Raw genomic sequence first — 54,887 nt, forward strand, 5'->3', positions numbered from 1 at the left:
GACGAGGATGACGACGAGCGACGGGTTGTAGCCGCCGGGCCGGGGTGCGAGCTCGAACTGCACCTCGTAGTCGACGACCTCGCCGGGGTCGGCCTGGTCGGTGATGGCGTTGACGACGAATGCGGCTACGGGGTCGGTCAGGCGCACAGAGCGTCCTCTCGGGATTCGAGGAGGGGTGTTGGTACGCGGGTGGGCGGCCCCCCTCCAGCACCGCCCACCCGCGCGATCAAGGAACGCCTCTACTTGGCGTTGAACTCGACGACCTCGTACGTCACCGAGGTCACCCCGGAAAAGTCGATGTGCACGGACCCGTCGTCGGCCTGCGTGTACTCGCCGCCCCAAGGGCCGAACCACTTCGTGGCCGCCGCGGCGACCGCGACGCTCCGGTCAGCCGGGGCGACCCCGTCCACCTGGGCGGCCGGGCCGAACTTCTCGGTGACGTTGATGGAAGTGCCGCCGCCGTTGGTGACACGGAGTGCCCGCCGGCCGTTGTTCGGGATCGCGATCCCGTCCACTGGCGCGGCCGCGGGGGTGACGGCGGTGCCTGCGGTGGTCGGGATGGTAGGGGCGGTGATGGGAGTACGCGCCATCAGTCCTCCTCAGGGTCGGGGTCGATCTGGTCGGCCAGGCCGATGAGCTCGGTCTTGGTGAGGCCGTCGGCGATCGACCGGTCCATGCCGTGCCCGACCGCCCACTCCACCCACGTCGCCTTGGGCGCGGACTGAGCGGGGCGCCCGGTGGGCACCTCGGGGTTCCGGGGCGGCTCGACGACCTCGACCCGCCGCCACCCGGACGTCGGGTCCGCGACCAGCTCGTCGAGGCGCGCCTCGTCTTCGCTGCCGGGTTCCGGCTGGACACGTTCAGCCACGTGCCCGCCGGTCGCCCTCACGTAGGTGGCCATCAGAGCTTCAGGCCCGTCATGACCGCGTGGGCGCGCTCGTTGCCCCACTTCAGGCCGATCTCGCCGTACAGCTGCACGTTGTCCGAGGCGCCCGTCTTGGCGAGGGCCTCCTCGAAGAACACGCCCTTGCCGGGGATCGACAGGAAGACGGGCATGAGCTGCTCCAGGGACACGGCAGCGATGGTGTCCTGCGGCATGTGCCGGTCGAGCATGATGTTGAAGGTGCCGAAGTCGGTCATGACGGTGGTGACGTTGACGCCACCCACGGTCCGCGAGGTCTCGGTGTACTGGCCGTAGGCGGACATGGCGGCCTTGGTGATGGCCCGCTTCTGCACGCTGTTGACCAGGAAGGTCGCGGTGGTCTGCTCGGAGAAACCGCCGTTGTCGTAGCCGAGCTGCACCAGGTCGTTGAGGTGGTCCACGCTCAGGGCGGTCGCCCACGGCTTGGTGAAGGCGATGCCGGTCGCGGTGCCGAGGGTGATGGCCGTGCCGCCGCCGGAGGTGGACACCTTGAAGCTGTTAGCGTCCTGCTGATCGACGTAGTACAGGCGGCCGGGGATGATGCCGGTCGCCGCACCGACCGCCGTGAACACGATCTTGTCGCCGTCCACCAGGCCGTGGCCGGTCGAGGTGATCGTGTCCGTTGCGGAGGTCGCGCCGGTCACCGAGGTGCCCTTCGCGATCCTGTTCGTGGAGATGGCGGCGAGCAGCCCCTTGGTCTGCCGCGCGGTCGAGTTGGTGGTGGGCAGCACGTACTGGCCGTTGATGAACGACCAGTTGACGTCCAGCGCGATGGACTTGAGGGCCTGCTGGACCTGCCAGTCCATCTCGTTCGGGACGCCGTTCGGGCCGCCGCCCGGGTGGTTGAACGGCGCCGACTGCGGGGAGGCGAGCTGCCCGGTCGCGGCCTGCTTCGTGTAGGAGACGGACACCTTCTCCTGGTGGATCTGGACGACGTTCTTGACGTTGGCCCGGACCCGCTCTTCAGCGGTGGGTGCGTCGGCGCCTTCCACCTTGACCCGCTGGGAGGGGTCGCGGAGGTCGTAGGTCTGCCACTCGAATTCCGTGCTGGTGGTCTGGCCGCCGCCGGTGAGGCCGCCGATTGAGGAGAGCAGCGGGGTGTCGTCCGGCGTGAGCGCGAACAGCTCGCCCGTGTAGTTGGGCAGGTTGAAGGTGGTGCCGAGGCCGGTGATCCCCGCCATCGTTTACTCCTAAGAAGTGGGTGGTGTCTGGGTGAGGGCGGCGCGCTGCCGCTTGAGCGCGATCGCTGTGGCGAAGTCGCGGTTCTTCTCCGCCTCGGCGATCTGCTGGTCGAGGCTCTGCGTCTGGTGGCCGCCGGAGCCGGAGAAGTCGCCGCCAGACTGGGGCGGCACGGGCGGGGCAGTCGGCGCGGCCGGGTTCGCGGCCTGGGCGGCCATCCACGGGTTCGCCGCCAGCGCGTTCTTGATGGCGTCGGCGAGCTTGGCCGGGAAGTCCTCCGCCGAGGGGTCGAGGGCCTTGGCGAACTCGGCGAACACCGTGCTGCCGAGGAGCGCGGCTGGGTTGACGCCGTGCTCCGTGGCCGTGGTGTAGGCGTGGCGGAGGACGGTTTCGGTCCGGGCCTGCACGCGGTACTTCGCGGCGTCGCTGCGTGCGTCGGTCAGTTCCTTCTGCCACTTCTTCGGCAGCTTGGAGATGTCGTCGAGACCGCCGTCGTCGATGACGGGAGGCGGTGGCGGGGTCCACGTCGGTGGCTGCGGGACCGGGGGCGCGGCCGGGGGAGTCGTCAGCGCGGGGGCCGCGGGCGCGACCGGTTGGCCGGGAGCGGGCTGGCCCGGGTCGGTGGCCGGGGGCGGGGTGGGTGTGGTCATGCGAACCCTCCTGGGGAGCGCGGGGGTGGTGGCCGGCACCTGGCCGACCGGGGTGGTGGTGGACCGCTCCGGGCGGTCTCGGTTGAGCAACCGTCGCCATGAGATGACGACGGGAAGTTCGAAGTGGGGCGTATGGTGCGCGGCATGCATCCTCAGCAGCCCCCGCAGGGGCCTCCGCCTGGGTTACCGCGCACGCAGCCGATGTACGGGCCGCCTCCCGGCCCGCCGATGGGCCCTCCACCTGGAAGGCATCCAAGCCCACCGCCACCTCCACGAAAGAGCGGCAAAGGCAGGGCAGTCGCTGCGGTCGCTGTGCTGATCGGAGTGCTGGCCCTACTGGGCGGCCTGGTGTCCTTGCTGGACAGCGGAGAGCTGAAGGTGGCGGACGGCGGCGGGGATGAAACTAGCGTTCCTGTGCCGATGGTCACGACGGATACGCTGTCGCCGTTCGTGTCGGGCATCCCGAAGCCGAACGCGCAGCAGACCGAAGACCTACTGAGCGGGCTACGGGAGATCAACCCTGGGCTGGATCAGGCACGGTCGATCGACCGGGCGAGGAACACCTGCTCGGACCTGCTCGCGGGCAAGGACCGGAAGACGGTCATCATAAACACGGGCCTGCGGTTCAACGGCGGGGACGCCCACATCGACGCGGCGGACGCCGAGAAGATCGTGGCCCTGATCGAGAAGGGCGGTTGGTGCGAGATCGGCTAAGGCCGGAGCCCGTAGGCGGGCGAGTAGAGGATCGGGTCGAGCAGCTCGGCCGCGGGGATGTCCCGGCGGTGGCACTCGGACAGGACGGTCCACACGTACGCGCCCGCCTGCACCCCTGCGGGCCCGGCCTGCTCAGCGGGTTGGAATCCGGCGGCCGCGAGGTCGTCGGTCCAGACGTGGCCCAGCAGCTGCCCGTCGTGGTCGTGGAGCGGCGCGCGCCGTACGGCACCCACCGCCTCCGCTGAGTAGGTCGGCGGGCTGTCCACGTTCGTGGGCTGAGGGTCGTCAGCCCACCGGCCATGGCTGGTCACTTCGGCTTCCCTCCGCTCGTGTAGCCCTCGTCCGCGTCGCCGAAGGGAGTCGGCGTCCACCCGTCCGGCCGGGACCAGCCGTCAGGAACGATCTCGACCTCGACGAACCAGACGCCTTTCTTCTGGTAGGCGGCGTGCACCACGTAGTGCGCGCCACGCCGGAGCAGGATCTCACGCTCGTCTTCGTCAGCCTCCGACGTGCCCATGACGTTCAGAGCGCCGTAGCCCTTCGGGGCCCGGATCATCATGTAGATCTGGCCAGGCAGGGCCGCGGATTCGCCGACCGAGGTGGACATGAACCCGGCCTCGACGAACGTCTTGCCGACCAGTGCGGCCATCGTGTCGGGGTCGTCGATGTTCGCGCCGAGGAAGTCTGCGAAGCGCTTACCGACTCCCCGGTGGAGGACGACCGCCTCGGGGAGCTTGGTCTTCTTGAAGGCACTGTCGAGGCCTTCGAGGAGCTGGTTGTACCGGTCGCGGTGGGGGACAGGCTGGCCACGCAAGCCGCCGTTGACCATCATGTAGGCCTCTTCCGTGTACCGGAAGACGGCCTTCCTCTCGGCCTCGGTGAGGTTCTCCGGCGTGGGGAGGTGTTCGCGCGCCCACTCCAGGCCGTCGGCGTTGCTGTGGTGGCGCAACCCGTTCCGCATGCCGGGGGCGGACCGCCTGGTCGCTTCCTCCGCAGCTCGACGAGCGGCTTCTTCGGTGGCGCGGCGTGCGGCCTCGGCGGCGGCGCGCTTCTCGGCTGCGAGGGCTTCGGCCTTCGCTCTGGCTTCCGCTTCGGCCTGGGCCTTCTTCGCGGCGGCCTCGGCTTCCTCCTTCGCCTTCGCGGCCTTCGCCTCGACTTCGGTCTGCGCGGCCTTCGCCTGCTTCAGGGCGGCGTCCTCCACTGGGGGAGGAGGCGTGCTCGGCGGCATGTCGGCGACGGGGCCGCCCTTCGGCCCCTCAGGACCGGGGACGTTGCCGGCGCCGACCTGCTCCCGGTACGGCAGGCGCTTGAGCGCGAGGTGGGCCTTGAGGTGGTCGCGGAGCGCGGCCTGCTCAGCCCGGACCTTCGTACGGGCAGCCTTCTTCGCGGTCTCGTCGAGCGCGGCGAGCTCCTGCTCCTTCGCGGCCCGGATCCGTCGCTCCAGGTACCGCTGGCGTTGCCGGGCGACGTCGCCCTCGGGGTCGGCGGTCGCGGTCTTGAGCTTGGTGACGCCGGGCAGGTACGCGCTCGCGCTGTGCCTGCAGTTCGGGTGGAACAGACCCTTCGCGCGGGCCTGGTCGAGCGTCGCGACGACGGTCACCTCGACGGTCTCGCCGTCCTTCGTGGCGTGCGGGACGCGGATCTTCCCGATCGGCCCGGAGTCCCTGCGTAGCACCTTCGACTCGTACGGCCTGCAGACCTTGCACTCCTGCGTGTTGTTGGAGATGACGACGAGGTCGATCCCGACCGACTTCAGGCGGTCCATCTGGCCTTGCACGGCGGCGCGCTGGGCGTTGGTGCGGCCGATCATCTCCGCGTAGCTCGACAGGCGCCACCGCCGGTTCGCGCGGTCCGTGAAGTCGACGATCCCCTGGTCCACCAGGCGGGCCCACGCGGCCTGCGACGCCTGACGTCGGGTCGTGGTTCCGAGGGCGATCCGGGCGGCGGTCGCGGCCTGGACTCGTCGGTACGCATCCTCCGGCGCCCTCAAGATGTTGCCCTCGACGACACCGAGGTCACGGTGCAGGGCGTTGGCGATGTTCTCGATGATCGCGGCCCCGGGCGTCTGCTTCATCGCGTCGCGAGCGTCGTCGCGGATGGCCTTGCTGACGGGCAGGCCGGTCAGAGCGGAGGCGCGGCCGTCCCGGTACGCCTGCCGGATCGCCTCCCGGATCGTGGCCGACTTGGTCTTCTGGAGCCGTTCGTAGACGGCGAGCCCGGCGCGCCGGAGCTTCCGGACCGCGTCCAACTTCACCTCGGCGGTCGGCGCGATCAAGTCGCGCTTGAGCTCGTCGGCCACCGTCTTGATGAGCGAGGCCTCGACCTCCCGGTAGAGGTCGGCCACGCTGGCGGCGACTTGGTCGAGGAGGTCCTGGTCGACGGCCACGAGGAGGACCTCCTCGCAGGCATGAATCCAGGATCAGAAGAGGCCGATCGGAGAAGTGCCCGTCCCCGGGTAGCAGACGCGATGGCCTGCTACCCGAGGATCACTATGGCCCAGCTGCAAGGACTATGAAGTCGACTTGAGCAACTGGCTTGCCGTCTGAGAGAACCGTAGCCGACGGCGCTTTCCGATGTGGCGACTTTCAGCGAGAACCCTCAGATGTTTGAGGCCCGTCCTGCGCCCCCGGATCCCCGCCCTCGTCCGGGCCCGTCATCTCGTCGGGGAGCGCGAACGGGTCGGGGGCTGGCTTCGGGCGGGCGTCGGCGATCCGCTCCACCTCGGCCTGCACCTCGGTCTCGTCCCAGTCCGGATGCACCATACGGACAAGGGTCTCGTCGCTGGCGGCCTCGGCCTGCCGGAGGAAGTTGACGGTCTGGGCGAGCTGCAGCATGTCCGGAACCACGCTGTCGGCCAGCACGATCGACGGTCTCTCCGGGGTGATGTCCGGGGAGAAGCCGAGCGCGACCTCCAGCTGCAGGTGCATGTCGAGCATGGTCTGCAGCTCGGGGATCGTGTACAGGCCCTTGACGCCGCGCGTCGTCAAGGATCGGCGTTCCTTCGCTGACACCTCGGTCGCGGTCTGCGCGACCTCACCGTGCAAGCCGAAGGACTGGGAAGAGTAGCCGGATGCGCGGAGGATCGCGTCGAGCAGTTCCGCCTGGGTGTCTTTGTGTTCCTGCACGCGGATCGCGAACTGGCTGATGGAGATCTCCATGCGGTCGTCGCCGCCGAGGACGTTCATGGCCTCGTAGATCTCACGGTTCGTGTCGAAGAACGCGCCCTTCCCAGGCCCGTTCGACTGCAGGTAGCTGCTGGGGACGTGGATGCGGCCCAGACCGTTACGGATGTCCCGCATCCATGACGTCCACGTTTCGTCGAGCTTGTCCATCAGCCCGATGATCGCGTCGTCGTAGTCAGACCGGCCGAGCGGCGCCCCTGGGGGATAGTGCCGCCACATCCGTTGCGGCCGCATGTTCGGGACGTGCACCGCGGTGCACCGAGGCAGCTTCGTCTGGATGACGGGTGGGAGGTCTTTCGTCTCCGGGCGGGAGGTGAGCTGCACCTGGTCGCCGAGGTTGCCGGGTGAGCCGCGGTACAGCCCGTTGAGGATGTAGCCGGGTTCGTGGCGTTCCAGGTGGATGAGCTGCTCGGTGTCGTCCTGCTGGATGATGCGCCAGAAGGTGGCGGCGTACAGGCGTCCGTGCCGCCACTCGGGGACGCACGCGTCGGCGTGGACCGCGCTGATCCATGGCTTCTCGGCGACGGCACGGTCCCAGACGCTGCGCAGGTAGTAGGAGCCGAGCGCGCCTCCGACTTCGGCGCCTTCCAGGAGGGTGGCCTGAAGGGAGGGCAGGAGGTCGTTGATGCGCTCCTGGGTGGCCGCGTTCTCCACGGTGATGGTGGGCGGCTCGGAGTAGAGCAGGGTGGCGCCCATGGTGGCGAGGTCGGATGCGGCGGGCAGGTGGACTTTGGCTTGCTTCTGGCCGGCCGGTGTGGGTTCACCCCAGAACCAGCGGGCGGCCTTGCCGAGGATGCCGCCGCGGTACTGGCTGGGGCGGTTGGCGGGGAGGCCGTGGGCGGCAGGGTCGCCGTATAGGTCGGCGAGCCGGTCGGGGTCTCCGCGGTACCAGGCGTCGAGGACGCTGTAGTGCTGGTAGATGGGGTTGAGGTGTTGGGGCGGCCAGGTGCCGCCGCTCGGCAGCGGCATGCAATGTCCTTTAAATTTCAATCAGGGAAAATGTGACGCACGTCACAGCGCAAGTTTCGGTTGCTGAGTGCAGGTCAAGGAACCGTCGACAGGGTGAAGCCGAAGGTGGAATGTCCGATTTGTTACGGCATCCCAACCGGTCATATACGGCGTGACCGAAAACGCGTTCGCCGATTGATCGGGCCAGATGCGACCGCGGGAGGGCTTTAGGCTTGATCTATCGCCAACCCAAGCGATTCGTCCTGAACCGGTCGGCTGTCCCATGGGATCGACCGGTTGCGACCCAGTTCGGTCGATCCACCGAAGTCACAGTCCTGGGCCGTGAAGGGATGGGTCGTGGCACGAGGTAAGCGACGTCGCCAGGCGGGCGGTGGTGAGTGGATCGTGCTCGCGATGCGGGCGGTTCTTATCGCCATCGATTGGCTGGTTAATGGGGGTGGGGCCAGGTAGTCGACCCTGGCCCTCCCTCACCGGGGCTCCGCACTTCTTGCTGACAGGCTGAGTGCGGGGCCCTCTCCGTCTCTCGTCATGCTAGCCCTTACGGCCTGAAGTTTGAACCATTGTGGATCTTGAAGTCAACTACCGGGAATTCATGTTCCCGAAGGTTACGGCTGAGTAGAGCAGTGCTCACGCGGCCTTGCTTGGCTCGGCGAGCAACGGCCCCCAGATCGCCCTCGTCGTCCGCACCCCGTACCGGAGCGCGTCCACACCGTGGTCACCGATCTTGATGGGCTTGTCCTCGCCCTTCTCCGACGCGTCCGGGTCCCACGCGTAGCCGGGGATCTCCCGGATGAGTTCGGGGCAGGCCGCGGAGACGAGAAGCCGGCCGGTCGCGAACAGGGACGCGACTTGCCGGATGCCGTCGACGACCTCGTTGTCGGCCAGCGTGCTCGTCCAGCCGTCGCGGTGCAGCTGCACACGGAAGCTCTTCGCCGAGGGGTCGACGATGATGTACTCCGGGGTGATGCCGAGGCCGGTGATCCAGGCGCGGAGCCGCTCGGAGTACTCGGCGTCCGTCAGCGACCCGCGTTGCTTCTTGGAGTCCCACCGCCACTCGTGCCCGACGTACAGGCGGCCGTCGACGCCGAGGCCGATGAGGAGGGCGTGGAGCGGGTTCGTGGTGCCGTAGTCGAGGGCGAGGCACAGCCACCGTGCGATGGCCGGTAGTTGCTGGACGACGTGGCGGGCCGGGTCCCACGCTTCGTAGATGACGCCTTCCGCGAGACACCACTCGCCGAGGATGAGGCGCCGGTAGAAGAGGCCGGTGAACTCGCTGGAGACGTCGGCGACGTACTGGGCGGTGAGGCTCGGGTTGTCGGCGAGTTTGAACGAGAACCGGTGCAGGTTGAGCACGTTCGGGTCGTCGTTGCGGTGGAGCTGGCCGTCATGGTCGAGCCACAGCGCGGCCCGGTCGAGGTAGCCGACCTTCAACCAGTGCTGTGGGCCGTCGGGGTTCGTGGTCGCGAACAGCTGCGCGCCGGGGATCGACAGTCGGGTGAGGAGCATGACCCAGAACGACTCGGGGATCGTGCTCGCTTCGTCGACGTACGCGCCGACGAGGGACAGGCCGCGGATCTTGTCCTCGGAGCCTTCGTTGTAGGCGCCGGCCACGTAGATGACGCGGCCGAGGAGGTGGAGTTCTCCGGCTCCGGCGACGAACTTGCAGCGCTTCTCGCCGAGCATCTCGACGAGGGGGTCGATGATGTTGCGCTTCAGGGTGCGTTCGGTTTTGCCGACCATGAGGAGCGGTCCGGCGGGGGCGGTGCGGACGAACTTGAGCCACTTCATCAGCGAGCTGATCGTCTTGCTTGAGCGGACCGAGCCGTCCCAGACGTTCAGGCGGGCGGTCGCCAGGTGCACGGACTCACGTTGCTTGCCGACGAGCGGGGAGACGATCACAGGCCCGTCATCCCTTCCAGCCACTGGTCCACGGCCGCGTGCGACTCACCGGAGTTGTCGTGCTTCTCGACGGCGAGGTGCTTGTCGATCGCGGTCGCCGCGGACACGATCAGGTTCCGCTTGTCGGCCGTCGGCGGCTCGGGCAACTCCTTGGAGTTGAAGGTGTTGTCCTTACCGCCGAAGTTCCAGATGAGCGCGGGCCGGTGGAGGTCGTCGAGGAACCGGTTCGCCTCCTCCAGGAAGCGGCGCGACGTCGACGCTCTCAGCGCGGCGTTGTCGGCCTTCTTCGCCTCTGTCGCGTTTTTCGTGGCTGACCGGTCAAAGGCGCCGGTCAGTCCGGCGCGTTGGGCGATGTTGGTGACGGTGCCGACGCTGACGCCGTGTTGGCGGGCGATCGCGTTGCGTTTGCCGCCTGCGCGGATGCTGTCGAGGATGGCGTCGCGGACGTCGTCGGGGATTGCTCGGGGCACACGTGCTCACCCCCGGACATGACGAAGCCCCGCGCGGTGGCGGGGCTGGCGTGTGCGCATGCTGCGCGTGCCTCAAATTATGCGTTATCCACAGGCTTAGTGTCAACCAAGCCTATTCTGCCCAGGCGGTTAAGCATCGCTATTGATGCTTTTCGGTTTCTGGGATCCTTGGGGGCATATGTATCCCAATAATATCGACGAATTCTCTTCCGCCTTTCTTTGTCGCGAACTATTATCCTGATGGCGATTTCTACGTATACTCCAAAAGCAGATTTAAGGGAATCGTACATGAATGATTCTTGTATTTTTTTTGATGCTGTCTGAAGTTGATTCAATAAACTTCTTTGAAGTGCCATGCATGCTGCAGCGCCAAAGAACCCCATAGCTGAACATAGCTTGAGTAGCTTCCCCGGTCGTTCCTCGATCAACGACACCAGTTCAGCCGCGCGTGTCTCGGCGCGCTCGGGGTCGGGGTAGCGTGCACGGGCGGACCACTGAACCAGTTTTCGGGCCGCCCAGGGGGACAGTTCGCAGGCTTCGTTGACGATGAGGCCTAGGGCGATGCCGAGGAAGATTTCCCAGCCGCTCACTGAGTACCTCCGGCGAAAATCGTGTCAAGCAGGCCACGGAAGATGCTGCCAGTGGCCGGTCGAGGCCGGAGGGCTTCAGGGCGGCGTTCGGCGAGTAGCGTGCGGGCTGCGGGGGCGCCGGTGCCGGTGAGGATGTAGAAGCGGCGGGGCGGTTTGGTGGGGTCGGGGTTCTTGTCCTCCCAGTGGCCTTCGATCCACTTGGCGTCTTCGAGGCGGTCGAGGACGCCGTAGATCGTGGGGCCGGTTCGGCCGGTGGCCTTGATGATGGCCCAGCCGTGCAGTTCGTAGCCCTGACGGTGGGCCTGGATGAGGGTTTCGAGGACGTCGAGCAGGGGTTTGGTGATGCGGACGGGTCCGCTGGTTCCTTCCATGCCCCTTACCTTACCTAGGTCGGATAAGGAGTGTGGGGGGTTCGGGGATCTGGTTTTCAGGCGGCCTGGAGTCGCTTGGCGAGCCACGCCCAGTCCCACAACGGCCAACACGGTCGCCCGCCCCACCAGGTCGTCACGTCCTTGCCCGGAGGCTCGCAGGAACCCTCGCAGACGATCGCGATCTGATCGCCGGGCATGATCCGCACCCGCAGCGTCCACTGGCCGTCTCCGGCCGCCTGGGGGCCGTCCGTGGGGCACCAGGGGCAGGTGATGCGCAGGACGTGTCCGTCGGGCCAGAGGTCGAGGTGGTGGGCGAGCGTGTTGACGATGCGGCGGGCTCGGGGGGCGAGGTCTTCGGCCAAGCCCGGGTCGACGAAGTCGGCCTCGACGAGGTGGCGGGCGGCGAAGTCGAGCAGCGGCCCGACGTTGGCCTGCAGGGTGGCCGGCGGCGCCGGGGTCGGGCACATGATGGCCTGGGCGACCATGGCGGCGCACGTGTAGGCCTCGATGGCGAGGTTGTTGAGCGCTGTCACCACGTCGAGGTCGACAGGGGCGGGGTGCTCGCCGGGCATGACGGCGACGCGCTCGACGCGCTCGACGCGGGCGAGCTGGTCGCGGAGCTCTCGGGCCTCGGCGGTCATGAGGTTGGGGCGGGGTGGCCTGGGGGTGCCGGGGAAGCGTGCCTCGACGAGGTCGGCCGCGTAGAAGGAGGCCCATTCGAGGTCGGTGGCGACGACGGTCGGCAGGTGGTGCACGGGAGGTCCCCCTGGATGGTTCGGATCGGACGGGAGCGATGGTGGCGGGCGGCGGTGGTTAACGTCGCGTCCTACGACCGTCGGGGTGGTGGGGGTTCAGAAGGGGGCGTCATTGCTTTCGGCCTCCGTGAGGATTTCAGGCGCGCGGGCAGGAATAGCGGGCAGGGGTGAGCCGCATTTATGTGCGGCGAGTACCGGATATCGACGGGGATTCCTTATGTGCCACTCATAGCGGTGCTCGAGCTCCTTTTTCTGCGCGTTGCCGACAAGGTCGTAAGTCGCGCGGCCTTGGAGAAGTGCGACCGCTTCCCCCATTTCGTCGATCGGATTGATATCGGCCCGGACGGGGAGTGCACATTTTTCGGCGTCGAGGCCTCGGAGGACCGGGACCCGGCAGTGGGGGCACTGGGTGATGCCTGCGGTGCGCAGCTGCCCGCCGGAGCGGGCGAGGAGCCAGGGGGGGATCACGGGGCGTCCTCGGGGTTGAGGATCTCGCCGGTGGTGGGGTCGATGCGGAGACCGTCGACGATCACTTCGGACGGCTGGGAGTGCGTTATGAGATCCGAGGGGTCGCGTGGGTCCGCGTGTAGTGAGTGCAGTGCGTCTCCTATAGACGCACTGACGCACTCACTACTAGTGCGTTGACGCACTGGTGACGCACTTGACGCACTGACGCACTCGGAAGAGACAGAGTGCAGTTTCGCCCTCCTCGGCCCGTCCACCACGACCACCTTCCCCGCCCGGATGAGCGACTTGAGGGCGTCACGGATCGCCTTCTGAGGGTGCTCGTCGGCCAACGCCTCCTCGATCGCACGCCCTGAAGCGTGCGGAGAGAGGGTGAGCCACTCAACGATGGCGCCCGCGGCCGACTCGGTCTTCGCGTCCTTACGGGACCCTCCAGCGAGCTCCAGGCGCCGCTGCGCAGGGTTGAAAGAAAGAAGCGACTCGGGCACATCGACGTCTCGCCCGTACGCTGAGAAATAGCGTGGCGCGGCGGGATTCGTTTCTCCGGAGTCGTCCTTTTCCCGGACGAGTCGCCATTCCACATCGGGCCAGTCGCGGAGCCTGGAAGCACCCCGGGACCGCTCACCGGAATGGCCCATGTGGTGAATCACGATCGCTTCTTCGACTCCTGCTTCTTTCAGAAGTTCGTCGATCGCGACGAGGAGACGGCCCGCTTCCTTGTCCTCGGACAGGCCCAGGGCGTCGAGCACAGGAGCGAGACAGTCCAGCACCACCACGGTCGCGCCGAGGGCACGCAGCCGGTCAGCCCACTCGGTGCGGGTCTGCGGGTCGAGGATGTCGAAGGACGACAGGCGGCCGCGCAGGGGGAGGATGCCGACGGCGTCGGTCCGGGTGATGCCTTGGTCGCGGAGCCAGGAGCGGAGCATCCGCGCGTCGAGCTCGTTGTCGATGATGACGATCCGCCCGGACGGTGGGGTGACGTCGAACTTGCCGAGGAACGGCACCCCGTCGGCCAGCGCCCGCACGAGGTTCCCGACCGTGGTCGTCTTCCCGGCCTTGAACTGGGCGGCCAGCATGACCCGTCCGCCGACCGGCCACAGCCCGTCGACGCGGTACCGCACTGGTTCGTCTTCGACGGCGAGGAAGTCCGACAGCAGGGTGATGTCAGGCGGGACGACGTTCCCGGCGCGCGCCTTCTTCGCCCTCCGGGCCGCCTCCTCACGCACCCGGATCTTGCGGAGCTCGTGGGCGACCTCACGTTCGTAGGCGAGCGCCTCCAGGTCGAGCTCCTCCGCGCCGTCGACGGCCGCGGCTGGGGGTGTCGGGTCAGGCGTGGGGTGGAGCTGGTGGACGGTGGCGAGGGCGCCGTCCGTCGCGAAAGGGGGCGGACCCTGAGCACCCGGCCCGGTCGGCGCGATCAGGTCGGAGAAGTCGTCATCGTGGGGGAGACGCTCGTCGACGTCGGCCCGCACTGCGGCCAGGTCCGCGACAGCTACCTGGGCGACCGCCCACGACAGGACGCCGAGGAACTCCGTCTGCGCCTGACGGGCGGTGAGGATCCGTTCGGTCCCGTCCCTTGAGGTGGCCATCGCCGTGATGAACACCCCGGACAGGGCGGCGGCCGCGTCCAACGCCGGGTACAGACCGGCCGCGGCTTCCCGCATCGCCCCGGCCGCCGCTCGGAGCGCGATCCCGTGCCGGGACTCGCCGGTCGCGAGCGCGCTCTGGAACTGGGTGGTCAGCCCAGCGAGCAACTCCGGCCGCGTACCGGCGGTGTGCCGGTCGAGGAACGCCTTCACCTCACGGTCGGTCGCCGCGTCGTTGCTGTCGCCCGCGTCGGGCAGTTCGCCGGCCAACGCAGGCGGCAGCTCGGGCAGCGCCCCGGTGCGGACCCATTCGTACCGGCCGCCCTGGTCGGCCTTCTCGTGGATGCTGGGGGAGACGACGATGATGCCGTTCTTGCCGCGCACCTCACCCCACGCCTTGCCGAGGCCGCCGGTGGAGTTGCCGAGGGTGCGGCCGTCTGGGGCGGCGTACAGGTAGTGGCCACGCTCGGCGTCATGCTCCCGAGTCGACTGGAACGGCCCGGGGGCGGTGAGGAGCGCGGCCCGGAGGAGCGGCGGTAGGGCGTCGGGCCGGTCGACGTCGAACGCGATTGCGCCGGACCGGCCGACGTGGAGGGCGAGAGCGTGGTCGGTTCCGGCGAACCAGACGGCGATGGTCTGCGGGTCTCGGCTGGACTTCGACGGCCAGCCCTTGCCGAGCACTGACCCGGCGTGCTTCGTGGCCCGGTTGACGGGCAGCACGTACCATCCGGCGGCCGCGTAGGCGAGGGCGGCCTTGATGGTGTCGTGGTCGGGCGTGATGAGGGGGATGGAGAGGGTCACGCCTGGCCTCCGAGGTTGTGCGTGCACCGGCATGACACTCGGCCGTCCTGTACACCCAGCTCACGCCACGCGTGGAAAGGACACCCCGGGATCAGGTCGGGGCCGGGCGGGTGGGTGGTGAGCCCCCACCGGGGGTTGTACGGGCCGCCGGAGGACCGCATAGGGCACACGTGGCCGCACACGAGGCACCGGCCGACGTTCCAGGCGAGCTCCTCACACCACACGGTGCGGGACCCCGGGCACTTCTTCGGAGGCACCAGCCGGGCAGGGGAGAACAGGAGAGCCTTGCCGTCGGGTTGCGTGTCCTGTCCGGCGCCGATCGCCCGCCCTTCGCAGGTGCCGCACACCGCGTCCCCGGCGGGAGGCTGGTCGGCGGTGAGGAGGCGCCCGTCGTCGCGGGCGGCCTGCCCGCACCACAGTCCGTAGGAGATGCCGTGCGGGTAGCGGACTCCATGGCGGGGCCGGTGCCAGCGGCTCATTCCGGGGGTGCGGACGTAGCGGGGGCCGGTGGTGAGCGGCTTCCCCCAGTTGATGGCGTGCCCGACGACGGCGCTGCGGGTGAGGGGAGGTTCGAGGGGGACGCTCACGCGGCCGCCTCGCCGTGGAGAGGTGTCCTGTGGGTGGTGCGCATGGTGGGCCCCTCTCGGTCGTGCGGGTGGTGCTGAGCGCCCGCCCCAGGGACTCGCACCCTGGGTGTCTGCTGGTCGGGCAGGGGAGGAAAGGGGGGAGCCCCCGTGCGCCGCTTCCCCTTTCGGCGCACGGGGGCTGATCAAGAGGGTCAGGAAGCGTGCAGGTCGTAGTAGTCGTCGTTGAAGTCGTCGACCTCGATGTCCTCGCCGCGTTCCGCCCACTCGTCGCGTTCCTCCTCGGCGTGGACCGCGACGAGCTCCTCAGGAGTCAGGCCAGCCACCCACTCAGGGACGTTGCTCACGGTGGAACCTTTCTTTGTAAAGGGAGGGGCCGGTGCCCGCCCCCGCGGCCTCGCGCGCCACGGGAGCGGACACCGGAGTTCAGGAGGGTCAGGCGAAGCCGAGCGTGGCCCGCTGCTCGGGGGTGAGCGCGGCCAGCGCGGCGGCCTGCTCGGGGCTCGTCCCGGGCGGCGGCGTCCACGCGGCGGCTGCCGGGGCGGGCGCGGGCTGGGCGGCCAGAGTCGTCTGCGCGGCCTGGTAGATAGCCTCGGCGCGCTGCGCGACCTGCTGAGGCATCTGTGCGATCGGTCCCGGCGCGGTCGCCGGGGCCTGCGGGGCACCCTGAAGGAACTCGTTCGCCTGAACAGCCGACGGCGCCGCGTAGGCGGCGGTGTAGATCTTCGGCGCGTTGTGGCCGCGCTTCTTCACCTCACCGTCAGCGACGTAGGTGATGGACAGAACACCCCCGACCTCCAGGCCCCGGGCGCCCGCCTGACGGACAGCGGTACGCACCGCGTCGAGGAGCTTGGCCTTGATGTAGAACTTCCGCTGGCCGTCGTCGTCGACGATCTGCGGGTCACGCAGGGACGTCTGAACGGTGACGACCATCTGCATCATCGGCTTGCCGTCCGACCAGAACTTCGGCTCGCCGCTGTCGAGGTCCTTCTGCTGCTCAACGGTCGGAGGGGTGGTGATCGGGCCGCTGACGGTGGTGCCGATGGTCGGGAACTGCGCGGACGGGATGCCGCCGCCCATGAGGAAGGCGTTGGCGTCCATCGTGAACGGGGTCGTCATGATCTGTGCTCCTTGGATTCGTTGCTACTGGGCGATGAGGTCAGACAGTTCCGACGCGGCCTCGGTGAGGGCGTCGGGGTCACCACCGCAACCGGTGGCGAGATCAGTGGCCCCCGGCCGCAACCAGGGGCAGGACCGGCACCACGACTCGCGGCGCCGAAGCAGAGGGAAAGCGGCCTGGCCGAGCGCGGTCACGAGCTTCGCGATGCCGTCCGCCCGCGACAGGGACGCCTCGGCGACGGCCCGGTTGTACGGCTCCGACCACAGGTAGCGCTGCTTCCACTCCTGGTCGCGCGGCAGGAAGTAGATGGCGACGTCGGACACGGGGGCCCCGCGCCGTTCCCAGCCGAGGCCGTACAGGTGCGCCTGCACGCGGTACTGCTCGCCGGGCCCGGACGCCTTGTACTTGCGGAGGGTCGAGCCGCCGGGGATCTTCCAGTCCCACACGACCCCGTCGAGGTACAAGTCGGAGTTGCCGGAGATGTCGTCGCCGTTCACGCCGCCGACGGTGACGCGCTCCTCAAGCAGGTACCGGTCCGCCCCCGTCTCAGCCCATTCGGGGCGCGCCATGTTGGCGCGGGCCAGCAACTCCTCCAACTGGCCGTGGACCGCGGTCCCGATCCACGGCTTCCACGCCAACGGCTGAGACACGTTGACGGCCGGGTGCCCGGCGAGCTTGTAGCCGATGCGCAGGTCGCACGGGATGCCGAGTTCGGACGGGCCGATGCGGGTCTGCAGGCTGCGGGGGGCGTTGGTGATGGCGCCCTCGATGAGGGCGTCGAGTTCGGCCTGCTGCGCGGCGACGCGCGGCGAGATGGTGCTCATTCCCAGTTCCCAGAGCAGCGTTCGCACGTGTGGAATCCGGCCCGCCACTCGCTGCCAGCGACCCGATGGCCGCACGTGCCGACGACGTACCCGGGCTGTTCGGGGATCTCGCTGCCGGGCGCAGGGTAAACCGGCTGGTCGTCGTCGGTAGCCGGGACGTCGAGCGTGTCCCGGAAGTCGGTGATGATGCCCGGGGAGGTCTGGGTCATCTCGCTGATCGTCTGGACTGCGTCCGCGGTGGCGATCGTCTCGGCGGACGGGTCACCGATGATCTTCCTCAAGGTGCGGGAGAGGAAAGCCCTGTCGGCGGAGGAGATCAGCCATGTCTGGACGAGGCTGGAGCCGTCCGGCCGCATCTCCGTCAAGGTGATCATGTCAGGGGCGGTCACAGCACACCGGCCACGTGGCGGGCGACGGACAGGATCTCAGCGAGCTCGGCGCGGATCTTCCCCGTGTCGGCGAACAACGCGGCCAGGCCGCGCTGCCGCAGAACCACCTCGACAAGCTCGACCGGCACGTCGGCCGGGTCGACAGTCGTCGGGGTGGGGATCGCGCCGATGACCTCGCGCGGAGGGCAGTCCACACACCGGAACACCTGCCACGACGGGCCGCCGTCCATGGCCGGGACCCGACCGGCAGGCACCATCGGCTCCTCGACGACGCGTTGCTTTCCGCAGGTGATGCACGCCCATCCGTCGTGCTGCGACTGCGTGAGGTCCGCGATGCTGATCGGCGTGATCTGCGCGGGCTTCCAGTCGGTCGCCGCGCGCCGCACGAGCAGGTGCGCGTTCACGGGGCGGCCGAGCGCCTGCTGCGCGCGCACCATCTCGGCGACCCGCTCAAGCGCCCACTCCTGGTCGTCGGGGGTCTCGTGGTGGACGCTGGTCACGGTGATGGTGCGGCCGTCCCGGTAGGTGTGGGTGTAGCGGGCCGCGTACTCCAACCCGCTGGTCCTGGTGGTCATTGCTTCTGGGCTCCTGGGTTCGCTGAAGAAGGGGGGGCGGGGGTCTGCGGGGCGGGGTCTCGTGCTCCCCGGAAACCCCCCGTGCCAAAGGTGGGGTCACATAGCGATCGCGGGCCGCCACGGGCCGCCCTGCACCCGGGTGACGAGCTGCGCGTCGTCGAGCAGGCCCCGGGCCCGCTGGTGCTGGAGCGCCGTCTCCACCTGCTGGACGGCCTGCTCACGACGCCAGGGGGTGGCGCCGGTGGGGGCGGTGTAGACCCGCACCTCCAGCACTCCGTCGCCGTCGCGGAAGATGCCCTTGACGCCGTACTCGGCGCATCCCGTCAGCTCGGCGGCGTACCGACTGACAGGCGCGGAGGCGAGCAGCTGGGGGACGGTGAGACGCTGCGCGAGCATGGCGGGCTCCTGGGATCCGGGGGAAGGGAGGCGCTGATCGGCGCCTGCAGGAAACACGCTACATCACGCTCCAACACGATTCAAGACGCTACAACTTGCTACATCCTGCTACACGGATGGATGTGCGAAACCGGGCACTACTGGACGCGGACCCTCGTCTTGCCGCACCGCGCGCACCGCTGCTGCACTGGCCGGCCACCGGCCACGATCGGGACCGACACCCACCGGTGCGTGAACGGCCAACACCTACCGGACACGGTCGCGTGCCATGTTCGCCCGCTGCAAGAGGTCGAGCCGGGCCTCCAAGGTGCGGATCGTCTCCGCCTGCCGAAGGATCGTCCCCCGAGCCCTTCCCGAGGCGGAGGCCTCCTTGGCAGCCTCCTCTCGCGCCTCCTCCAGGAGGCGGTCGGCCGCGTCGAGGCGGCGGATCAGGGCGGCCCGGCTGCGGAACCAGTCACGAATCATCAGGGTCTCCAGGTTTTCCAAGCAAGCGTGTGATGAAGGTCGCGACGCCGACGCACACCGGCCACGTGGTCGTCGTGACCTGGGTGCCGACGCGAGTCGCGACGGTGATTTGCGCGTCTCTGGGTAGAGCAGGAGGAAGCCCCCCACCGAGCAGGCCGGTGGGGGGCAGGGTGCTGGTGGTGCTCATCACGCGGGCGTGCCCCGCATCACGACGATGCCGAGCTCCTCCTGGAGCTTCGCCACGACGGTCCGGACCGCGTCACGCCGCACGTCGGTCGCGTTGTCGAGCCAGATGCCCATGTAGAGAGCACCGCCCTGGATCCGGTACCGGAACCGCGCGGTGACCACGTACGGCTCGCTGTCCTCGAACGGCGCGATCCCGAGCTCCAGCGTCGAGGGCACCTCGATGGAGCCCTTCGCGCCGCCGCCCGCGGTGGTCTCCTCCTCGAACGTCAGGCGCCTGTCCCCGCTGGCCAGGAGAGTCGCCGAGGAGAACGTCACCTTGGTCTTGGCCTGGAACTGCTGAACGAGCTCCAACATGTCCGCCGCCGTCGGCTTGCGGATGTCGGCGCGGTTGTCGTCGATGAAGTCCGCGAACGCGGCCTGCTTGAGGAACTGCCGGTCCAGGCTGGTCCACCTCCGCCACGCGTCCGTCTCGGCCAGGCGCAGGGTGAGGCGGTGCTCACCCCATCGCGGCGTGTAACCGCGCTCTTCCTCGCTGACCCACCCCTCGTGGGCGTCGAGGACGGCAGTGATGACCCCAGCCTGAATGTCGACGTACACCTCGGACTGGGCGTCGCAGTGCTTGCGGTAGTAGTGCACGAACGACGGCATGTCATCGACGCGGACGGTGCCCTTCTTCCGGGCGGGCCGCGTCTCGTCGGGGTCACGCAGGTCGATGGTCTCGACCCGGTCGCGCAGCTTGAAGGCGTAGAACCCGCCGGGGTTCAGCTGCTCGGAGATCTGCGCGTCGGTCAGGGCGTCGATGAGGGCGTCGTTCTCCGTACGGGTGGTCACTTGGCGATGTCCTTCAGCTCGATGTCGGTGGTCTTGTCGAGTACGCGCAGGCCGGGCAAGGAAGCCTGCCGAGGGTCGTCGCGGACGAGGTTGTGGTCGGCATCGGCGAAGAACACCGCGGCCTTCGGCGTGGACTTCGGCTTGGTCGCGGTCACCGAGGCGGCCACGGTGAGGGAAGCGTCGTCGCCCTTCATCGGGGCGATCTCCACGACGAGGGTGAGCTTGCCCTTCTTCCCGGTGTCCTGGACCGAGGCGACCACCTCCTGCAGCAGTACGGCCGCCTCGTCGAGCACGGCGCCGCGGCGGAGGTCCTGCAGGATGGTCGCGAACGGCCGAACCTGATTGGTCACGCTGATTTCCTTCCAGAGGATTCGAGGGGGACAAGAGCCAGACGCAGGCCGAGGGCCCGCGCGTGGGCGTCGAGAGCGATCAGGTCAGGGACGGTGCGGCCGGTCTCCCGCCGCGAGATCCCGACCCCGCGGCGCGCCAGGTGCAACCGCTCAGCCAGCTCGTCCTGGGTGAGGCCGAGCTCCCGGCGCCGGCGGTCGAGGGCCCGCATGATCGGGTGAGGGGTCACCACGCCTCCTGCTTCTTCCCGGATCAGGCCGCGGCCCTGCGAGGGTCCCTGCTGGCCGCAGCAGGCGCAGGTGATGATGCGTCGGCGTCTCACCGGCCCACCGCCTTGACCGGGGGCAGCTCGATGACGAGCAGCTGCAGCTGGCCGCCTTTCACGACGGGCCCGAGCCGCATGTCCGGGCCGACCAGGTGCGTGTCGTCGTCGTCCGGCAGGACCCCGGCGTCGACCAAGCCGTCGACGAACGCCTTGAAGCTGGGATACCAGTTCGCCGGGTCGCGGCGGCCCCGGGTGGCGGGGTGGAGGATGCCGAACACGTGCGCCCGGGAGAGCGCGGGCACACCCGCGGCCTCGGTGGCGTGCTTCCCGGCCGCCCGGATCGCCGCGGTGAGACGCGCCCGCGGGGCGTGGTGAAGGCGCCCGTTCGCGTTCAGCAGCGGCAGGCCTGCGGGGAGGGTGATGGTCCAGGTGCGGGCGCCCGCCGCCGGGCCTGTGGTGAGGTCGGCGGCGGGCAGGTGAAGGCGGGTCATCGGGTGGCCCCGAGGATCGCGCGGGCCACGGGGAGAGCGGCGGCAGCGGCCGGGCAGTCGGTCCAGTCCGTGGTGAGGTACTCCTTGGCGGCTGCCTCCAGCCACTTGGCGAGCGACTCCCGGGAGCGCAACAGGTCGCCGATGAGTCGGATGAGCTCCTCATTGTCGGTGTCGCCGTTGATGGTGCCGTGGTGGTCGGTGCTGCGCAGCCGGGCAGCGGCGGCCCGGATCTCTTCGACGGGAGTCATAGCCCCACCTGAACGTTGACGATGACCTGCGCGGCGTCGCCGTCGTGTGCGTGCCCGTTCTCGTGCGCCCACTCGGCGACGTCCATCGGGAACCGGAGGTCGTGGTAGCCGATGACGACCTGGGCGCCCTCCTGGCGGACGGTGTGGACGGTGTCGCCGGGCTGGGTGGCCTCGGCGACGACCGCGGCGGCGGCCTCGCTGCTGATGCAGCGCAGACGAGTCTCTCGGGTCATCGCCTACCTTCTTTCCTGCTCAGTTCGGCGGCGACAGCAGGGTCATCGGAGCGGTACCACCGCCAGGGCTTGCCTGCTTTCTCGGGGGAGGACACGTGCTTACGCCCTACCGAGCGGCACAGGCCGAGGTGTCCTTCCTCGCGGACACACACGTCTCCGTGTGGGCTCACCGCCCCGCAGGCTCGGGCGTCGAGCACGGGCCGCCCGGGGACGGCTGCGGCCGCGAGCACAGTTACGCCTGACAGGCCGACGAGCAGCCCGACGTACACGGCGAGGAGGCAGGCGACGCCACAGCAGGTGGCGTGGAGCCAGCGGCCGCGGCGGGCCGCCGCCACCCCGAGGAGGGCGGCGGCCACGGCGAGCATGAGGGGGGCGACGGCGGTCACGCCTGCTCCCGGTCGGCCGACGGGACGTACGGCTCGAACGGCGCCCGCCCGGACTCCGGGCCGCCGTACGGGTGGGCTCCGGGCGGGAAGACCGACGTCGCCGAGGGCGAGGGCGAGGGCGCGACGAGCATGCTGCTCCACCGCTCACCCAGGCCCGGAGCCGGGGCCAGGCCAGGGGCGGAGGTGACGTGCTGCTCGGCGTACGCCAGCAGTTCCGACCACTCCGCGACCGCGGCCTTCTTCTCCGCCACCAGCTGGACGGCGGCGGCCTCCTCGTCCTGCAGCTGACGCAGCTGCTCGGTCATGCGGGTGATGGTGTGGGGGGAGAACATCAGGACTCCTTGGTCTGCTGGGTGGAGGCGATGTGGGCGAGGATCTCGGCCTCCCGGAACCGGCGGTGGCCGCCGAGCGTGCGGAAGGACGTGAGCTTCCCCGCCAGCGCCCACCGGGAGACGGTCTTCGGGTCGACGTGGAACATTCGGGCGACCTCGGCCGGGGTGAGCAGGCGGTCAGGAGTGTCCATGTCAGGCCTCCTCGGTCTGCGCGATGGTGATGAGGACGACCGGCCGTCCGGGGAGCCGGTGGTACAGGCGGGGGCGGCCGCCGTCCTGCAGCCGCGCCATCACCTCCACCGCCTCGCAGCCGCGGCGGCGGCAGGGGGTGGGGTGGGTGAGGATCTGCACCGCGGGCGGCAGGACGCTGTCGGGGGTGAGGGTGTCGGGCGGGGCCGGGATCCGGGCGAGGGTTCCGGGCTGCAGGTCGCCGAACTTCATGCCGCACCGCCGGAGAGAGGGCCGGTGGCGGGGCCGTTCTCGAAGTCGTCGTACGGCTCCAGCTCGGCGGGCTTCAGTCCAACGCGCTTCAGGGGGCCGTACTTCGCGGTGACGCCCTCCCACAGGCGGTACTCCCCGCCGAAGAACAGCAGCACCTGGCCGTCGCTGCGCTCGACCACCCGCCACTGGTCGCCGTCGCCGTCCTCCCACAGGTCCCCGGCACGCAGCTCGGGGACGCCGGTGGCCCGCTCGGGCGTCGACGGCGGGTAGGTGCGCACCAGCGGGCCGTAGTTCATGTTCGCGGACCGCCACAGGTGGCAGGTGCCGTCCGTGCTGCGGAGCGCGATATCCGCGTTGGGGCTGTTCTCGTGCGCGAACCACGTGCGTCCGTGCCGGTCTCGCCAGATTTCCCCGGGCTGGGGGACTCCGTCGGCCGGGACCAGGCGCTCGATCCGGGCGGTGTCGAGCGGGACGGTCACCCCGTACGGGCCCGCCGAGTGCTCCAGATCGACCGTGAGCTCCTCGGGGAACGCGTCGCACGTGGGTGCGATGTGCGTGATGAGGCCTTCGACGATGACGCGGACGCGCTCGCCGAGCTTGTAGTGTTCAGGCATGGCCTGACCTCTTCTTCTCTTCGCTGTTGGGGGTTGGGTCTACGGGCGCCCGGCCGTTGGCCCGGCCCGGGCCGCCCGGTTACGCCGACCGGCGCACGCTGCGCTCGGCGGCCTTCCTGCTACGGGCAGCGCTCGCCTTCAGCGACATCTGCGTCATGTACGCGGTGTGGGCGTTCTCCGCCGCGGCCGGGATGTCCTTCGCGCGCACCTTGCCCTCGGCCGTGATCTTCGCGATCCAGTAGTCCAGTGACACCGGCGACTTCGCGCGCGCCGCGGCCGTCCGCTCACCCCGGTGAGGAGTGCGCGCCCACTGCACATGTGCGGCGATTCGGGCGGCACGGCTGCGCTGTTCGGGGGTGGCCATCAGACGTCCGCCGTGGTCTCGGTCGGCGTCGGCGCCATGTACGCCTCGAACGAGGATCCGTAGATCCGCCACCGGCCCTTCGTCGAGGTCTTCGTCGCACGCAGCTCACCGGAATTGATGGCCCGGCGGATCGTCCACTGGCTGACCCGTATCCGGGCGGCAGCCTCAGCCACGGTCAGCATGGGCTCGTCCATCGCGGCCTCCTTCCTCTATCTCGTACTAGAACGCTACAAGATGCTACATCTCGATTCAAGACGCTACATCTCAAGGCATATCGCTACACGCTGAGTCAAGAGTTTCCCGTGATTTACGTCATGATCTGATGCTCTATACGCTCCACCGTGCTACAACTCACTCCATGGAGCATGAAACGGGACCGCCAGGTCTGCCCTTCTGGAGAAGGGTCGAGGCGGAGCGCATCGGACGCGCGTGGACAGCCACAGACCTACATCGCCGTTCGGGCGTAGCCCGAAGCACGATCAACAACCTGGCGACCCAGCGCCGACGTCCCCGGCCGGCCACAGTGGTCGCGTTGGCCGACACCCTGGGCATCCCGCGTGACGAGGCGTTCGCCCTGGCGGGTCTCGACCCGGAGGCGGCCGCCGTGGGGGAGACCGCAACCGACGACACCCTCGACGAACTGCTCGCCCGCCTGCCTGAGGAACGCCGACGGGAGCTAGAGAAGTGGCGGGAAGAGGAGCGGGAGCGGTACGAGCGGGCTCGTGAGGACTATGAACGGGGCCTCTCCCGAATCGAGAAGATCCTGCGCGACGAGCTCGGCTGACCACGAATGTGACGCCCGAAACGGGCGATCATCGAAAAAATTTTCGATGCGCCATCCCTAGCGTGACCAGGGGAGACGGGAAAAACTGCCACTTGGGCAGGGATTTTTGTCACTCAGGAGGCGGATTTTTCTTCTAGTACGGTGTTATATAGGACTGCCGTAAGCGGTGCGTGGTGCGGTCCCTAACGCCGCCCCCCTGCTGTCAGCGATCCCCCTCAGGCCTCAGGAGGCTTCATGCTCCTCGCATTGGTCACCATCGCCCTATGGATTCTTAGCGCCGCCTACGTGGCGCTGGATGCCCTCATACCTGGCCACTCTCTGCCCATCGCGCTCCATCACCTTCTGCTCGCCGCCAGCGCCACCGTCACTCTCGCTTGGATCCTGCGCCACCCGCGCCTGCAGTATCGAGTCGGCTACCGCGACGGATACGCGGACGCCGAACGCAACACCTGACCCCCCTCGGCGGCGCCCGCGCGACCGACACCGCGCCCCCGCCAGCCACGCTCACAGGTGATGATGTGAGCGCGGCCTCCCCGCCGGACCCCAGCCCCCTGTGACGCTGCCCAGGGAGGCCAGGACCCTCAAGCGGAACCCCTCTCAAAACCGATCACCAGGCGCAAACTTCGTGTGCGTAGCGCGCGCCCGATCATCCGCGAGCTCCTCCGTGTAGTGCCGCATCTGCTCGTACGACTTCCAGCCGAGAACCCGCCGCACGGAGTCCGGATCCATCCCCGCTTCCAGCAGCAAATGCGCTGCCGTCCCCCGGAACCGGTGCGGGTGCACGTTCTCCACCCCGGCCTGCTCGCCGCGTCGACTCAACATCAGCGCCACACCAGCGCGCGTCATCTTCCCCATGGTCTTGCTGCGCACCCCCAGCCACAGGTACGGGCTGCCCGCCCACTTGTGCTTGGCCCGGACCCTGAGATACCGGTCCAGAGCCGCCACCGTCTTGGCGCCTATCGGGATCCAGTGCTCGTCTCCGCCCTTGAGCACGATCAGGATCCGCCGGTTCTTGAGGTCCACGTTTTCGAGCAGGATCCCCGCGAGCCCGGACGCGCGCACGCCATTGTCGACGAGGATCATGATCATGGCTGTGTCGCGGCGCTCCGCGAACCCGGCACCTTTGCACGCGGCCAGCAACGCGGCGATCTCCTCGTCCGGCAGGTACTTGCGGGCCTTCTTCGTGACGTGTGGCCGGTCCCCACGCCGCACGGGCGAGAACGTTGTGCGCTCTTCCTCGGAGATGAGCCAGTTGAAGAACACCCCGAGGTAAGAGTGGTGGGCCGAACTGGTGTGGACGCTGGTCCGGTCCTGCTCCGACGCCAGGAAGCCACGCACATGCTCAGCAGTCACCCCCTCAGCGTCGTGAGGGTGACCGTTCGCGCAGAGGTAGGCGTAGAACGCCCTGGCCGACCGCGTGTACAGGTAGATCGTGTACGCAGCCTTGTTACCGGCTTCCAGGGCGCGCTTCCAGGAGTCGATCAACCCTTCCAGGTCTGCCCCTACGACTTCGCTCGGAGCGGGCCGTCGCGACCGGCGAGGGCGGCGCCGGGACGGGTCGAATTCGATCACGTTCTCAGTCATCGGGGGCCTCCTCGCCAGAGCGAAAGACAGCAAAAGGGGTTAAGCGTTGAGGGGGTGATTATTCGGTTAGTCACCTATGCGCGGCCGATCCGCGAGTGATTTCCGCCTCTCCCGGAGGGACGACAGGGCCTCTGAGCACGGCGGATAAAGGGGGCGTGAGAGAAGGGAAGGGGCTCCGATCATCCTCTTAAGCTGCGCTTACGTCCTGTCAGGCATCGTTCTGGTGTACCGGAACCGCCGGTCGCCGCTCCGACAGTCCACGAGCGGATGCAGGACGTGGGGGAAGACATGGACCCGAACAAGAATGAGCAGGAAAGCACCCCGGCCGAGGCGACCCACGAGAACGAAGGATGGAGCCAGTTCGGCAAGGTGCCGCCGCGTGTCGGAGGTTACTCGGAGGGCCGGGACACCGGGCCGCAGCCGACGCTGATCCACCCGGTTCCGGACGCGGCGGAGTCCCTGCGGATCCCCGCCCAGCGGGGGTCGCTCACCGGCAGGCAGAAGCTGGGGGCCGGTCTGGCGCTGGCCGCGATGGCCGTGGGAGGTGGAGTCGCGGGGGCCTTCATCGCGACCTCGATCGCCGGGGCCGGCACGGTCACGGCCTCGTCCGTCTCCCCCTCGGCCGAGGTGCGCCAGGTCGGCAGCTTCGCCACGGTCGCCGACGTGGCCAAGGCGGTCCAGCCCTCGGTGGTCTCCATCGAGGTCAAGAGCGCCAACGGCAGCGGCGACGGATCGGGCGTGCTGCTCTCGGCCGACGGCCTCATCCTGACCAACAACCACGTGGTCACGCTGGGCGGCCAGGTGGGGACGAACGGCTCGATGACCGTCAAGTTCAGCGACGGCAAGACCGCCTCCGCCAGGGTCGTCGGGACCGACCCGGCGACCGACCTCGCCGTCATCCGGGCGGAGAACGTCTCCAACCTGACCAAGGCCACGATCGGTGACAGCGACAAGGTCAGGGTGGGCGACTCGGTGCTCGCCATCGGCAGTCCGCTGGGCCTGTCCGGCTCGGTCACCGCGGGCATCGTCAGCGCCCTGAACCGTACGGTGACCGTCGGCGGCGAGCAGCGACAGCAGCTCCCGCCGGGCTGGGGCGGCATGCAGCAGCAACAGCAGGGCGGCGGAACGACGACCATCGGCGGGGCCATCCAGACCGACGCGGCGATCAACCCCGGCAACTCGGGCGGTGCCCTGGTCAACGCGGCCGGAGAGGTGATCGGCATCAACAGCGCCATCGCCACCAACGGCGGCGAGGGCAACATCGGTGTCGGCTTCGCCATCCCGATCAACACCGCCAAGCAGGTCGCCAAGCAGCTCATCGACACCGGCAAGGTCAGCCACGCCTTCCTGGGCGTCAGCCTCGCCGACGCGACCGGCGACGTGGCCGGGGCCCTGGTCAACCAGGTCACCGACGGCAGCCCGGCCGCCCAGGCGGGGATCAGGCAGGGCGACCTGATCACCAAGATCAACGAGACGCCGGTCGACGACGGCGCGACGGTGGTCGGCGCGATCAGGGGGCTCAAGCCGGGGGACAAGGTGACCATCACCTACCTCCGCGACGGCAAGCCCCAGACCGCCACCGCGACCCTCGTCGAGAAGACCGGGCAGTAGCCTCGCCCAGAGCCGATGCGCCGCCGGGGACGCTGCGGACCCCGGCGGCGCATCCGTTTCCCGCCCGCCCGCCTCGGACGGCTTCCGGCATCCCGGGAGCCCCTGTGCTCCTGATCGGGAAATCCGGGCCGCGGCCTCGTGCCCCGGACGAGAGCCCGGCCGGGGAACACGGGTCAGCGCCCGGCGGTCAGCGCCTCGGAGCGCCACAGGTCACGGTAGTAGCCGGGCGCCCCGACCAGCTCCTCGTGGGTTCCCCGCTGCGCGACCGCCCCGTTCTCCAGCACGACGATCTCGTCGACCCCTTCGAGCCCGCGCAGCCGATGGGTGACCAGCAGTGTCGTACGGCCCCGCGTGGCGTCGAGCAGGTCGGCCATGAGCGCGTCCGCGGTGGCCTCGTCCAGTGATTCGGCGGGCTCGTCCAGCAGCAGCACAGGAGGGTCGTTCAGCAGCGCCCTGGCCAGCGCAAGCCGCTGGAGCTGGCCGCCGGAGACCGTCCGCCCGTCCTCCCCGAGCATGGTGTCCCAGCCGGTCCGCTCGACCCACCGGTCGAGCCTGGCCCGCCGTACGGCCTCGGCCAGCTCGTCCTGGTCCGCCTCCGGCCCGGCCAGGCGCAGGTTGTCCCGCAGCGTCGTCCGGAACACGTAGGGGTCCTGGGTCAGTCCCGTCATGACCCGCCTGGCGTCGTCGGAGGTCATCTTCCCGAGGTCGGTCCCGTTCAGCAGGATCGTGCCGGACTCGGGTTCCACCAGCCGCATCAGGGCCGAAAGCAGGGTGCTCTTGCCCGCGCCGCTCGGGCCGACCAGGGCGACCCGCCTGCCCGGGGTGAGGGTCAGGCTGACGCCGTCGAGCGCCACGGGCAGACCGGGGCCGTGCCGGACCACGAGGTCGCGGATCTCCACGGTCGGCGGCTCCCCGGGCACGGGGACGGGGCTCACCGGCTCGGCGACGGCGGGCGGGGTCGCGCGGACCTCCCGCAACCGGCGCAGGGCGGCGAGCACCCCGGTCAGCCGCTCCGCCGCCGCGGCCATCGGCAGCACCGGCTCGAAGGCGACCAGCGAGACCAGCGCGAGAACCGTCGTGGCGACCCGGCCCGCCTGCGAGCCTCCGGCGATCCAGACGACCGCCAGCACGGTCAGGCCCTGCGTGAGTGTGCCGAGGGCGGCGGCGACCGCGTTGGCCCTGGCCTGGCGGCGTTCCAGCGCGCCCAGGCGGGCGTCGGCCTCGGCGCAGGCGGCCAGCGCGCGCCCTCCCGCCCCGTAGGCGGCCAGGTCGGCCGCGCCGTGGACCAGGTCGGCGACCCGGGCCGCCAGCTCCGCCCGCGCGGGCGCGATCCGCGCCGACCAGCGCCGGGCGGCGGCGGCCGTACCCGCCGGGATCAGCACCCCGGCGACCAGCAGCCCGGCCAGCAGCGCCGACGCCGCGGCGGGCAGCAGGAACAGCCCCAGCACGACCGCGGCGACCCCGGTCACCACAGCGGCCGCCGCAGGCAGCAGGCAGCGGACCAGCAGGTCCTGCGCCGCGTCGGTGTCGTCGACCATCCGGCTGAGCAGGTCGGCTCCCCGCCGGTCACGCGGCCCCGCCGGGATGAGCGCCCGGTAGAGCCGCTGCCTGGTCGCCGCCTGCGCCCGCAGCGCGACGTCGTGCCCGGCCAGGCGCTCGCCGTACCTGAAGACGCCCTTGGTGGTCGCGAAGGCCCTGACGCCGACGATCGCCACGCTCAGCGCGGCCAGCGGGGGGTGCTCGGCGGCCCTGGTGATCAGCCAGGCCGCGGACCCGATCAGCCCGAGCCCGGCCAGTTCGGCCGCCGCGCCCGAGGAGATCGCCAGGGCCGTGCGGCCCTTCATGTCCTTGACGCCCGTCATCGGGACCCTCCGATCAGTTCGGCGGAGACCACACGCCCCTCGGCCAGCCGGATCACCCGGTCGGCCAGGTCGATCATCGCGGGCCGGTGCGCCACGATCACCGCGGTTCGTCCCTCGGCCAGCTCACCGGTCGCGGCCACGATCGCCGCCTCGCTGCGGCCGTCGAGCCGCGCGGTCGGTTCGTCGAGGAGCAGCAGGTCGGTGCCGGGGCGGCAGAAGGCGCGGGCGAGCGCGACCCGCTGCCGCTGCCCGGCGGACAGGTTCGCGCCGCGTTCGCCGAGCACCGTCTCGTAGCCCTCGGGCAGCGCCGTCACGAACTCGTCGGCGTGCGCGGCCCCGGCCGCCCGCCGTACCTCCTCGATCGTGGCGCCGGGGAAGCCGAGGCGGACGTTGTCGGCGACCGAGACGGCGAACAGGTGGGGGCGCTGCGGCACGAACGCCAGCCGTTCCCGCCAGGCGTCGTCGGCGGTGAGGGCCACGCCGTCGATCAGGACGCGCCCGCTGTCCGGGACGACGAAGCCGAGCAGCAGGTGCAGCAGGGTGCTCTTGCCCGCCCCGCTCTCGCCGACCAGCGCGACCCGCTCACCCGGTGCGATCGTCAGCGAGACGTTCTCCAGCGCCGCCTGCCGGCCCGGGTAGCGCACGGTGACGTTCTCCAGGCGGATCTCCGGCGCGCGGCCCCCGGCCCGGTCCGCCGCCCCGGCCGGGGCGTCCCGTACGGCGGGGGCGGACGCCTGGCCGTCCAGGACGGCGAACGCCTCGTCGGCGGCGGCGACCCCCTCCATCGCGGCGTGGAACCTGTTGCCCATGGTGCGCAGCGGCAGGTACGCCTCCGGGGCGAGCAGCAGCACCAGCAGCGCCGTGGGCAGTTCCATCGACCCGGACAGCAGCCGCAGCCCGACCGGGACGGCGACCAGCGCCAGGGAGAGCGACGCGGCCAGTTCGAGCACCAGCGACGACAGGAAGGCCACCCGCAGGGTGCGCATCGTGGCCTCCCGGTGCTCCTGGGCCACCCGGCCGATCACCTCGGCCTGGTAGCGGGCCCTGCCGAAGGCGCGCAGCGTGGGCAGGCCCCTGACCACGTCGAGGAAGTGCCCGCCGAGATGGGCCAGCGCCCGCCACTGCCGTTCGGTGACCTCCTTGGTGCGCATCCCCACCAGCGCGCCGAACAGCGGGATGAGGGGCAGCGTGACGAGCACGATCACCGCGCTGGTCAGGTCGGCCGCGAACAGCCGTACCAGCACGGCGACCGGCACGACGGCCGCGACCGCGGCCGCGGGCAGGTAACCGGACAGGTAGGGGTCGAGGGCGTCCAGGCCGCGACCGGCCAGCGTGACCAGCTCGCCCGAGCGGCGCGAGGCGAGACCGGCCGGGCCGAGCTCCCGCAGCCGCGACAGCAGCCGGTGGCGCAGCGCCGTCTTCACACCGGTGCTCGTGTGCCCCGCGGCCACCCCCTGAACCAGGCCGAGCAGGGCGCGGGCGCCGACGACGAGCGCGAGCACGGTCAGCGCGGCGGGGGCGAAGCGGCCGGAGAGCACCCCGGACAGCACCTCCGCCTGGACCAGCACGAGCAGCCCGGCCACGACCGCGGCGGCCAGGCAGACCGCCAGGTGGCGGCGGACCGCCCGCTCGCCGCGGACCAGCCGAAGGAGATCCTTGTGCATGTGAACCCTAGAAGAACGACGGCAACCGACCGGCCGCACGCTTGGGACCGAACGTGCGCCATGTCCATACTTGCGCACCCGCCATGACCGGCGTCAAAGGCGCGATTATGAGACTGAGCACACCCAGCGTGCCCTCGGGCGCGGCGTGTTCGAGCAGCCACGGCGCCAGTACGGCCAGCGGCACCGCGGCGGGCAGGGCGGCGGCGCACGCCGAGACCAGCAGTGCCCCGCCGCGGCGGCTCCTCCCGGTGACCCGTCCCGGCAGCGCCCAGGAGGCGAAGGTCCAGCCGTGGAAGGCGAACGCCCCGGCGACGACGGCGACGCAGGCGATCCCGGCGAGTGGGGAGGGCGACTCCGGCAGGCCCTGGGCGATCGAGGCCAGGATCATGCCCCAGCTCAGCGCCAGGCCGTACGATCCGGCGCAGACGGCCCAGTCCCAGGCGGCCCGCCAGCCCGCCCCGTCGAGACGGCGGCGGAACCACAGGCCCGCGTCGCGCAGGATCCACGAGATCAGCAGGGTGACGACCAGCGGGTAGAGGCCGTACAGCACCCGTCCCTCGACCTCGGGGAAGGCGCCGAAGAGCACGCCCGCGACGGCGACCAGCCACACCTCGTTGGCCAGCACGAACGGGGCCATGGCCGAGACGATCGTGTCACGGTCCCGCTGGGTACGGCCGAGCACGGGCAGCAGCATGCCGAGGCCGATGTCGAACCCCTCCAGGGCGAAGTAGCCGATCAGCAGCAGGGCGAGCACGCCCAGCCAGAGGACGTCCATGGATTCCTCACCTTCCGTGGCGGGATGTCTAGTGGCTGAGCGCGTGTTCGAGAACGGCGGGGGTGGGTTCGTCCTCCGCGCCGAGGGCGACGGTGCCGGGGCCGCGCCGTACGGTTCCGGCGATCAGGAGGTAGTCGGTGACGGCCAGCAGGCCGAGCACCCCGGTGAACCCGACGAGGGAGACGGTGACCATGCCCGGTGTGAGGCCGTGGGACATGGCGTCGGCGACGGTGAGCCTGCCGTTGATCAGCCACGGCTGGCGGCCGACCTCCCGGGCCAGCCAGCCGCAGATCGCGGCCAGGAACGGCGCCGGGGTGAGGATCACCAGCAGCGGCTGCGCCCAGCGCCAGCGCGGCAGCCAGTAGGTCAGGGGCGCCAGCAGGAGCAGGAGGAACTGCACCAGCTGTCCGATCCCCATCATGGCCGCCAGGGCGACCCCGGCCAGCGGGACGCGGAACTTGTCCGGCTGGTAGAGGCCGATCGAGCCGAACTGGGCGTAGCCGAAGGCGACCGTGACCAGCGACCCGCAGAAGGCGACGAGCAGGCCCGTGCGGAGGGCGGAGGTGAAGAACTCCCGCTCGGGGGTCCGGCGGAACAGCTGGTAGGCGGAGGCCCCCATGACCACGGAGCCCGCGGCCCACAGACCGGCGCCGACCACGTGGGGGAGCGAGTTGACCAGCGCCGGGTTGCTCAGCAGCGCGCCGAAGTCGGTCAGCACCAGACGGCCGCCGCGCTCGACGGCCCCCACCGGGTTCTGCAGGAACGAGTTCGCGGCCATGATCCAGAAAGCGGAGACGTAGGCGGTCAGCGTCACCATCCAGATGCACGCCAGGTGCGCCCACCGGTTCAGCCTGTTCCAGCCGAAGATCCACAGGCCGAGGAAGGTGGACTCGATGAAGAAGGCGCCGAGCGTCTCGATCGCCAGGGGGGCGCCGAAGACGTCTCCCGCGTACTCGGACAGGCCACTCCAGCTCAGCCCGAACTGGAACTCCATCACCAGGCCGGTGAAGATGCCGAGCGCGTAGTTGGTGACGTAGATCTGACCCCAGAAGCGGGTGGCGCGCTCGTGCTCGGGCCTGCCGGTCACGGCGTGCCGGGTGTGCATGATCGCGATGATCGGGGCCAGGCCCAGCGTCAGCACGACGAACAGGAAGTGGATGCTTCCCGTCACCGCGAACTGTGTCCGCGCCAGGTCGAGCACGCCCACGGTTCACCTCCGTTGTTGTGTCTGACTACCTATAGGCACTCTACATGTAGAACGGCTACATGTAGCCTGTCTGCGGAAGGGTAGGGTGAGGGCGTGAACGATCGAGTCGCCGTAGGGCGGGCGGAGGGCGCGAGGTGAACGCCGACGCGCTTCGCGGGCACATGGACGCCCTGCTGTTGTCCGTGCTTGAGGAGGAACCTCTGCACGGTTACGCGATCATCGAGGCCCTGCAGGCACGCAGCGGCGGCTCACTGAACGTGCCGACCGGCACGGTCTATCCGGCGCTGCGACGGCTCGAACAGGCGGGATACCTCGCCAGCGAGTGGGCGACGGTCGGCGGGCGCAGGCGGCGCACCTACCGGCTGACCTCCTCGGGCCACCGGGCCCTGGCGGGGGAGCGCGCGGCCTGGCGGGAGTTCACCGGTGTGATCGGCGGTGTGCTCGACCCCGGTGGCTCCGGGGAGCGGCTGGGCCGCTAGGACCGGCCGAGGGCCGGGACGCGGCGCCTGCGGGTGATCATCAGGCAGCGGGTGGCGCCGTACAGCTGCAGCAGCGACAGCCCGAGGCTCAGCGTCTCGACGCCGAGGTTCAGCGGGTGGTCGAAGAAGTCGTCACGCTGCGCGCCGTAGGTCAGCAGCAGCCCGAGGGCGCCCGTGAGCGGCAGCACGATCAGCACCAGCACTCCCAGCGACCGGGTGACGAGCCTGGGCCGCCTGATCCTGCGCAGCCCCCGGCCGAGCGCGAACAGCCCGGCCCCGCCGAGCAGGGCGACCGCCAGCTGCAGATAGTCCAGGCCGCGGGAGACCGGCATGAACCACGCGGGCCATCGCTCGTAGGCGATCGGGTCCTGGGCGGAGAAGCGCCACACCAGGCTCCAGGCCATGATGGTCAGCGGCACGCTGATGAACAGCAGCGCCGCGAGCCTGCGCCCCGCCGAGATCGACAGCCCCTCCTGATAGCCCGGCGCGATCTCCTCGACCGGGCCGAACTCCTCGACCGCGACCCGCTCGGCCTCGGCCCTGCCGAGCCCGTCGAGCTCCAGAGCCTCCGCGGTGTCGAGCAGGCTGTCGCGGGCCTCGGTGACCATGTCGAGTTTCGGTCCTCGCGGCCCGCTGAGCGTACGGCTGAGCCTGGCCACGTAGTCGTCGATCACCCCGGCTCCGGCCACGCCCACCTCCACCCCCGTACTCCCTGTGCGGTCATCACCGTACATCGTCGGGGTGGAGGTGGGTTCGGCGCATCCGGGATAACCCGGACACAACCCGGAGTCACCGTCTCGCGCCCCCGCGGACGCCTTCTCCGAGCCCGGGAAATCGCCGATTTCGGGAAAACGGACAGGCCGTTACGGCGACAACTGGATGGAGGGATGCGGCGTCCTCGGCGCGCTCGCCCGGCGGGCCGAGTGCGAGGCCGAACCCATCAGCAGGCTGCCCACGGTGATCGCCGCCAGCAGGGCGAACCAGCCGACGACCCGTCCCATCCGCAGGCCGTACCCGCTGATGATCCAGTGCAGCGACAGCAGCCAGCGGCCGGAGGAACGGCTGGTCGCACGGCGCATCTCCATGGCGCCGAAGGCGAAGTCGGCAGCGGTCGCCTTGTCGTCGATCCCGGCGCGCAGCCGTGAGTACAGGACGGCGAGGCGGTGCGGCGCGGGCACGTCCTGCTCCTCGTCCGACCAGCCGCGCCAGGCGTGCTCGTCGGCCAGCGTCCGCCGGAGGGTCCACCAGCGCAGCGGCGGCCAGTGCGGCGTGATCCGCACGCCGCGCGGGGTCGTGGCGAACACGCAACCGGTCAGCCTGAGCCGTTCCGGGGTGCGGATGCCGGTGAAACGGCAGGTGCTGAGATCGACGGCGCTCAGCTGGAGCGCCTCCGCCTCAAGCCCGCGCACGGAGGTCACCGCGGCCGCGCCGTTCCCGCTGACCGTGGCCTGGCCGCGCAGCGTCGCCTCTTCGAGGTCGGCGACCGCGCCGTCCAGCCGCACGCTCAGACGGCCCGTCACCCGGATACGCCGCAGGTCGACCGGGCAGTCGCGGACCGCCAGGTCGAGGCCGTTGCCCGCCCACGCCCCGGCGAGGGTGAGACGGCGGCCGACCGAGACGGGGGCCAGGTAGCCACCCGCCCAGAACCGTGTCGCCTCGAACCCGGCCAGACCGCCGAACTCCGTCCTCCTGAAGGAGACCGCCCTGCCGAACCGGCAGCCGCGGAAGGTCACATCCCCCTGGAAGAGGGTGCCGTCGAAGGTGGCGAAGTCGTGGAACTCGGCCCCCTCGAAGGAGACGGTCCGGGCGAACCTCGCCGAGCCGAACAGGGCGTCCCGGCCCGCGGACACCCGGTCGAAAGCGGCGTGCCCGGCGACGTGGACGCCGTGCAGGGAGACCTCCCTGACGAACTTGACCTCCCTGAAAGAGACGTTTCCGGCGAACCTTGCGCCGACGAACGAGGCCAGGCGATGGAAGCGAGCCTGGTCGAAGGAGACGTCCCCGCTGAAGACGACGTCGCAGAACCTGACGTCCTCGGGGAAGACGGCCAGGTCGAACCTGGCCCTGCCGAGACGCCCACGGGTCGGGGCGAGGACTCGTTCCAGCAGGTCCTTGCCGATGACGGTGCCCCGCAGATCGATCGCGGAGCCGGGGGAGAGGCCGCGGAGGACCTCGTCGAGCTCGTGATGCTCCAGATGGGCCAGGCAGCGCCCGTACGGCTGCCGGGCCGATCCCGCGCACTCAGGGGAGGTGGCGCAGGTCATCCAACCCACGTCCAGAGTTCTCATAAAACAGTGATACCCCAGACGAAGCCTTACGTGAGATCTACGTCATAGCAAGCTATAACTGATGCCTTTAGTCAGCACTTAGTGTCAAGATTCGTTGATTTCACCATCTGGCCATTTCTAAGTAAGTGTCGGCAGATCAAACCGGTTCTACGCTCCGCCTCATGCGTGCCTTATCCCGAGTCATCTCCGCTCTGGCCGTCCTCGGCACCGCCGCGGCCACGGTCACCGCCCTCCCCCCGGCACCCGCACTGGCCGAACCGGGAACCGTCGTCATCAGCCAGGTCTACGGCGCGGGCGGCAACAGCGGCGCACCACTCGCCAACGACTTCGTCGAACTGTTCAACCGGAGCTCCACGCCGGTCGCACTGGACGGCTGGTCCGTCCAGTACGGCAGCGCGACCGGCACGGGGAACTTCGCCGCCAACCCCGTCGTGCCGCTGTCCGGCACGCTGGAACCCGGCCGCTACCACCTGGTCAAGCTCGCCGGGGGAGGCGCGGGCGCCCCGCTGCCCGCCCCGGACACGACCGGGACGGCCAACATGAGCGCGACCTCGGGCAAGGTCGTCCTGGCCCGCTCCGCGCAGGGACTGGCCTGCAACGGCGGCTCGACCCCCTGCTCACCCGAGCAGAGCGCCCTCATCGCCGATCTCGTCGGGTACGGCACCGCCGACTACGCCGAGGGCGCTCCGGCCCCCGCCCTGTCCACGACCACCGCGGCCCTGCGTGCCGGCCACGGCTGCGCCGACACCGACGTCAACGGCACCGACCTGGTGAGCGCGTCCCCCGCGCCGCGCAACGGGACCACGGCCGCCGCGCCGTGCGGCACCCCGGAGCCCACCCCCACCCCCACGCCGACTCCCACCCCCACGGCCAGTCCCACAGCCAGTCCCACGGTCACGCCGACCGGGGAGCCGTGCCAGACGCCCGCGACCCACCCGATCGCCCAGGTACAGGGCAGCGGGGACACCAGCCCGCTGGCGGGCCGGACCGTACGCGTCCAGGGCGTGGTGACCGGCGACTTCCAGCGGGCCGACCAGCTCGGCGGGTTCTTCCTGCAGGACCCCACCCCCGACGCCGACCCCGCCACCTCGGAAGGCCTGTTCGCCTACGCCCGTGACACGTTCAAGGACGTCAAGGCCGGCGACCGGGTGCTGGTCACCGGCAAGGTCGTGGAGTACAACGGCTGGACCGAGCTCTCACCGGTCACCGCCGTCGACGTCTGCGGAACCGGCACCGTCACCCCGGCCAGGCTGAGCCTGCCGCGCGCCGAGGGCTCGACCCTCGAACCCGTCGAGAGCATGCTCGTCACCGTCACCGGGCCGCTGACCGTCACCGACCACTACAACCTGGGCCGTTTCGGCGAACTCACCCTCTCCTCGGGAGGACGCCTGTTCCAGGCCACCGACAGGACCGGCGTGGACGAGGCCGCCGACCGGCGCCGCAGCCTGCTCCTCGACGACGGCTCGACCAGGGAGAACCCGCAGACCATCCCCTACACCGACCCGCGCGTCGTCCGCCTCGGCGACACCACGCTCGGCGCCACCGGCGTCCTGGGGTACGGCTTCGGCGTCTACCGCCTCCAGCCGACCAAACCGGTCACCTTCCTGCGGACCAACCCCCGCCTGCCCGCGCCGCCGCCGGTGTTCGGCAACGTCAGGGTGGCCAGTCTCAACACCCTCAACTGGTTCACCACCCTGGGTTCACGCGGTGCGGACACCACCGAGGAACAGCAGCGGCAGCTGACCAAGCTGGTCGCCACGCTCAAGGGCCTGAACGCCGACGCGGTCGGCCTCATGGAGGTCCAGAACAACGGCCAGACCGCCGTCCAGGCACTGGTCGACGCGCTCAACGCCGAAGTGGGCGCGGGCACCTACGCCGCGCTGACCCACCCCAACCCGGGCACCGACCTGATCCACGTCGCGGTGATCTACAAGCCCGCCACGCTCAAGCCCGTCGGCCCGGCCCGCTCCTCGGCCGACCCCGTCTTCAGGCGGCCTCCGCTGATCCAGACCTTCCGCCGGGTCCGGGGCGGCCAGCCGTTCACGATGGTCGTCAACCACTTCAAGTCGAAGGGCTGCGACGCGGCCGCCACCGGTCCCGACGCCGACCTGGGCGACGGCCAGGGCTGCTACAACGGCGAACGCGTCCGCCAGGCCAAGGCGACACTGGCCCTCGTCGAGAGCTTCAGGCTGCCCAACGCGCTGGTGCTCGGCGACCTCAACGCCTACGGCGAGGAGGACCCGATCGACACGCTGGAGGCGGGCGGGCTGACCAGCCTCAGCAAGCGGTTCGTCCCCGCGCCGCTGCGCTACAGCTACCTCTTCGAGGGTCGCAGCGGAGAACTCGACCACGCCCTGGCGGGCCGGGGCCTGCTCAGGAAGGTGACCGGCACGACCATCTGGCACGTCAACGCCGACGAGAGCCGCATCCTCGACTACAACACCGAGTACAACCCGCCTCGGCTCTACCGGCCTGACGCGTTCCGGTCCTCGGACCATGATCCTTTGGTGGTCGGGCTGATGTTGTGATTCTTTGCGCCGCCTGGCTGTGTCTCCTTGCGCCGCCTGGCGGCGTCGCGGGGCTTGGGCGCTCCGAGTCGATGTCTTCCCTCGTCGTTCGTCCGCTCCGCTCCCTCACTCCTCAGTCCAGACACCGACGCGCCCAAGCCGAAACCCCTCACACACGGCACCGGAAAACCCAAGATCAAAACCCTTCACACCTGAGGCGGGGGATCCCTCGTATCCGGTACGGCGGCGTTCGGATCGGCACCCTTGAACGGGGGTGGTCCGGGCGTCGCCGGGGTGGGCGTCGGGATGGAATGTCCGGGGGAGGGAAGTGGTTATGCGAGCCATACAAGACGTGACGACAAGAGGAGCCACAGGTGGCGACCATTGAGGTAACCGAGAAGAACTTCAACGAAATCGCCGACGAGGGGATCGTCCTGCTGGACTTCTGGGCGTCCTGGTGCGCGCCGTGCCGCACGTTCGGGCCGATTTTCGAGAAGTCCTCGGAGAAGCACGGCGACATCAAGTTCGGGAAGATCGACACCGAGGCCGAGCAGGGGCTCGCGCAGGGCTTCGAGATCACCTCGATCCCCACGGTCATGGCCATCCGGGACGGCATTGTCGTCTTCGCTCAGCCCGGGGTGCTGCCCGCGCCCGCCCTTGAGGACCTCATCGGTCAGGTCCGGGCGCTCGACATGGACGCGATCCGCGCCGAGCTGGCCAACGAGCTCCGCGCGCAGAAGGACTGACCCCGAAACGACGAAGGGTCCCGCACCACAGGCGTGGGACCCTCGTGTGTCTCGCGGCGAACCGCAGCTCAGGGCTCAGGAGGAGCGGTAGAGCTCCGCGACCCGGAAGGCCATGTCGAGCGACTGGCTCCGGTTGAGGCGGGGGTCGCAGGCCGTCTCGTAGCGCAGCGCCAGGTCGCCCTCCGCGACCTCGTCGGCGCCGCCCACGCACTCGGTGACGTCGTCGCCGGTGAACTCGATGTGGATGCCGCCCGGGTGGGTGCCGAGGTCCCGGTGCACCTCGAAGAAGCCCGCGACCTCGTTCAGCACGTCGTCCAGGCTCCGGGTCTTGTGACCGCTGGGGGCCTCGAAGGTGTTGCCGTGCATCGGGTCACAGATCCAGGCGACCTGGGCGCCGTTCGCGGTGACCTTCTCCACCAGCGCGGGCAGGTGCTCGCGGATCTTGGAGGCGCCCATCCTGGTGATGAAGGTCAGGCGGCCGGGCTCGTTGTCGGGGTTCAGCTTCTCGACCAGCGCCAGGGCCTCCTCGGCCGTCGTGGTCGGGCCCAGCTTCACGCCGATCGGGTTGCGGATGCGGGAGAAGAACTCCACGTGAGCGCTGTCGAGCTGGCGGGTGCGCTCGCCGATCCAGACCATGTGCGCCGACACGTCGTACGGCTGGCCGGTCCTGGAGTCGATCCTGGTCAGCGCCCTGTCGTAGTCGAGGATGAGCGCCTCGTGCGAGGAGTAGAACTCCACGCCGTGGAACTCCGCCGGGTCGGCACCGCAGGCGTGCATGAACGCCAGCGCCTGGTCGATCTCCCCGGCCAGCCGCTCGTAGCGCTTGCCCGCGGGGGACTCGCTGACGAAATCCTGGTTCCAGGCGTGCACCTGCCGCAGGTCGGCGTAGCCGCCCTTGGTGAAGGCGCGGATCAGGTTCAGCGTCACCGCGGAGGAGTGGTAGGCGCGCAGCAGCCGTCCCGGGTCCGGCAGACGCGACTCAGGGGTGAAGTCGAGACCGTTGACCATGTCGCCCCGGTAGGCGGGCAGCTCGACGCCGCCGCGCACCTCGGTTCCCTTCGAACGGGGCTTGGCGAACTGCCCCGCTATCCGGCCGATCTTCACCACGGGGACCCTCCCCGCGTAGGTGAGCACGATCGCCATCTGCAGCAGCGTCTTCAGCTTGTTGCGGACGGTGTCGGCGGTGGCGCCGGCGAAGGTCTCGGCGCAGTCACCGCCCTGCAGCACGAAGGCCTCGCCTCGCGTCACCGCCGCGAGTTCGGCCTTGAGGTTGTCGCACTCCCCCGCGAAGACGAGCGGGGGAAGTGCGGAGAGTTCGGCGACGACCTTGTCCAGCTCGCCGCGGTCGGGCCACTCGGGCTGCTGCGCCGCGGGAAGCTCCCGCCAGGAATCGAGGTAGTTGCTCACGACATACCAGGCTATTGCAACCTCGTGGGCGAACCCACCTCAACGTCCACAGATTGAGAACCTCTTTGTCACTGTGGAAGACGTCGCGGTGCCTGTCGGTAGGGGGCCGTGGGCTCGGCGGAGATCCGTTGCGGGCTCACGAGGGGCTCTTGACGTGTTCGGGAAGGACACCGAGGCCGATGAACCGGCGGGTCAGGGCGCCGACCACCGGAAGGTGGGACAGGTCGCGTGGCAGCAGCTCCGGGGCGTCCCGCCCGTCCAGGGCCGGCCGGATCAGCCGGTCCTGCACCACCCGCTGGGCGAACTGGGTCACCACGGTCGGCACCGTACGGCGGCGCTGGATCCTGGCCAGCAGCGACTCGGGGATCTCCGCGCCGGAGGCCAGCGGCCCGGCCAGCAGGTTGGCCGTGGCGACGGCGTCCTGCACGGCCAGGTTGATGCCGACGCCGAAGACCGGCGACATGGCATGCGCGGCGTCCCCGATGACGAGCAGGCCTGGCCGGTGCCAGCGGCGCAGCCGGTTGAGCGCGACCGAGAGCACGCTGACGTCGTCGAAGCCGGTCAGCAGCCCGGTACGGCCCGCCAGGAACGGCAGCAGGTTCGCCACCTGCTCCCGCAGCGTCTCGATCCCGGCCGCCCGCAACTCCTCGAAGCCGCCCTTGGGGATGGCGTAGGCCAGCTGCCAGTAGGTTCCCCGGTCGATCACCACCATGATCCGGCCCGAGGACAGGCGCAGGAACGTCTCGTCCGGGTCGCTCTCCTCGCGCGGCAGCCGGAACCACACCACGTCCATCGGCGCGCCGTGTTCGATCGGGACGAGCCCGGCGGCACGCCGTACGTCGGAGTGGCGTCCGTCGGCGGCCACGGTCAGTGTGGCTCTAAGCTCGTGCTCGCCGTCGGGGTCGCGGTAGCGGACCCCGCGCACCGCGTTCCCCTCCCGGATCACGCCGTGCACCTCGGCGTTCATGAGGAGACGGAAGGTGGGGTAACGCGCGGCGGCGGTGGTCACCAGGTTGAGGAAGTCCCACTGCGGGACGAAGGCGATGTAGCCATACTCGCCTCCCAGTTTGGACAGGTCGGCGACCGGAACCGTCCCCTCGTCGGTGTGCACGGCCATGCCGTACGCCTTGTGGTGCGGCAGCCGCAGGAACTCCTCGGCCAGGCCGATCTCGTGCAGGACCTGCAGGGTCGAGGGGTGGATGGTGTCGCCCCTGAAGTCACGCAGGAAGTCGGAGTGCTTCTCCAGCAGCGTCACCTGGACGCCGGCTCTGGCCAGCAACAGCGCGAGTACGGCCCCGGCGGGACCGCCCCCCGCGATCACACACGTGTTCCGAGTCATAATTCATCACCCAATGAAATTGTCGCACAACGGGGTCGCCAAGGAAACCGTCCCCCGGAGTCCGGTACGGCACGCGTCAGATCAAGGGTGGGGAAGAGGCCTCAGAGCGGGGAGATCGTCCAGGAGGTCTCGGTCGTCTCGCCCGGCTGGAGCACGATCAGGTCGGTGCCCGAGTTGAAGGCGTCCGGCGGGCAGGTCATCGGCTCGACCGCCAGCCCCCGATAGCCGGACCCGGTGCCGCCGCACACCTGCGCCCACGGCAGGACCGAGGCCCGCCAGCTCACCTCGACCCCGCCCTCCGGGCCGCGTACCCGCACCCTGGTCAGGCCGTCCGCCCCGGGCCTCAGACCGGTGAAGGTGTGGTCGACGACCGTGCCGCCGAGCCGTCTGGGCTCCCTGAAGTCGTACGGCGTGCCGGAGACGTCCTCAAGGGAGGCGGGCAGCATCCGCTCGTCGGGCAGCAGCACCCTGTCCGCGGGCACCAGCAGCTCGTACTCCCCGGCGTCCTCGCCCGCCAGCAGCCAGGGATGCGGCGCGCAGCCGTACGGCGCGGCGTGCTCACCGGTGTTCTCCGCGGTCAGCGTGGTGGTCAGGCCGCCGGAGGTCAGATGGTGGAGCACCCGCAGGGCCAGGGTGAACGGGTAACCGGGCACCGGGGTCACGGTGTGCGCCAGCCGTACGTGGGCGGGGCCGATCTCGACCGGTGACCACCTGACGTCGGCGACCAGCCCGTGCAGGGCGTTGCCCCGGGACTCCTCGTTCGCGGTGAGGCGGTGGGTCACGCCGCCGAAGGTGTAGCGCGCCCCGCCGACCCGGTTGGGCCACGGGGCCAGCAGGGTGCCGCTGTAGAAGGGGACGGGCCCCTCCGGCGGCCAGTCCGCCACCAGGTCGCGCCCGTCGTGCCTGAGCACGCGCACGGCCGCCGCGAACTGACTGATCTCGGCGTACATGTCGCCGTCACGAAGGATGAACTGCCTGGGCACGACTGTCCTTTCAGGCGGAGGCCCGCTCGACCAGATGCGTGTCGAGGATCACGACCGGCTGCTCCAGGTGCTCACCGTTGATGCGGGCGACCAGGAGGTGGGCCATCTGACGGCCCATCGCCTCGGTCGGCTGGTGCACGCTGGTCAGCGGGGGAGAGGAGTGGGCCCCGGCGGGGGAGTCGTCGAACCCGATCACCGCCACGTCGCCGGGGACGTCCCTGCCCTCGTGCCGCAGCACCCGCAGCGCGCCCAGCGCCATCGGGTCGGAGGCGGTGAAGACCGCGTCCAGGTCCGGGTGCTCGGCCAGGAGCCCGCACATGGCCCGCGCGCCGCTGTCCTCGCTGAAGTCGCCGTAGGCCACGATCTCCGGCACGCCCGTGGCGATCAGCGCGTCGCGGTAGCCCGCGAGCCGGTCGACGCCGACCCCCATGTCCTGCGGGCCCGCGATGGTGGCGATCCGCCTGCGGCCCCTGCCCAGGAGGTACTTCACCGCCTGCCTGGCCCCGGCCCTGTTGTCCACGTCGACGTAACAGTAGGGGTCGAGCCCGACGGGCTTGCCGCCGATGACGGTCGGCACGCCCATCTCCTCCAGCCTGCCGGGCAGCGGGTCGGCCCCGTGCAGCGAGATCAGCAGCACCCCGTCGACGTGCTGGCCCGTCAGGTAGTGCTCAAGACGGTCGTGGTCCTGCCTGGACTGGGCCATCGCCAGGATCAGCTGCAGGCCCGTCTCCGAGAGCGCCGAGCCGATGCCGCGGATGGTCCCGGCGAAGTAGGGCTCGTCGAAGACCCGCAGTTCCGACTCGGAGACGACCAGCGCGACGGTGTCCGTGCGCCGGGTGACCAGGGTGCGGGCGGCCCGGTTCGGGACGTAGCCCAGCTCCCTGATCGCCTGCTGCACCGCGTCGCGAGCCCTCTCGCTCACCTTCGGCGAACCGTTGATCACCCGGGAGACCGTGCCGCGCCCGACTCCGGCCAGGGCCGCGACCGCCTCAAGGGTCGGACGACGGTCGCCGTTCATGTTTCTCGCCCCCATGAAAGATTCTCCGGACTTCATTGTGCAGGACCGGTCAGGCCTCCACGCCTGATTGTCTCGGCATACCAAAGGGCGCTCTCCTTGGGAACTCTGCGCTGCGTCGGGTAGTCGACGCGCACCAGCCCGAAGCGCTTGCCGTACCCCCAGGCCCACTCGAAGTTGTCCAGCAGCGACCAGGCGAAGTAGCCGACGAGCGGCGCCCCCTGCCCGATCGCGGAGTGGCAGGCGCGCAGATGGGCCTCGATGTAGTCCCTGCGCTCCGGGTCCCGCACGAAGCCGCCGGCGTCGGCGACGTCGTCGAAGGCCGCGCCGTTCTCGGAGACCACCAGGGGGATCCGGGGGTAGTCCCCGGCGACCCGCAGCAGGACCTCCCGTAGCCCGTCGTGGTCGATCTCCCAGCCCATGCCGGTCACCGGACGCCCGCTCCCGGCGAACGAGACGTGCTCGCTGCCCACCCAGGGAGAGCCGGTGTCCGTCGGCGCCGCCGCGGCCGAGACCGCGCCCCCCGGGGCCCCGGAGACGGTGAACCGGCTGTAGTAGTTGATCAGCAGCATGTCCATCGGGGCGGAGATGACCCCCATGTCCCCCGTCTCGGCGAGTCCCTCAGCGAGCCCCTCGGCGGCCTCCCCGAGGTCCGCCAGGACGTCCGCCGGATACTCCCCCCTGAGCAGCGCGTCCAGGAAGAGACGGTTCTGCAGGCCGTCGATGCGGCGGGCGGCGTCCAGGTCGGCGGCCGAGCGTGTCAGCGGCGAGACGGCGTAGAGGTTCACGCAGCCGCCGATCCGGCTGCCGGCCCGCTGGGCGCGCATGGCCGCCATGGCCAGCCCGTGGCCGAGCAGCAGGTGGTGGGCGGCCAGGACCGCCCGCGCGGGTTCCCGCCGCCCTGGGGCGTGCTCCCCGGAGGCGTAGCCGAGGAAGGCCGCGCACCACGGCTCGTTGACCGTGCTCCAGTTGCGCACCCGGTCGCCGAGCGCGTCGTGTACGGCCGCCGCGTAGTCGGCGAACCGCAGGGCGGTGTCCCGCGCGGGCCAGCCTCCCGCGTCCTCAAGGGCCTGGGGCAGGTCCCAGTGGTAGAGCGTCACCCACGGGTCGATCCCCTGGCCGAGCAGTTCGTCGACCAGCCTGCGGTAGAAGTCGAGCCCCCGCTGGTTGACCGCCCCCGCGCCGTCCGGCTGAACGCGCGGCCAGGAGACGGAGAAGCGGTAGGCGCCCAGGCCGAGCCGGGCCATCAGCCGGACGTCGTCGCGGTAGCGGTGGTAGTGGTCGACGGCGACGTCGGCGTTCTCACCGTTCACCACCCGCCCCGGCAGGCGGGCGAAGGTGTCCCAGATGGACCTGCCGCGCCCGTCCTCGGAGACCGCGCCCTCGATCTGGTAGGCGGAGGTCGCCGCCCCCCAGGCGAAGCCCTCCGGGAACCTCAGTTGCTGATCCTGTGTCTGCTGCGTCGTCATGCCTTGACCGCACCTTCCATGAGACCGCCGACGATCTGACGGCCGAACACGACGAAAACAATGAAAAGAGGCAGGACCGAGACCGCCGTGCCGGTGAACAACATGACGTAGTCGGTGCCGTGGGCCTGGTTGAGCGCGGCGATCGAGGTCTGCACCACGGGGTTGTCCGGGTCCAGCACGATCAACGGCCACATGAACTCGTTCCAGGTCTGCATGAAGACAAGCAGCGCCAGTACGGCCATGCCCGGCCTGAGCGCGGGCAGGATCACCCGGGCGTAGACGCCCGCCGTCGAGGCGCCGTCGACGCGGGCGGCCTCGACCAGTTCGTCCGGCACCGCCTGGGAGGCGTACTGGGTCATCATGAAGACCCCGAACCCGTTGACGAGGAAGGGCAGGATCACCGCCTTGAGCCGGCCGGTCCAGCCGAGGGTCACCATGAGCTCGTACAGCGGGACCACGCCCATCTGCTGGAGCGGGACCATCATCGTCACCAGGATCAGCCCGAGCAGCGCCCGCCCGCCCCGGAAACGCAGCTTGGCGAAGGCGAACCCGGCCAGCGTGGAGATGAACACGACCGAGACGGTCACGGTGACCGAGACGACGGCCGAGTTGACCAGGCCGGTGAGGAAGTGGGCGTCCTCGACCGCGAGCAGCCGGGCGACGTTCTCCCCCAGGTGGCCGCCGGGCAGCAGCGGCGGGGGAACGTCGATCGCCTCCTCGTTGGTCCGGGTGGCCATGACGAACATGTAGTAGACGGGAAAGGCGGAGATCACGACGGCGAGGGCGAGCGTGGCCCTCGTCAGCGGTCCAGCGTCCCCTGGGCGGCTCATCCGGCGCCTCCGATGCGGCGGGTGAGCAGGTGGTTGACGAGCGTGCCGAGCAGGATCAGCACGAACAGCAGCCAGGCGGCGGCGGAGGCGTACCCGAGGTCGAAGTCACGGAAGGCCTCCTTGACGACGAACATCGCCACCGTCTGGTACTGGCCGGTCGCCCCGCCGCTCATCGTCGGGTTGCCGTCGAACATGACGGGCTCGGTGAACAGCGTCAGGCCGCCGATGGTCGAGACGAACACGGTGAAGACGATCGTCGGGCGCAGCATCGGGACGGTGATCCGCCAGAACTGCCGTCTGGCGCTCGCGCCGTCGAGGGAGGCCGCCTCGTACAGGTCTCCGGGGATGGTCTGCATGGCGGCCAGCAGGATGATCGCGTTGTAACCGGTCCAGCGCCAGTCGACCATCGTGGAGATCGCGATCCACGCGGACCACTTCTCGTTCTGCCAGCTGACCGCGTCGACTCCGAAGAGGCCGAGGAACCAGTTGACCATGCCGTAGTCGCGCCCGTAGAGCTGGGTGAAGACGACGGCGACCGCGACGACGGAGGTCACCAGCGGCAGCAGTACGCCCATGCGGAGGGCGAGCCTGCCCCGGATGCGCTTGTTGAGGGCGTTGGCCAGCAGCAGCGCCAGCACGAGCTGCGGGACCGTCGAGATGACGAACATCCCGAGCGTGTTGACCACCGCGTTCCAGAAGGCCTCGTCGGCGACCAGGGACAGGTAGTTGCCCGCCCCCACGAAGATCCTGTCCCCGGCGAGCTCCCAGTCGTGCAGCGAGACCCACAGGGTGTAGCCGAGCGGGAAGACCCCGAAGAGGACGAACAACACGAAGTACGGCGAGACAAAGAGATAGGGGGTGACCAACAGGTCGAACCTGGCGAACAGCGCGCCGTCCCGTCTCCGTACGGCGGGCGGGCGCTCACCGGGCCCGGCCTGGGCCGGGGCTGCGGCGTGCGGGGTCATCGATCGGCCTTTCGGGGGGCTTTCCTGGCTGGTTTCTCTGTGGGCCCCACCGGTCCCGGGGCGACGGGACCGGTGGGGGAAGCGGATCAGCCGGCCGCCTTGACCCCGGCGTCGAGGAACCTCTGCCAGGCCTGGTCGTAGGGGACCGAGCCCTGGTCCATGCCCTCAAGGATCTTCTCGACCGCGGTCTTCACCTGGGCGTGCTTCTCACCCAGGAAGACCGGCTGCAGGTTCTCGACCGACGCGCCGAAGATCCGGCCGGTCGGCGCGTCGTTGAAGAACGGGTTCCTCAGGTCGCCGACCGCCGGGTCCCGCTGGGCGGGCAGGGAACTGGGGAAGGCGGCGGCCTCCTGGAAGGCCATGATCTGGCCGTCCTTGCCGGTGAGGTAGTTCACCACCTCGGCGGCCTCCTTCGGGTGCTTGCTCTGCCTGGGCACGGCCAGGTAGGAGCCGCCCCAGTTGCCCGCGCCTCCCGGCACCGTCGCGACGTCCCACTTCCCCTTGCCCGGCTCGCCCGCGGCGCCGGAGACCACGCCGAGCATCCAGGCGGGGCAGCCCATCGTGGCGAAGCCGCCCTTCTTGATGGCGGCGTTCCAGGGCGGGGTGAAGGAAGCCAGCTTGGCGGTGAGCCCGGCCTCGCTGAAGCTCCTGACCGTGTCGAAGGCGGTCTTCACGGCGGGGTTGGTGTCGATGACGAGCTTGTTGGACGTGTCGATGTAGGTGATGTCGCCGTTCCTCTGCGCCTCCTGGGCGAGGATCACGTTGTAGAGGGTGTTCGGGCCGTCCAGGAAGCGCGGCGCGTCCTTTCCGGGATTGGCGGCCTGGAACCTCCTGCCGACGTCCATGAAGGACTTCCAGTCGGGCCAGAGCCTGCCGACCTCCTCGCGGTCCGTGGGCAGGCCCGCCTTCTCGAACAGGTCGGTGCGGTAACACATGGTCATGCCGCCGATGTCGGTGCCGAGAGCGAACAGCTTGCCCTCGGCGTTGACGCCGTTGTCCCACTTGGCAGGGGGGAAGTCGGCCTTGCGGTCTCCGAGGCCGTACTGCCCGAGGTCGGTGAAGAACTGCGGGCGGGCCTTCATCAGGCCCATCGCGCCCTCGTCCAGGGCGACCACGTCGGCCGCGCCGCTGCCCGCCTGCAACCGCTGGAGCAACTGGGGCAGGTAGACGTCCTCGAAGCGGTCGGTCAGGTTCTGGTATCTGATCTGGATGCCGGGGTGGGCGGCGTTCCAGGCCTGGGCGGCCTTGTCGTAGCCGAAGTTCTCGCCGCCGCCGAAGGTGTGCACGGTGACGACGACCGGTTCGGCCGCCGTGGACGCGGGCCCGTCCGTCCCGCCGGAACCGCACGAGGTCAAGGCCAGCGCCGCGGCCGTGACCGTCGTGACCGCGGCGAGCCTGCCGCGCCGCCTGTGGTTCAACATTCCGGACCCCTCTCAGGTCGTTCGCCCGAATCGGTGGGAGGTGTCGTCACGGGCCGGTCCCCGACAGACGCGGCTCTGCGACGAGGCGGTTCCTCAACGTGTTGGGAGCGCTCCCACGAAGCGTGGCCGACGGGTGGGCCGACGTCAATACGACGAGACGCAACCGTTACCCTCCTCCGTTTCCATTGCGACTTATGGGCTCAAACGACCGCAAAATGGATGTGCTTCTTTTTGGGAGCGCTCCCATATCGACGGAGGGACGGGACGCCGAAAGGGCCGTGGCTCGGGGAGCCACGGCCCTTTCCGGATTCGGGGGATCACCGCCGCGGCGGGCGGGGAGTCCGCCGCGGATGGGGGTCTCGTACGGCGGGGGCCGTACGGAGGGAGGGGATGGGGTCAGCCGCTGTAGACCGGGTAGCCGTAGCCGACGACCTGGGAGGTCGGACGGATGCGCTGCTCGACCTTGCCGTTGCCGGTGTTGCCCTCGATCGTGGTGATCGTGCCGTTGCCGTTGTCCTGCTTCACGAAGCCGACGTGGTCGATCCCGTCGAGGTCCTTGCCGCCCTTCCAGTCGAAGTAGACGACGGCGCCGGGCTTGGGAGTGGTGCCCCAGTGGCCGTTTTCCCTGAACCACTTGGCGTGGGTGACGGTGTAGGCGTCCCAGCCCATGGTGGGGCGGATGCCGGCCTGCTCGCCGACCCAGGAGACGAACATCGCGCACCAGGGGGCGTTGGCGTAGTCCTGGATGCGGCCGCCGTCACGGGCGGTGGTCTCCTTGGCGCGCTCACTGGACATGTACCAGGAGTGGAACTTGGTGCCGCCGCCCTGGGCGTTCTCACTGACGCCGATCTGCTGGGAGGCGATGTTCAGAACCTGCTGGGCGGTCACCTTGGGCAGGCGCTCGGCCGTGGTCTGGAGGCTGGTCTTGGCGGTGTCCGCGCTCGCGTTCCGGACGGTGGCGGACGTCTGCTCGGGGGTGTCCGCCAGGGCGGGTCCACCGGCGACGACTCCGCCGCTGAGGGCGATGGCGGTGCCGAGGATGACACGGGCCAGGTAGTGCGTCTTGGGGGTGGAGGTAAGGCGGTGCTTGGCCATGGGGTACTGCTCCTTGCGTCGCTTCCATGCCGCCTACCGGGTTAGCTGACGGGTTCGGACTGGAAAGTGTCCTACAGCGCGTATGCGCTGATTCACCCCAAAGGACCTGGGTCCCCGGTTCCGCGAGACTCGCGGATTCGGCGGCCGTGTCCATCAGGCGGATGTCCACCTGGTGGAGCACGGTCGGGCAATGTCGTGGCAATGCGCTGACCTGCGAAGGTCTGGGCGTTCGCCGCGAATTCGTTGAACGTACGTGAACCGGACAGACGATTACAAGTCCGACACATTGCCTTGGCTTGGGAATGGGCCCCGTTCGAGGGGGAAGACTGGGGCCTCGTCCACCCGGGACGATCTCCCTTTCGGTGACGCGATCCCCGGTGGGAGAGGGGATCGCGACACGACGGGCACGGTAAAGGGCAAGGGCAAGGACTTCGCGTGCCAGGTGAACGTAGATCTTTTGGCCGACCCCTCCTCCACCGGGTCAAGAGGGGGTCTCTTTACCCGTCCCGGCGGGGTCGCCCCCGGCCCCAGGGCCGGTCAGGGGCGTGACGTGAGCGCGGCGAACCGTACGCCCGTGAGCTCCTCGGAGACGATCCACAGCCGCCGCGCCAGGTCTTCGTCGAGAGCCCTGGGCGAAGGCGTCAGCGCCCTGGGGCCCGGGCCGACGTACGTGCCGCCGGTCACGCCGGGGTGGGTCGCGGCGTACAGGGAGGGGAGGGCCCCTTTCTCCGGAGCCTTGAGCGCCAGCCGCATGAAGGCGGTGACCGGCCGGGTGAACACGCCCGGCCGCATGATCGAGGTGGCCGTCGGCCCGGGATGGACGGCCAGGCTGAGCAGTTTGCCTCCGGCCAGGCGCTGTAGTTCGAGGGCGAACAGCAGGTTGGCCAGCTTGGACCTGCAGTAGGCGCCGAAGCGGCGGTAGCCGTTCTCCAGCCCCAGGTCGTCGAAGTCGATCCGCCCCATCGCGTGCGCGCCACTGGAGACCGTGACGACCCTGGCCCCCTGTCCGGCCAGTAGCCGGGGCAGTAGCGACCCGGTCAGGGCGAAGTGCCCGAGATGGTTGACGCCGAACTGGGCCTCGAAGCCGTCGGCCGTCGTCCGCCGTGGAATCATGGCGACGCCCGCGTTGTTGACGAGGAGGTCGATCGGCCGGTCAAGGTCGTCCGTGAACGCCCGCACCGAGGCGAGATCGGCCAGGTCAAGGCCTCTGAGCTCGACCCGTCCCTCCGGGGCCGCCGCTCTGACCCTCTCCAGCGCCACCCGCCCCCTGGCCCGGTCGCGCGCGGTCATGATCACCTCGGCGCCTCGCCGGGCGAGGTGCAGGGCGGTCGCCAGCCCTATCCCGCTGCTGGCACCCGTGACCAGTGCCGTACTGCCGGACAGGTCGGGAATGTCATCAGCGGTCCACATGATCGGCGTCTCCGGGGCCAGCTGTACGAAACGGTTTCGTACACTACGGTAGATCGTCACGAGTACGACCCGCAAGAGGGCATATTCGTGTGTTCACCCGTAGTTCCCGGCGCCGTAAGACGTCCGGGTTACGGTGAGGCGGTCGTGAACGGGTCATCGCCCGGCGTGGAGGACGGTCGAGACCACGCGCGGGAGCAGGGTTCGGCCGTTGCCTGGGTGGAGTCCCCGCTGCAGATGCTCTGCGCCGTGGAGGCCCACCACGCGGGGCTGCTCGGCGCCCACGCACGAGTGGTGCCCAGGGCCGGGCTGCGCCCGCTGGCCGTCACCCGCCGTGAGATCGCCAAACTCGGCCCACCGGCCGGGCTCGAACTCGACGAGCCCTCGCCCGAGATGCCCAGGCCCCGCAGGGGGACGAGCTGGGCGGTCGGCGACGCCTTCTCCGGCAAGGTCCAGGCGGCCTGGCTCACCGCCCTGCCCGGCCGGATGGTGATCGTCGACGACGGGCTCGCCACGATCAGGCTCCTGGAACTGCTCACCGGGCGGTTCTGGACGCCCCTGCTCCGGGCCAGAGCCACCCCGGGACCGCTCAGGAAGGTGCTCGGCTCGGCCGCGGGCATGCGGCTGCGGGCGGCCGCCCGGGCAGGCCGCCTGTCGATCTTCACGGCGCTGCCCGTCCCCGACGACCTGGCGCGGGCCGTACGCGCACGGGGGGCCGAACTGGTCACCCACGACTTCGCCTGGCTCAGGTCCCAGCCCATGCGCAGACCGGGGCCGAGGGAACGCACCGTCGTCCTGGGCACCTCCCTGGTCCGCAACGGCCTCATCCACCGCGACCACTACTTCGGCTGGCTGGCCGGACTCGGCTCGACCGGGCCCGTCGCCTACTTCCCGCACCGCAGAGAGGACCCCGGCGACCTCGCCAGGGTCGGCAGGCAGCCCGGGATCACCGTCTACGACGGCGGCGCCCCCGCGGAGATGACGCTGCGCGGACTGGAGGCCGAGCAGCGGGTCCTGAGCCTGCCCTCGACCGCGGTCACCTCCCTGCGCGTCCTGCTGTCGGCCCGCGGCGTCGTCGTGGAGACCGTGGACGTCCCCGACGAGTGGTGGACCGCCCAGGCGGCGCCCTCCCTCAGAACGCACCTATCGATGTTCGCCCATCACGACACTGGAGTCACAGGTTGAAGGTCCTGGCCGTGGCCGACTCGGATTCCTACCTGAAGTGGGCCGCCTACCTGCTTGAGGGCCTGCCCTCGGGCTGTACGGCGGAGCTGACGGTGGTCCGTACCCCCATCACGCCCTCACCGGCCCAGATCCACGCGGCCGTGGCCGGCGCGGCCGGTGACCCGCCGGTGCTGTCCGCCAGAGCCCTGCGCAGGGCCGCCGAGCGGTTCAGGCCCGACGTGGTGCTGGTCGCCTGCACAGGGCCCGTGGTGGACGTGCTGGTCAGCGAGGTCCTCTCCGGTCTCACGCCCCGGCCCGTCTTCGTCTCCGGCCTGCCGGGCATCTCCATCCCGGCGACCGAGAAGGCATGGATCTTCCGCAGCGGATGCGACCTGTTCGTCCTGCACAGCGGGCGGGAGGTCGAGGAGTTCTCCACCATCGGCAAGGAACTCGGCGGCGGAGGACAGATCGGCCTCACCCGGCTGCCGTTCCTGCGCGACAGCGGGCAGGTCCCCGCGGCGGGGCCCCGCGACCGCGTCGTGTTCGCCACCCAGGCCAAGGTGCCCAAGCGCAGGGAGGACAGGGAACGGATCCTGCTCGCGCTGGCCGACCTGGCCGGACGGCGCCCCGACCTGGACGTGGTCGTCAAACTGCGCGCCCTGGACAACGAACGCCAGACGCACAACGAACGCCACAACTACCAGCGTCTGTGGCAGGCCCTGGAGACCGAGGGGCGGGTCCGCCCCGGCGCGGTGCGGTTCGCCGCCGGAGCCATGCACGAGCACCTGGCGCACGCCGCCGGGTTCGTCACCGTCAGCTCGACCGCCGCACTGGAGGCCATCGCCCAGGACGTGCCGCTGCTGGTGCTGTCCGACTTCGGCGTCAGCGCCGAGATGATCAACCTGGTCTTCGAGGGAAGCGGTCTGCTCGGCACCATGGACGACCTGGCTCAGGGCCGTTTCCACACCCCGGACGAGGCCTGGTGCAGGGCGAACTACTTCCACCCCAACGGGGAGAGCGACTGGGTGTCGCAGATGGTCGCCCTCGTCGGCCAGTCCCGCTCGGGACGCCTCGTCCCCGCGACCTCCCTGCTGGACGGCCCGCAGTACGCCGCAGCCCGCAGGCGCGCTCGCCTGCGCGTGGAGGTGCCGCCCAACGTCCTCCGAGTCGGCTACCGCGCCAAACGCCGCATGCGCCGCTACCTGAAACTGTGACTTTTGCGCCGCCTGGCGGCGTCGCGGGTTGTGTCTCTTTGCGCAGCCTTCGGCGTCGCGGGCTTGGGCGCTTCGGGTCGGTGCTTTCCCTCGTCACTCCGTCGCTTCGCTCCTTCGTTCCTCAGTCCAAGCACCGACGCGCCCAAGCCCTGTCTCTTTGCGCCGCCTGGCGGCGTCGCGAGGCTTGGTCGCCCCGAGTCGGCGCTTTCCCTCGTCACTCCGTCGCTTCGCTCCTTCGCTCCTCAGTCCAAGCACCGACGCGCCCAAGCCGTGTCTCTTTGCTCCGCCTGGCGGCGTCGCGGGCTTGGGCGCTTCAGGTCGGTGCTTTCCCTCGTCTCTTCGTCGCTTCGCTCCTGCGTTCCTCAGTCCAAGCACCGACGCGCCCAAGCCGAAACTCCTCACGCTTGGCGCCGGTAAGGCACAAGACCAAAACCCTCACGCTTGGGGCGGGGAGCCCCCCTCGTGAGGGTGCAAGAAGCGGGGTGCCGGCGGGTCAGGAGAGGGCCTTGGAGAGGCGGCGGCGGATTTTGCCCAGGGGGCCCGGCTCCGGGGCGGGTGTGGTGGGGAGCAGGTCCAGGGCCGTCAGGCGCTGACGCTTGAAGTAGCGGGCGGGGCCGTTGTCCTCCAGATACGCGACGGCCCGTTCACGCAGTCCGGGGTGGACGGTGCTCTGCATGCAGTAGCCGACGGCACCCACCAGCGCGGGAAGATCGACCGGGGGCGGCTCCTCCAGCGACCCGTCGGGGGACAGGCGGGGGAGCAGGGCGTCGGTGATCGTGACCGGGACGCGGTTGCTGTTCTCGTACGGCGCCAGCCGTTCGAGCACCAGGTCGCCTCCGAGCGTCGCGACCGGCAGCCCGAACTGCCTGCTCGCGGTCACCAGGGCGGTGGAGAAGCAGCCGACGACCAGCTCGGGTTCAAGCGTGGCGAAACACGACTCGGCGGGGACGCTCTCCCCGACGACCGTCAGTTCAACCCCCAGCTCCGCGGCCGTCTCGCGGAGCCGCTGGGCGTGTCGCCGCCCGCCCGCCGGGTGCGGCTTGAACAGCACCGAGCGAAACCCCCTCGCGGCCAGACCGCGCAGCATGTCCGCGTGCAGCCCGGCCTCCTCGTCCTGGGTGACGATGTCGAGCGCCGACAGGTACTGGCCGAGGATCATCGCCTGACCGCGGGAAAGGCCCCGTGTGCCGTGCGTGAGCCGTTCCGCCTGGGCGAGGACGTCGAGGAAGGCCCGGTCGGGCAGGGCGACCGCGGGCACGCCGTACTCGGAGAGCAGCAGCGGCGACAGGCCGGGAACGAGGTCCAGGTGGAGCAGGCGGGTGATCCGCCCCGAGATCTCCTGCGGCAGGGGGTCACGGGTCGGGCCGTAGCTCATCAGGCCGTCGGAGTAGACCGTGATCGGGCAGTCCTTGACCAGGCCGGCGAT

The 54,887-nt window shown here is 70.0% G+C and carries 63 protein-coding genes and 1 riboswitch (2 of these 64 only partly in view); of the genes, 9 read left to right on the forward strand and 54 right to left on the reverse strand.

Features of this window, described 5'->3' with window-relative positions; all coding sequences use genetic code 11:
- From ABT340_RS04700 to ABT340_RS04720, 5 genes are all read right to left on the reverse strand, one after another.
- Positions 1-147: the 5' portion of a hypothetical protein gene (locus ABT340_RS04700; RefSeq protein WP_352009273.1), read on the reverse strand. The gene continues 123 nt to the left of window position 1, outside the view; the window shows 147 of its 270 coding nt (coding positions 1-147); the start codon lies at positions 145-147; its stop codon lies beyond the left edge, outside the window.
- A 92-nt stretch (positions 148-239) separates the two neighbouring features.
- Positions 240-590, reverse strand: a complete 351-nt coding sequence (locus ABT340_RS04705; RefSeq protein WP_352009274.1) for a hypothetical protein — start codon at positions 588-590, stop codon at positions 240-242.
- Positions 590-901 (reverse strand): hypothetical protein, encoded by a 312-nt coding sequence (locus ABT340_RS04710; RefSeq protein ID WP_352009275.1) that lies wholly within the window; start codon positions 899-901, stop codon positions 590-592. The genes ABT340_RS04705 and ABT340_RS04710 overlap by 1 nt, the downstream gene beginning before the upstream one ends.
- A complete protein-coding gene (locus tag ABT340_RS04715) occupies positions 901-2,103 on the reverse strand; it encodes an SU10 major capsid protein (RefSeq protein WP_352009276.1) in 1,203 nt (400 codons plus the stop codon). The genes ABT340_RS04710 and ABT340_RS04715 overlap by 1 nt, the downstream gene beginning before the upstream one ends.
- Positions 2,104-2,112: 9 nt before the next feature.
- Positions 2,113-2,751, reverse strand: coding sequence for a hypothetical protein (locus ABT340_RS04720; protein ID WP_352009277.1), 639 nt, complete (start codon positions 2,749-2,751; stop codon positions 2,113-2,115).
- 324 nt (positions 2,752-3,075) lie between these two features.
- Here ABT340_RS04720 and ABT340_RS04725 point away from each other — a divergent pair, with 324 nt between their 5' ends.
- Positions 3,076-3,465, forward strand: a complete 390-nt coding sequence (locus ABT340_RS04725) for a hypothetical protein (RefSeq protein WP_352009278.1) — start codon at positions 3,076-3,078, stop codon at positions 3,463-3,465.
- Here the strand turns inward: ABT340_RS04725 and ABT340_RS04730 are convergent.
- From ABT340_RS04730 to ABT340_RS04880, 31 genes are all read right to left on the reverse strand, one after another.
- Entirely contained in the window at positions 3,462-3,776 is a 315-nt protein-coding gene (locus ABT340_RS04730; protein WP_352009279.1) for a hypothetical protein, read from the reverse strand. The two genes, ABT340_RS04725 and ABT340_RS04730, sit on opposite strands and share 4 nt — an antisense overlap.
- Entirely contained in the window at positions 3,773-5,851 is a 2,079-nt protein-coding gene (locus ABT340_RS04735) for a phage minor capsid protein (RefSeq protein ID WP_352009280.1), read from the reverse strand. The genes ABT340_RS04730 and ABT340_RS04735 overlap by 4 nt, the downstream gene beginning before the upstream one ends.
- Positions 5,852-6,050: 199 nt before the next feature.
- On the reverse strand, positions 6,051-7,616 hold the full coding sequence (locus tag ABT340_RS04740; protein WP_352009281.1) for a hypothetical protein: 1,566 nt from the start codon (positions 7,614-7,616) through the stop codon (positions 6,051-6,053).
- A gap of 627 nt (positions 7,617-8,243) precedes the next feature.
- Positions 8,244-9,515: a PBSX family phage terminase large subunit gene (locus tag ABT340_RS04745; RefSeq protein WP_352009282.1), complete on the reverse strand. Its 1,272-nt coding sequence runs from the start codon at positions 9,513-9,515 to the stop codon at positions 8,244-8,246.
- Positions 9,512-9,985 (reverse strand): hypothetical protein, encoded by a 474-nt coding sequence (locus ABT340_RS04750; RefSeq protein ID WP_352009283.1) that lies wholly within the window; start codon positions 9,983-9,985, stop codon positions 9,512-9,514. Before ABT340_RS04750 ends, ABT340_RS04745 begins: the two co-directional genes overlap by 4 nt.
- Before the next feature lie 77 nt (positions 9,986-10,062).
- Entirely contained in the window at positions 10,063-10,575 is a 513-nt protein-coding gene (locus tag ABT340_RS04755) for a hypothetical protein (protein WP_352009284.1), read from the reverse strand.
- A complete protein-coding gene (locus ABT340_RS04760; RefSeq protein ID WP_352009285.1) occupies positions 10,572-10,946 on the reverse strand; it encodes a PadR family transcriptional regulator in 375 nt (124 codons plus the stop codon). Before ABT340_RS04760 ends, ABT340_RS04755 begins: the two co-directional genes overlap by 4 nt.
- 56 nt (positions 10,947-11,002) lie before the next feature.
- A complete protein-coding gene (locus tag ABT340_RS04765; protein ID WP_352009286.1) occupies positions 11,003-11,701 on the reverse strand; it encodes a hypothetical protein in 699 nt (232 codons plus the stop codon).
- Positions 11,702-11,797: 96 nt separating this feature from the next.
- Positions 11,798-12,169 carry a hypothetical protein gene (locus ABT340_RS04770; protein WP_352009287.1) on the reverse strand — a complete coding sequence of 124 codons (372 nt, stop codon included), beginning with the start codon at positions 12,167-12,169 and terminating at the stop codon, positions 11,798-11,800.
- Positions 12,166-14,553 (reverse strand): AAA family ATPase, encoded by a 2,388-nt coding sequence (locus tag ABT340_RS04775; RefSeq protein WP_352009288.1) that lies wholly within the window; start codon positions 14,551-14,553, stop codon positions 12,166-12,168. Before ABT340_RS04775 ends, ABT340_RS04770 begins: the two co-directional genes overlap by 4 nt.
- The gene (locus ABT340_RS04780; RefSeq protein WP_352009289.1) at positions 14,550-15,140 is read right to left on the reverse strand and encodes a hypothetical protein; all 591 of its coding nucleotides are present in this window, start codon (positions 15,138-15,140) and stop codon (positions 14,550-14,552) included. Before ABT340_RS04780 ends, ABT340_RS04775 begins: the two co-directional genes overlap by 4 nt.
- 191 nt (positions 15,141-15,331) lie before the next feature.
- On the reverse strand, positions 15,332-15,484 hold the full coding sequence (locus ABT340_RS04785) for a hypothetical protein (protein WP_352009290.1): 153 nt from the start codon (positions 15,482-15,484) through the stop codon (positions 15,332-15,334).
- An 88-nt stretch (positions 15,485-15,572) separates the two neighbouring features.
- Positions 15,573-16,256 (reverse strand): hypothetical protein, encoded by a 684-nt coding sequence (locus ABT340_RS04790; protein WP_352009291.1) that lies wholly within the window; start codon positions 16,254-16,256, stop codon positions 15,573-15,575.
- 24 nt (positions 16,257-16,280) lie between these two features.
- Entirely contained in the window at positions 16,281-17,081 is an 801-nt protein-coding gene (locus ABT340_RS04795; RefSeq protein ID WP_352009292.1) for a hypothetical protein, read from the reverse strand.
- Positions 17,078-17,437: a hypothetical protein gene (locus tag ABT340_RS04800; RefSeq protein ID WP_352009293.1), complete on the reverse strand. Its 360-nt coding sequence runs from the start codon at positions 17,435-17,437 to the stop codon at positions 17,078-17,080. Before ABT340_RS04800 ends, ABT340_RS04795 begins: the two co-directional genes overlap by 4 nt.
- A gap of 29 nt (positions 17,438-17,466) precedes the next feature.
- The gene (locus ABT340_RS04805) at positions 17,467-18,045 is read right to left on the reverse strand and encodes a hypothetical protein (RefSeq protein WP_352009294.1); all 579 of its coding nucleotides are present in this window, start codon (positions 18,043-18,045) and stop codon (positions 17,467-17,469) included.
- A gap of 96 nt (positions 18,046-18,141) precedes the next feature.
- The gene (locus ABT340_RS04810) at positions 18,142-18,441 is read right to left on the reverse strand and encodes a hypothetical protein (protein ID WP_352009295.1); all 300 of its coding nucleotides are present in this window, start codon (positions 18,439-18,441) and stop codon (positions 18,142-18,144) included.
- A gap of 246 nt (positions 18,442-18,687) precedes the next feature.
- On the reverse strand, positions 18,688-18,906 hold the full coding sequence (locus tag ABT340_RS04815; protein ID WP_352009296.1) for a hypothetical protein: 219 nt from the start codon (positions 18,904-18,906) through the stop codon (positions 18,688-18,690).
- Between the two features lie 186 nt (positions 18,907-19,092).
- Positions 19,093-19,923, reverse strand: a complete 831-nt coding sequence (locus ABT340_RS04820) for a DUF2303 family protein (protein WP_352009297.1) — start codon at positions 19,921-19,923, stop codon at positions 19,093-19,095.
- Complete coding sequence (locus ABT340_RS04825; protein ID WP_352009298.1) at positions 19,920-20,273, reverse strand: YfdP family phage-associated protein; 354 nt, start codon at positions 20,271-20,273, stop codon at positions 19,920-19,922. The genes ABT340_RS04820 and ABT340_RS04825 overlap by 4 nt, the downstream gene beginning before the upstream one ends.
- Positions 20,270-20,500, reverse strand: coding sequence for a helix-turn-helix transcriptional regulator (locus tag ABT340_RS04830; protein ID WP_352009299.1), 231 nt, complete (start codon positions 20,498-20,500; stop codon positions 20,270-20,272). Before ABT340_RS04830 ends, ABT340_RS04825 begins: the two co-directional genes overlap by 4 nt.
- Before the next feature lie 89 nt (positions 20,501-20,589).
- Positions 20,590-21,027: a hypothetical protein gene (locus ABT340_RS04835; protein WP_352009300.1), complete on the reverse strand. Its 438-nt coding sequence runs from the start codon at positions 21,025-21,027 to the stop codon at positions 20,590-20,592.
- On the reverse strand, positions 21,024-21,275 hold the full coding sequence (locus ABT340_RS04840; RefSeq protein WP_352009301.1) for a hypothetical protein: 252 nt from the start codon (positions 21,273-21,275) through the stop codon (positions 21,024-21,026). Before ABT340_RS04840 ends, ABT340_RS04835 begins: the two co-directional genes overlap by 4 nt.
- Positions 21,272-21,508, reverse strand: coding sequence for a hypothetical protein (locus ABT340_RS04845; RefSeq protein ID WP_352009302.1), 237 nt, complete (start codon positions 21,506-21,508; stop codon positions 21,272-21,274). The genes ABT340_RS04840 and ABT340_RS04845 overlap by 4 nt, the downstream gene beginning before the upstream one ends.
- The gene (locus ABT340_RS04850; RefSeq protein WP_352009303.1) at positions 21,505-21,894 is read right to left on the reverse strand and encodes a hypothetical protein; all 390 of its coding nucleotides are present in this window, start codon (positions 21,892-21,894) and stop codon (positions 21,505-21,507) included. The genes ABT340_RS04845 and ABT340_RS04850 overlap by 4 nt, the downstream gene beginning before the upstream one ends.
- The gene (locus ABT340_RS04855) at positions 21,891-22,226 is read right to left on the reverse strand and encodes a hypothetical protein (RefSeq protein ID WP_352009304.1); all 336 of its coding nucleotides are present in this window, start codon (positions 22,224-22,226) and stop codon (positions 21,891-21,893) included. The genes ABT340_RS04850 and ABT340_RS04855 overlap by 4 nt, the downstream gene beginning before the upstream one ends.
- Complete coding sequence (locus ABT340_RS04860; protein ID WP_352009305.1) at positions 22,226-22,417, reverse strand: BldC family transcriptional regulator; 192 nt, start codon at positions 22,415-22,417, stop codon at positions 22,226-22,228. Before ABT340_RS04860 ends, ABT340_RS04855 begins: the two co-directional genes overlap by 1 nt.
- 1 nt (position 22,418) lies before the next feature.
- On the reverse strand, positions 22,419-22,667 hold the full coding sequence (locus tag ABT340_RS04865) for a hypothetical protein (protein ID WP_352009306.1): 249 nt from the start codon (positions 22,665-22,667) through the stop codon (positions 22,419-22,421).
- Positions 22,664-23,281 (reverse strand): hypothetical protein, encoded by a 618-nt coding sequence (locus ABT340_RS04870; RefSeq protein WP_352009307.1) that lies wholly within the window; start codon positions 23,279-23,281, stop codon positions 22,664-22,666. The genes ABT340_RS04865 and ABT340_RS04870 overlap by 4 nt, the downstream gene beginning before the upstream one ends.
- Before the next feature lie 79 nt (positions 23,282-23,360).
- Positions 23,361-23,645 (reverse strand): hypothetical protein, encoded by a 285-nt coding sequence (locus ABT340_RS04875; RefSeq protein WP_352009308.1) that lies wholly within the window; start codon positions 23,643-23,645, stop codon positions 23,361-23,363.
- Complete coding sequence (locus ABT340_RS04880) at positions 23,645-23,839, reverse strand: helix-turn-helix domain-containing protein (protein ID WP_352009309.1); 195 nt, start codon at positions 23,837-23,839, stop codon at positions 23,645-23,647. The genes ABT340_RS04875 and ABT340_RS04880 overlap by 1 nt, the downstream gene beginning before the upstream one ends.
- Positions 23,840-24,003: 164 nt before the next feature.
- Here ABT340_RS04880 and ABT340_RS04885 point away from each other — a divergent pair, with 164 nt between their 5' ends.
- Positions 24,004-24,429, forward strand: a complete 426-nt coding sequence (locus ABT340_RS04885; protein WP_352009310.1) for a helix-turn-helix domain-containing protein — start codon at positions 24,004-24,006, stop codon at positions 24,427-24,429.
- Positions 24,430-24,663: 234 nt separating this feature from the next.
- Positions 24,664-24,882: a hypothetical protein gene (locus tag ABT340_RS04890; RefSeq protein WP_352009311.1), complete on the forward strand. Its 219-nt coding sequence runs from the start codon at positions 24,664-24,666 to the stop codon at positions 24,880-24,882.
- Positions 24,883-25,026: 144 nt separating this feature from the next.
- Here ABT340_RS04890 and ABT340_RS04895 read toward each other — a convergent pair whose 3' ends face one another.
- Positions 25,027-26,013, reverse strand: coding sequence for a tyrosine-type recombinase/integrase (locus ABT340_RS04895; RefSeq protein WP_352009312.1), 987 nt, complete (start codon positions 26,011-26,013; stop codon positions 25,027-25,029).
- A 288-nt stretch (positions 26,014-26,301) separates the two neighbouring features.
- Between ABT340_RS04895 and ABT340_RS04900 the strand changes: the two genes are divergently transcribed.
- Positions 26,302-27,624, forward strand: a complete 1,323-nt coding sequence (locus ABT340_RS04900) for a S1C family serine protease (protein ID WP_352009313.1) — start codon at positions 26,302-26,304, stop codon at positions 27,622-27,624.
- 173 nt (positions 27,625-27,797) lie between these two features.
- Here ABT340_RS04900 and cydC read toward each other — a convergent pair whose 3' ends face one another.
- Genes cydC through ABT340_RS04920 form a run of 4 tightly spaced genes read right to left on the reverse strand, consistent with a single transcriptional unit; the run spans position 27,798 to position 33,132 of the window.
- Complete coding sequence (cydC, locus tag ABT340_RS04905; protein ID WP_352009314.1) at positions 27,798-29,486, reverse strand: thiol reductant ABC exporter subunit CydC; 1,689 nt, start codon at positions 29,484-29,486, stop codon at positions 27,798-27,800.
- Positions 29,483-31,150 carry a thiol reductant ABC exporter subunit CydD gene (gene cydD / locus ABT340_RS04910; RefSeq protein WP_352009315.1) on the reverse strand — a complete coding sequence of 556 codons (1,668 nt, stop codon included), beginning with the start codon at positions 31,148-31,150 and terminating at the stop codon, positions 29,483-29,485. The genes cydC and cydD overlap by 4 nt, the downstream gene beginning before the upstream one ends.
- Positions 31,151-31,157: 7 nt before the next feature.
- The gene (locus ABT340_RS04915; protein ID WP_352009316.1) at positions 31,158-31,925 is read right to left on the reverse strand and encodes a cytochrome d ubiquinol oxidase subunit II; all 768 of its coding nucleotides are present in this window, start codon (positions 31,923-31,925) and stop codon (positions 31,158-31,160) included.
- Between the two features lie 28 nt (positions 31,926-31,953).
- On the reverse strand, positions 31,954-33,132 hold the full coding sequence (locus ABT340_RS04920; RefSeq protein WP_352009317.1) for a cytochrome ubiquinol oxidase subunit I: 1,179 nt from the start codon (positions 33,130-33,132) through the stop codon (positions 31,954-31,956).
- Positions 33,133-33,266: 134 nt separating this feature from the next.
- Here ABT340_RS04920 and ABT340_RS04925 point away from each other — a divergent pair, with 134 nt between their 5' ends.
- Positions 33,267-33,611, forward strand: coding sequence for a PadR family transcriptional regulator (locus ABT340_RS04925; protein WP_352009318.1), 345 nt, complete (start codon positions 33,267-33,269; stop codon positions 33,609-33,611).
- Here ABT340_RS04925 and ABT340_RS04930 read toward each other — a convergent pair.
- Together ABT340_RS04930 and ABT340_RS04935 are read right to left on the reverse strand one after the other, a co-directional pair.
- Positions 33,608-34,312 (reverse strand): permease prefix domain 1-containing protein, encoded by a 705-nt coding sequence (locus ABT340_RS04930; protein WP_352009319.1) that lies wholly within the window; start codon positions 34,310-34,312, stop codon positions 33,608-33,610. The genes ABT340_RS04925 and ABT340_RS04930 overlap by 4 nt on opposite strands.
- A gap of 162 nt (positions 34,313-34,474) precedes the next feature.
- A complete protein-coding gene (locus ABT340_RS04935) occupies positions 34,475-35,899 on the reverse strand; it encodes a pentapeptide repeat-containing protein (RefSeq protein WP_352009320.1) in 1,425 nt (474 codons plus the stop codon).
- Between the two features lie 161 nt (positions 35,900-36,060).
- Here ABT340_RS04935 and ABT340_RS04940 point away from each other — a divergent pair, with 161 nt between their 5' ends.
- Both ABT340_RS04940 and ABT340_RS04945 read left to right on the forward strand, forming a co-directional pair.
- Complete coding sequence (locus tag ABT340_RS04940; RefSeq protein ID WP_352009321.1) at positions 36,061-38,427, forward strand: ExeM/NucH family extracellular endonuclease; 2,367 nt, start codon at positions 36,061-36,063, stop codon at positions 38,425-38,427.
- Between the two features lie 353 nt (positions 38,428-38,780).
- Positions 38,781-39,152, forward strand: a complete 372-nt coding sequence (locus tag ABT340_RS04945) for a thioredoxin family protein (protein ID WP_352009322.1) — start codon at positions 38,781-38,783, stop codon at positions 39,150-39,152.
- 75 nt (positions 39,153-39,227) lie between these two features.
- On the opposite strand, the gene ABT340_RS04950 is transcribed toward ABT340_RS04945, so the two are convergent.
- From ABT340_RS04950 to ABT340_RS04995, 10 genes are all read right to left on the reverse strand, one after another.
- Complete coding sequence (locus ABT340_RS04950) at positions 39,228-40,559, reverse strand: class II 3-deoxy-7-phosphoheptulonate synthase (protein WP_352009323.1); 1,332 nt, start codon at positions 40,557-40,559, stop codon at positions 39,228-39,230.
- Positions 40,560-40,695: 136 nt separating this feature from the next.
- Positions 40,696-41,898 (reverse strand): FAD-dependent oxidoreductase, encoded by a 1,203-nt coding sequence (locus ABT340_RS04955; protein ID WP_352009324.1) that lies wholly within the window; start codon positions 41,896-41,898, stop codon positions 40,696-40,698.
- Positions 41,899-41,999: 101 nt separating this feature from the next.
- Positions 42,000-42,881 (reverse strand): aldose 1-epimerase family protein, encoded by an 882-nt coding sequence (locus ABT340_RS04960; RefSeq protein ID WP_352009325.1) that lies wholly within the window; start codon positions 42,879-42,881, stop codon positions 42,000-42,002.
- A 10-nt stretch (positions 42,882-42,891) separates the two neighbouring features.
- Entirely contained in the window at positions 42,892-43,899 is a 1,008-nt protein-coding gene (locus tag ABT340_RS04965) for a LacI family DNA-binding transcriptional regulator (protein ID WP_352009468.1), read from the reverse strand.
- Between the two features lie 32 nt (positions 43,900-43,931).
- Complete coding sequence (locus tag ABT340_RS04970; protein WP_352009326.1) at positions 43,932-45,365, reverse strand: GH1 family beta-glucosidase; 1,434 nt, start codon at positions 45,363-45,365, stop codon at positions 43,932-43,934.
- Positions 45,362-46,195 (reverse strand): carbohydrate ABC transporter permease, encoded by an 834-nt coding sequence (locus ABT340_RS04975; RefSeq protein ID WP_352009327.1) that lies wholly within the window; start codon positions 46,193-46,195, stop codon positions 45,362-45,364. The genes ABT340_RS04970 and ABT340_RS04975 overlap by 4 nt, the downstream gene beginning before the upstream one ends.
- Entirely contained in the window at positions 46,192-47,160 is a 969-nt protein-coding gene (locus ABT340_RS04980) for a carbohydrate ABC transporter permease (protein ID WP_352009328.1), read from the reverse strand. The genes ABT340_RS04975 and ABT340_RS04980 overlap by 4 nt, the downstream gene beginning before the upstream one ends.
- Before the next feature lie 86 nt (positions 47,161-47,246).
- Positions 47,247-48,581, reverse strand: coding sequence for an ABC transporter substrate-binding protein (locus ABT340_RS04985; RefSeq protein WP_352009329.1), 1,335 nt, complete (start codon positions 48,579-48,581; stop codon positions 47,247-47,249).
- A gap of 396 nt (positions 48,582-48,977) precedes the next feature.
- Entirely contained in the window at positions 48,978-49,676 is a 699-nt protein-coding gene (locus tag ABT340_RS04990; protein WP_352009330.1) for a CHAP domain-containing protein, read from the reverse strand.
- Between the two features lie 15 nt (positions 49,677-49,691).
- Positions 49,692-49,829, reverse strand: a riboswitch (cyclic di-AMP (ydaO/yuaA leader).
- 384 nt (positions 49,830-50,213) lie between these two features.
- Positions 50,214-51,086, reverse strand: coding sequence for an oxidoreductase (locus ABT340_RS04995; protein WP_352009331.1), 873 nt, complete (start codon positions 51,084-51,086; stop codon positions 50,214-50,216).
- Positions 51,087-51,230: 144 nt separating this feature from the next.
- On the opposite strand from ABT340_RS04995, the gene ABT340_RS05000 reads away from it, so the two are divergent.
- Entirely contained in the window at positions 51,231-52,268 is a 1,038-nt protein-coding gene (locus ABT340_RS05000) for a hypothetical protein (RefSeq protein WP_352009332.1), read from the forward strand.
- A gap of 11 nt (positions 52,269-52,279) precedes the next feature.
- Complete coding sequence (locus ABT340_RS05005; RefSeq protein ID WP_352009333.1) at positions 52,280-53,461, forward strand: DUF6716 putative glycosyltransferase; 1,182 nt, start codon at positions 52,280-52,282, stop codon at positions 53,459-53,461.
- A 493-nt stretch (positions 53,462-53,954) separates the two neighbouring features.
- Here the strand turns inward: ABT340_RS05005 and ABT340_RS05010 are convergent, their stop codons facing one another.
- On the reverse strand, positions 53,955-54,887 hold the 3' portion of the coding sequence (locus ABT340_RS05010) for a polysialyltransferase family glycosyltransferase (RefSeq protein ID WP_352009334.1). Its footprint extends 357 nt past the window's final position; only the last 933 of its 1,290 coding nucleotides appear in the window; its start codon lies beyond the right edge, outside the window — the gene reads right to left on this strand; it ends in the stop codon at positions 53,955-53,957.

Origin of the sequence: Streptosporangium sp. NPDC000239, from assembly GCF_040300765.1 — a bacterium.
In the GTDB taxonomy this organism is placed as follows: domain Bacteria; phylum Actinomycetota; class Actinomycetes; order Streptosporangiales; family Streptosporangiaceae; genus Streptosporangium.

Excerpts from the sequence above, each read along its gene's own strand:
- ABT340_RS04975 (WP_352009327.1), bottom strand. The coding sequence starts at position 46,195 with ATGAGCCGCCCAGGGGACGCTGGACCGCTGACGAGGGCCACGCTCGCC.
- ABT340_RS04880 (WP_352009309.1), bottom strand. The coding sequence starts at position 23,839 with ATGGACGAGCCCATGCTGACCGTGGCTGAGGCTGCCGCCCGGATACGG.
- ABT340_RS04995 (WP_352009331.1), bottom strand. The coding sequence starts at position 51,086 with ATGTGGACCGCTGATGACATTCCCGACCTGTCCGGCAGTACGGCACTG.
- ABT340_RS04835 (WP_352009300.1), bottom strand. The coding sequence starts at position 21,027 with ATGACCCGCCTTCACCTGCCCGCCGCCGACCTCACCACAGGCCCGGCG.
- ABT340_RS04970 (WP_352009326.1), bottom strand. The coding sequence starts at position 45,365 with ATGACGACGCAGCAGACACAGGATCAGCAACTGAGGTTCCCGGAGGGC.
- ABT340_RS04845 (WP_352009302.1), bottom strand. The coding sequence starts at position 21,508 with ATGACCCGAGAGACTCGTCTGCGCTGCATCAGCAGCGAGGCCGCCGCC.
- ABT340_RS04710 (WP_352009275.1), bottom strand. The coding sequence starts at position 901 with ATGGCCACCTACGTGAGGGCGACCGGCGGGCACGTGGCTGAACGTGTC.
- ABT340_RS04900 (WP_352009313.1), top strand. The coding sequence starts at position 26,302 with ATGGACCCGAACAAGAATGAGCAGGAAAGCACCCCGGCCGAGGCGACC.
- ABT340_RS04705 (WP_352009274.1), bottom strand. The coding sequence starts at position 590 with ATGGCGCGTACTCCCATCACCGCCCCTACCATCCCGACCACCGCAGGC.
- ABT340_RS04935 (WP_352009320.1), bottom strand. The coding sequence starts at position 35,899 with ATGAGAACTCTGGACGTGGGTTGGATGACCTGCGCCACCTCCCCTGAG.
- ABT340_RS04795 (WP_352009292.1), bottom strand. The coding sequence starts at position 17,081 with ATGAGCACCATCTCGCCGCGCGTCGCCGCGCAGCAGGCCGAACTCGAC.
- ABT340_RS04895 (WP_352009312.1), bottom strand. The coding sequence starts at position 26,013 with ATGACTGAGAACGTGATCGAATTCGACCCGTCCCGGCGCCGCCCTCGC.
- ABT340_RS04885 (WP_352009310.1), top strand. The coding sequence starts at position 24,004 with ATGGAGCATGAAACGGGACCGCCAGGTCTGCCCTTCTGGAGAAGGGTC.
- ABT340_RS04890 (WP_352009311.1), top strand. The coding sequence starts at position 24,664 with ATGCTCCTCGCATTGGTCACCATCGCCCTATGGATTCTTAGCGCCGCC.
- cydC (WP_352009314.1), bottom strand. The coding sequence starts at position 29,486 with ATGACGGGCGTCAAGGACATGAAGGGCCGCACGGCCCTGGCGATCTCC.
- ABT340_RS04985 (WP_352009329.1), bottom strand. The coding sequence starts at position 48,581 with ATGTTGAACCACAGGCGGCGCGGCAGGCTCGCCGCGGTCACGACGGTC.
- ABT340_RS04915 (WP_352009316.1), bottom strand. The coding sequence starts at position 31,925 with ATGGACGTCCTCTGGCTGGGCGTGCTCGCCCTGCTGCTGATCGGCTAC.
- ABT340_RS04740 (WP_352009281.1), bottom strand. The coding sequence starts at position 7,616 with ATGCCGCTGCCGAGCGGCGGCACCTGGCCGCCCCAACACCTCAACCCC.
- ABT340_RS04720 (WP_352009277.1), bottom strand. The coding sequence starts at position 2,751 with ATGACCACACCCACCCCGCCCCCGGCCACCGACCCGGGCCAGCCCGCT.
- ABT340_RS04980 (WP_352009328.1), bottom strand. The coding sequence starts at position 47,160 with ATGACCCCGCACGCCGCAGCCCCGGCCCAGGCCGGGCCCGGTGAGCGC.
- ABT340_RS04870 (WP_352009307.1), bottom strand. The coding sequence starts at position 23,281 with ATGCCTGAACACTACAAGCTCGGCGAGCGCGTCCGCGTCATCGTCGAA.
- ABT340_RS04715 (WP_352009276.1), bottom strand. The coding sequence starts at position 2,103 with ATGGCGGGGATCACCGGCCTCGGCACCACCTTCAACCTGCCCAACTAC.
- ABT340_RS04790 (WP_352009291.1), bottom strand. The coding sequence starts at position 16,256 with ATGACGACCCCGTTCACGATGGACGCCAACGCCTTCCTCATGGGCGGC.
- ABT340_RS04940 (WP_352009321.1), top strand. The coding sequence starts at position 36,061 with ATGCGTGCCTTATCCCGAGTCATCTCCGCTCTGGCCGTCCTCGGCACC.
- ABT340_RS04990 (WP_352009330.1), bottom strand. The coding sequence starts at position 49,676 with ATGGCCAAGCACCGCCTTACCTCCACCCCCAAGACGCACTACCTGGCC.
- ABT340_RS04965 (WP_352009468.1), bottom strand. The coding sequence starts at position 43,899 with ATGAACGGCGACCGTCGTCCGACCCTTGAGGCGGTCGCGGCCCTGGCC.
- ABT340_RS04840 (WP_352009301.1), bottom strand. The coding sequence starts at position 21,275 with ATGACTCCCGTCGAAGAGATCCGGGCCGCCGCTGCCCGGCTGCGCAGC.
- ABT340_RS04855 (WP_352009304.1), bottom strand. The coding sequence starts at position 22,226 with ATGTTCTCCCCCCACACCATCACCCGCATGACCGAGCAGCTGCGTCAG.
- ABT340_RS04955 (WP_352009324.1), bottom strand. The coding sequence starts at position 41,898 with ATGACTCGGAACACGTGTGTGATCGCGGGGGGCGGTCCCGCCGGGGCC.
- ABT340_RS04860 (WP_352009305.1), bottom strand. The coding sequence starts at position 22,417 with ATGGACACTCCTGACCGCCTGCTCACCCCGGCCGAGGTCGCCCGAATG.
- ABT340_RS04800 (WP_352009293.1), bottom strand. The coding sequence starts at position 17,437 with ATGCGGCCGGACGGCTCCAGCCTCGTCCAGACATGGCTGATCTCCTCC.
- ABT340_RS04815 (WP_352009296.1), bottom strand. The coding sequence starts at position 18,906 with ATGATTCGTGACTGGTTCCGCAGCCGGGCCGCCCTGATCCGCCGCCTC.
- cydD (WP_352009315.1), bottom strand. The coding sequence starts at position 31,150 with ATGCACAAGGATCTCCTTCGGCTGGTCCGCGGCGAGCGGGCGGTCCGC.
- ABT340_RS04875 (WP_352009308.1), bottom strand. The coding sequence starts at position 23,645 with ATGGCCACCCCCGAACAGCGCAGCCGTGCCGCCCGAATCGCCGCACAT.
- ABT340_RS04760 (WP_352009285.1), bottom strand. The coding sequence starts at position 10,946 with ATGGAAGGAACCAGCGGACCCGTCCGCATCACCAAACCCCTGCTCGAC.
- ABT340_RS04865 (WP_352009306.1), bottom strand. The coding sequence starts at position 22,667 with ATGAAGTTCGGCGACCTGCAGCCCGGAACCCTCGCCCGGATCCCGGCC.
- ABT340_RS04805 (WP_352009294.1), bottom strand. The coding sequence starts at position 18,045 with ATGACCACCAGGACCAGCGGGTTGGAGTACGCGGCCCGCTACACCCAC.
- ABT340_RS04810 (WP_352009295.1), bottom strand. The coding sequence starts at position 18,441 with ATGCTCGCGCAGCGTCTCACCGTCCCCCAGCTGCTCGCCTCCGCGCCT.